Source organism: Erythrobacter sp. JB1-4 (assembly GCF_057365025.1).
Map to the genome: position 1 here is coordinate 3099275 of NZ_CP200292.1, position 56770 is coordinate 3156044.

Sequence of the window (56770 nt, forward strand, 5' to 3'; positions counted from 1 at the left end):
AGGCCTTCCTCGACACGGTTGAAAACGCGCGGCGTTATGTGCGTTCTGGCGACTTGATCGCAGCGGGGCGCACTTATGACGAGGCCCGTGAGCTTGAGCCGGAGAACCCCGGCCTGTGGGTCGATATCGCCCGCCTGCGCTTTCTTGGCGGTGAGCATCTGACGGCAATCGAGGCGGCAGACTATGCTCTTGAGCTTGGTCCCAATTATGCGCCTGCCTTGCTGCTTCGGGCTCAAATGGTGCGCGATGCCAATGGACTTGAAGAATCGCTGGTGTGGTTTGAAGCGGCTTCTGCTGCTGATCCAAACAATGCCGAGATCCTTGGCGAATATGCGGCCACCTTGGGCGACCTTGGCTACAACACAGACATGCTCACAGCAGTGCGCGACCTTACCGAGTTTGCGCCAGAAGAACCCCAAGCGCTCTATCTTCAAGCTGTGCTTGCGGCGCGCGCTGGCAAGTCATCGATTGCGGCACGGCTGCTTGAAGAAAGCCGTTACATCGAAAATGGCGTGCCAGCCGCCAAGATGCTCGATGCGATCATCAATCTGCAATCGGGCAGTTTTGATACCGCTGCCAATATCCTTCAAACACTGGCCGACGAACAACCTGCAAATGTGCGCGTTCAAGAGCTGCTTGCAAAAGCATGGTGGCTAGGCGGGCGTGATGGTCTGATCGTTGATCGTTTCTCCAAGGTAGCGCAAGAGGCGGGGGCCTCCTCCTATCTCACAATGCTTGTCGGCCGTGCGTTAGAGCGGATGGGGGACCGCGAACGGGCAATTCCTTTCATTGAGCGCGCCAGTCAGGTCAGCACTGATGCGGGGTTTGTTTTGTCCGAGGGGCCATCGCTTCCCCAGATAACCAATCGTCTTCGCAGCCTTGTTTCAGCGCGAAATCTTGGCGGTGCTAGCTCTGCCTCGACCTCCTTCCTTCGCCAATATCCGCAATCGGGCGATGCGCATTCGCTTGCTGGAGACGTTGCGCTTGCGAGCGACAATCCGCTTCCAGCCATCGAACTCTATCAAGTCTCAGCCCAAGTTCGCCGGTCATGGCCTCTCACCCGCAAGCTTGCCTCAGCCATGGTGCAGGCCGGAGAAAGCCAAACAGCAAAGGCGCTCCTTGCCCGCTATGTGCAAGGCGATCCGCAGAACCTTGATGCGCTCATCGTGCTTGCAAAGCTTAGCGCGGATGAGGGCGATTGGCTGCGGGTGCAAGTCCTCCTTGATACAGCGATTGCGCAAGGGGGCGGGAGCGATCCTGCTTTACTTGGCCTTCGTGTGAAAGCGGCGCGAGAGCTTGGCAACGACGAGGACGCGGCACAGGCCGAGGCGCTCTTGGCGCAGGCTCTGCCCAATCCCTCTCTTTAAAGCGGCATTTTCCTAAAGGTTACAGACCTCCATTCTCGACAAGTCCCCAATGACAAGGCAGGGGGCTGGCTGATGTTAAAGCGGCTTTCCATTCTCGCAGACCCGATGATTGCGGTGTTGCTGTCTGCAACGTTGCTGGCAGTGGTGCTGCCTGCTGCGGGCGAGATACGCGGGACGGCGCAAACTGTCTCCAACATTGCGATTTTTCTTCTGTTCTTCGTGAACGGCATGCGGATTGCTCGGGGGGAGATTGCCAAGGGCCTTGCCAATTGGCGCTTTTTCCTGCCGCTTTTCGCATGGGTGTTTGGCGCGATGCCGCTTATTGGCTTTGGCCTTTCCAGTGCTGCTTCAACCATCCTTCCGCCATTGGTGGCATTGGGCTTTGTGTTCCTTGGCGCGCTGCCTTCGACCATCCAATCTGCGACCTCTTACACCAGCCTTGCAGGCGGCAATGTCGCACTTTCCGTCGTGGGCGCAGCTTTGATCAACATCGCCGGGGTCTTCATCACGGCACCACTGTTCGCGCTGTTGGCAGGAAGCGAGGCGGCCGATATTGGCTTTGAGACCATCATTCGCATTGGCGTTATCCTGATCCTGCCCTTTTTGATTGGTCAGGCGGTGCAAGGGTGGACCATCGATTGGCTAAAGACGCGTAAGTCCGATGTTGCGTGGCTCGACCGGATTGTGATCGGTATCGCTGTATATGTTGCCTTCTCAGGGGCGGTTGAACAGGGGCTGGGTCAGATGTTTACTCTCCTTGGCTGGGCGGCGCTTATTGGCATTATCGTCGTTTATCTTATCGCTGCTTCCGGGGGCGCTTGGCTTACCGGGGGTTCCTGAAAGTGTCTCGCGAAGACCGCATCGCCTTCTTGTTTGCGGGCGCTCAAAAGAGCGTTGCTATCGGCGCGCCGCTTGCCGCTATTCTCTTCGCGCCCGATGTTGCAGGCTTTGTGATTGCGCCGCTGCTGCTTTACCATCTGCTACAGCTGATTATCGCAGCGCCGCTTGCTAGCCTCTTGGCGAAACCTAGCTCTTAGGCTGATACGTCTGTTCCTGCGTTGGGAAAGTCCGCTCGCGCACTTCCTCGGCATAATGCGCAACTGTCTTTTCGATGACGCTGGCGATATCCTCATACTTCTTCACAAAGCGCGGGACCCGCTCAAACATGCCGAGCATGTCTTCGGTCACAAGCACCTGACCATCGCACTGGTTTGATGCGCCAATGCCAATGGTGGGGCAGGAAACCGCTTTGGTCGCCTTAATCGCAATGGGTTCGAGTACGCCTTCAAGCACAATTCCAAACGCGCCCGCCTGATCCAAGGCAATCGCATCGTTGACGATCTTCTCCGCCTCAGCATCCGATCGCCCGCGCGCCATATATCCGCCAAGCACATTCACCGCTTGAGGCGTCAGCCCCACATGACCCATCACCGGAATGCCGCGTTGGTTCAGGAACTCGACTGTCTCAGCCATCGCCTCGCCACCTTCGAGCTTCACCGCCGCCGCCCCTGTTTGCTTGAGCAGATAGGCCGCGCTTTCAAACGCCTGTTCTTTTGACGCCTCGTAAGAGCCAAAGGGCATATCGACGACCACGACCGAATGGTACGATCCGCGCACAACCGCTGCGCCGTGGTTTGCCATCATCTCCAGTGTCACAGGGACGGTGGAGGGCAGGCCATAAATGACCTGCGCAAGGCTATCCCCAACAAGTAGCAAATCACAATGTGCATCGAGCAATTGCGCCTGACGTGCGGTGTAAGCGGTCAGCATCACCAAGGGTTCTTCGGTCACCCCATCCTTTTTGCGGGCTCTCACCCGGGGCACGGTGAGCCGTTTCATCGGCTGAGGGGTGGGGTTTGCGCGGCTGGTGCTTGTATCAAGCTGGAATGTTGTCGACATGGGCGTTTCTCTAACGTGGGCGTTTGCAAAGGCCAAATTTTTGCTGAGTTTCCTTCAAGAGAATATCCAAATTGCATTTGATGCAAGGTGACACATGTGTCACCTTTTTCCTACAGGATTTCGATGAAAGCCTATCGTTTTCAATGGCTTGGAGTGTTGGAATAAGGTGACACTTTGCGTGGAATTTTCGTGGTTTGAAACTCGGTAATCTGCTGCCTGCACGATTGTGATGCGCTTTTTGAGAGTAGGAAATCGAATTCGTCGAATTCGTACCATGGGCGGCCATCCTTTGCACTTATCCAAAGCCTTGCGCCGATAAGCGCAATGTTCCCCTTGGCGAAGGCAAAGAAACATTGCACAACGGGTTAGATAGAAAATTTCGCATGCTTTTTCGGGGAAGAGGGAAGCATGCAAAAGAGGGAACAGATTTCAGCATGGTAGCATCTTCGGGATCGTCGAGCCGCGAGGGCTGGTCTTCGCGCAGCGCGTTTATTTTGGCAGCGGTTGGGGCCGCTGTTGGTCTTGGCAACGTCTGGCGCTTTCCAACGCTTGCAGGCGAAAACGGGGGCGGGGCGTTCGTTCTTGTCTACGTGGGCTTTGTGTTCCTGCTCGGCCTGCCATTGGTGATCTCAGAGATTTTCATCGGCCGCACGGGTCAGGATGATGCGGTAAGCTCGATCCGCAAAGTGGCGCAGCGCTCGCAGGTTTCGACCGCGTGGGGCGGCTTTGGCATCATGGGCGTGATTGCGGCGTTCCTGATTGTCTCGTTCTATTCGGTCGTAGCTGGCTGGGTGCTGTATTATGTGGGCGTGATGGGGGCCGATTTCCTTGGCGCGATTGCGGCGGGTGATCCGTTCAGAGGCGCGCTTGTGGGTGAGAGCCAAGAGGTAATCCAAGGGCGCATGGGAAAACTGTTTGCCAACCCCATGCTCCTTTTGGGCATGCACTTTGTCTTTATGGGCGTGACCTTGTTTATTGTGGCGCGCGGGATTGGTTCTGGGATTGAGGCAGCGGCAACCGTGCTTATGCCGATGTTCTTCGTGCTGCTGGTTGGCATTACGATTTACGGCGCGTTTGTGGGCAATATGGGCGATGCGCTAGCGTTCCTGTTTACGCCTGATTTCTCCAAGCTGACGCCGCAAGTTTTGAATACAGCTTTGGGACAGGCGCTGTTCTCGCTGTCTTTGGGTGTGGCGGGGCTCATCACCTATGGCTCGTATGTGAAGGGGTCTGATGGGCTTGGGCCTACCTCGGTAACGATTGCTTTTGCCGATACGGCGGTGGCTTTAATCGCTGGCTTGATGATCTTCCCGATTGTGTTTGCGGTGGGGCTTGATCCGGCAGCAGGGCCAACGCTGGTGTTCCAGACGCTGCCCTTTGCCTTCCAGACTATGCCAGCAGGCTCGCTGATTGGGCTTTTGTTCTTTGTGCTTATTCTTGTGGCGGCTGTGACGAGTTCGATCTCACTGCTTGAGGTGCCGACCGCTTGGGGTATCGGCCAGTTTGGTCTGACCCGCGGTGCGTCTTCTGCGATCTTTGGGGGCGGTGCGTTCCTGATCGGGATCGCCTGTTTGCTGGGCTATAACGTGTGGTCCGATGTGCGCCTTTTGAGCTTCTGGCCGCTGTTTGCGGAGAAGGATATTCTCGACACCGTCGATGGGTTCACAGGGACGGTGATGCTGCCATTGGGCGCGTTTTTCACGGCGATTTTCGTGGGCTGGCGCGCGGATAAGCGGCTGGTCGAAGAGATGACGGGACTGTCTGGCAGCATGCTTGCGCTTTGGCGTTTCCTGATTGCGTGGCTGTGCCCGCTGGCTGTGGGCGCGATCCTTGTGACAGGGTTGTTCCCCGCTATCCTTGGATAGCAAATGCAAAACGCTATCCTGGGATAGGCCAAAAATAGGGAGGAGTGCGGGGTTGCACTCCTCCTTCATATATGGAACATAATGGGAACAAAGAGGCCGTTGGCGAGTCTCTGACCATGTTCCTATGATGAAACCTGAACCTCTTTCTCGGCCCCAAGATGCCAAGGCTCTGCCGCCTCTTCCCCATCTTTCGGAAGGGCTCTCAGCCGTGGATGTTGCGGCGCTGTCAAAACAGCGTGAGGCACGCTGGCGTCCCGGACTGGCGGATCAGCCATTGCATAGCGAGATTTTCGCCAGCGCAAGAGACGGCAGCGGGGCAGGGCTTGCCCTTGCCTTGGCGCGCGATGCTTTATCGGTTGCCGCTGCTGAAGAGGATGTGTTGGCCGATGCGCAGGATCGGCGTCAGCTTTTATGGGTGCAGGATAAGCGCGCGGTTCAGATGAACGGGCGGCCTTATATCCACGCGCTGCCAGAAGAATGGCGTGAACGGGTGATCTGTGTGGAGACAACCAAACCCGAAGACGCTTTGTTCGCGCTTGAGGAAGGGCTCAAATGCCGCGAGCTTGCCTGTGTGATCGGAGAGATCGCCGGAAATCCACGCGCGCTCGACTTTACTGCTTCGCGCAGGCTTAGCCTGACGGCTGAAAAGCACGGGGTTGCCTTGTGGCTGGTGCGGCTTGAGGCGGATGCGGATTTATCCTCGGCAAGGATGCGTTGGCGCGCGCGGCCTGGGGTTTCGGGTGAGCCCAGATGGAATGCGCAAAGGCCGGGGGAACCGGCTTGGCAGGCGGAGCTGTTCCGGGCGCGCTCTCATGCTCCGGGGGAATGGAAGCTGGCCCACGATGGGACGCGATTGTGCGTGCCCAAACCGCCCCAGAAACGGCCACAAAAGCAACCCATCCAAGAAACCGAGCGCCCCTTCGAGCATACGCCCAATGTCCCATTCAAAACTCAAAAGCGCCCCACCCATAAGTCGCCGCATAATGGCAATCTGGTGCGCGCAACTTTCGGTCGATCGCTGGCGGCTGTCTCGAGGCGATAAGACTGAGGGCGATAAGGCTCAAGGGAGTAAGGCTGAGGTAGGAGGGGGGAACCTCCCACGGTCCTCATCACCGAGACCGCTCATGGCCCGCGCATTGATGCGGTGAATGCAGCAGGGCTTGGCGTTGGCGCTCGAACCGGGCAGATGTTAGCCGATGCGCGCGCGCTTTACCCTGGGCTGCAAACCGCGCCCGCTGATCCGGCAGGCGACCTGGAGCTGCTGGAAAAGCTTGCCATCTGGGCGCAAGCGTGGGGACCGTGGAGCGCGCTTGATCCACCCGATGGTCTGATCGTCGATGTCACCGCGGTGGCGCACCTTTTGGAGGGGAGCGGCGGCTTCTCGCCGATGTGGAACGCGCCTTTGCAGGGCGGCATCTGGCGGTGCGCGCGGCTATTGCTCCAACGGCAGGCGCGGCATGGGCTTTAGCGCATTACGGGCCACGCTCCAGTATGCTAGCCTCTTCCAATACCGAGGCTATGATGCGCCAGCTTGCCGATCTTCCGGCCGCCGCGCTCAGGCTCGACACGGATGTGCTCACAGTCCTGCGCCGCCTTGGCCTCAAGCGTTTAGGCGACCTTGCAGACATCGCAACAGGCGCAATCAACCGGAGCGAGGCCGCTGCCCGCGATGCGCTCCATCGCCGGTTTCGGGGCAGGAAATCGCCCGCAGCAAACCCGCTCATCCGGCTCGATCAATTGCTTGGCAGGGTGCCCGAACCGCTCTTGCCCGTGGTCCCGCAGGATATGCCTCTGGTACAACGCCGCTTGATGGAGCCGCTGCGCCATCGCTCGCTGCTTGATCAAGTGCTGGGGGATTTGGCCCAGGATATGGCACGCGAATTGGAGGCACAGGGACAGGGCGCGCGGCGGCTAGAACTCGGCATGTGGCGGGTCGATGGCGAAGTGATTGTGCGCCGCTTGGAACTGGCTGCTGCCACGCGGGACCCTTCGCACATCACCCGCCTGTTTGCGGAAAAGCTCGAGGGGATTGAGGCTGGTTTTGGCATCGAAACCGTGCGCCTGCGGGCAAGCTGGACAGAACCCTTTGCCGCCACACAGGGCGATGTCGAAGAAGCCGCGACACGCCACGGTATTTCACTTTCCGCCTGTATCGACCGGCTAAGCGTCCGCCTCGGCCCGCATGCTGTGCGCCGCCCGGTTGCCCATGCCAGTCACCTGCCTGAACGTGCACAAAGCTGGCAGCCGCCCCTTGCCGCTATCACCGCTCCTGATACTCTCACGAAACCTCAGGCAAGGCCGCTTAAACTGCTTGATCGGGCTGAGAAAATTGCTGTGCTCTACGCATCCCCCGATGGCTATCCCCAACGTTTCAGGTGGCGTTCGCGGGTCCACGAGGTTGCCCGTGTTGAAGGGCCTGAGCGCATTGCCCCTGAATGGTGGCGTGAGCGCTCTACCGCGCGGCTGCGTGATTATTACCGTATCGAGGATGAACACGGCGCGCGTTATTGGATCTATCGCTCAGGCGTTTTGGGGGATGGACGCGGTGGGACGCCTGAATGGTTCTTGCACGGTATCGATGCATGATCGCGCGTAAATTTACGAAAATAGTTACCCGGCCGTTAGGGTTTGTTTAGGTATTTCTGCGATAATCTTTTCCCATGACGATGGTTAAAGCCTCTCGCGGATCTGATCGGCGACCTTTGCACCTGATGGTCAAGGGGCGGGTTCAATCGCGCGCTATCTACGCTGATCTTATTGATATTTCAGAAGGCGGTTGTAAATTACGGGCGAGCGCGGGTTTTGCCAGTATTGGCGACCGCGTCACTATTCGCATGAACGGCATCAATGCCCCGCTTGGCAAAGTCGTGTGGGCAGATGGAAAGGTGGCCGGTGTGGCGTTTGAAAGCCCCATGCATATTGCAGTGCTCGATCATCTGTGCGCGAGTGTGTATGATGCAAGCACGTCAAATAAACAGCGCATGCACTGGGCTTAATATATGGGCCTAACATACATTGGGCCTAACATAGGGGGCCTCACGCCACCCTTCTAAAAAGCATACGAAAAAAGAGGCCGGGAGGAACATCCGGCCCCTTTTCGTTTGCAGCCCTCTCAGCTGCTAAGCCTTTGGCCTTAGCCCGCGCTGTACGGAAGCGAACTGTGGTGAAGAACGATCTTCAGATCGCCATTCTCGTCTTTTTCATAAGCAAAAGAATACTCAACCTTGGTCACGCCGCCGTCGGTGTCGGTGAACATATAGTTGCCCATGGCCACTGCCATATCGCCGCTTTCTGAGATTACAGTGCCGTTATTGTCCCACTCAACCGAGGTGTAAGGCTTGATCGCAAAGCCGCCATCTTCTGTGCCCTCGGTGCCAACAAAATAGCTCAGCGCTTCTTCAGTGGTCTCGCGGAACTGGTCTTCGGCTGCCAGAGTTGGCTTGAACAAGATTGTTGCATCATCGCCATAAGCATAATGCGTTGCAATGTGCTCAGAAGCGCGCGCTGAGTAATCGCCTTCTTCGGTGAAGGTCGCGCCGATGGCGACAATGCCTTCGCCCCATGCTTTTTGTGCCGCGTCAACTTCTTCAGCAGTGATCGGGTTTGCAGGCGCAGCGGTTGCCGCTTCATCGCCGCCACACGCTGCAAGCGCGAGTGATGAGGCGCCCAAGACACCGATATATGCAAGCTTTTTCATTAGTTTCTCCTGTGGAGGTGGGATCAAATCCACCAAAACTGTCATGATCGAACTACGGGCAAACACGGGTGCGTGAAATTCCCCGATGGGTGTAGGCCGGGTGGCCTATGCCTCGATATCGCGGTGAGGTGAGGGGGCTCAAAAGGGATCAGGGGAGGGGTCAGTTGAGGGTATTGCACACTTTGCATTTGTAGGATTGAGGTTGGGAACATATAAGGAACATATGATTCAGCGTTCGCCTCAAAAATCCTTACGAGAAAGACTGGAAATCCTCGCTGATGCGGCGAAATATGATGCGTCTTGTGCCTCATCAGGCACGGCGAAGAAGAATTCGATCGGCGGTAAAGGCGTGGGCTCAACCGAGGGTATGGGCATTTGCCATGCCTATGCGCCTGATGGCCGGTGTATCTCGCTTTTGAAGGTGCTGCTGACCAATCACTGCATCTTTGATTGCCATTATTGTATCAACCGGAAGAGCTCGAACACGCCGCGTGCGAAGTTCACGCCTCAGGAAGTCGCCGACCTCACGATCAATTTCTACAAGCGCAATTATATCGAGGGGCTGTTTCTCTCGTCGGGCATCATCAAAAGCTCCAATCACACGATGGAGCAGTTGATGGAAACCGCGCGCATCCTTCGTGAGGAGTATGATTTTCGCGGCTATATCCACTTGAAGACTATTCCTGAGGCGGATCCTGAACTGATCGAGCAGGCGGGGATGTATGCCGACCGTGTGTCGATCAATGTGGAATTGCCGACGCGCGCTGGGCTGACCAAGCTTGCGCCCGATAAGGATCAGGCAGAGATTGAGGGCGCTTTGGCAAAGACCAAGTCACGCATCATTCAGGCAAAGGACGAACGAAAGCGTTTCCGCCATGCGCCCCGCTTTGCGCCTGCGGGGCAATCGACGCAGATGATTGTGGGCGCGGATGATGCCAATGATGCAGCCATCGTTGGGCGGGCGAGCGGGCTCTACAGCAACTTTGGTCTGCGGCGCGTGTACTACAGCGCCTTTTCCCCGATCCCGGATGCGAGTGCGGTGCTGCCACTGAAACGCCCTCCGCTGATGCGTGAACACCGTTTGTATCAGTCTGATTGGCTGATCCGCTTTTATGGCTTTGGTGCGAGTGATGTGGCTGATGCGACGGAGAAAGACGGCAATCTTCCGCTTGATATTGATCCCAAGCTTGCCTGGGCGCTTAAGTTTCGGGGGAGCTTTCCGGTCGATGTGAACCGCGCCTCGAAAGAGCAGCTTTTGCGCGTGCCGGGGCTCGGGACAACAGCGGTGGGGCGCATCCTGAAAGCGCGGCGGCACAGGCGGTTGCGCTTGGAGGATGTGGGGCGGCTCACCCAATCCATCGCCAAAGTGCGCCCCTTTCTGGTGGCGGCTGATTGGCGGCCAACGCGGCTGACAGACCGGGCGGATTTGCGCAGCATGCTTGCGCCCAAGTCGGAACAGTTGGAGCTGTTTTGATGGGGCAGGGCACAACATGCTCCCCTCCCGCCTGCGGGAGGGGTTGGGGGTGGACCAGCAAGGTTGCGTGGGCCCACCCCGCTGCGACTAGCGAGCAAGCTCGCAAGTCTCACTGCCCCTCCCGCAGGCGGGAGGGGTAGAATATGACTGCGATGCAAAACGTCTCGCTGGGCGCTCACTACGTCGTCCACTTGCCGCGCCCCGATGATTTCGCCTTTTGGCGTGAGCGTGCGCGGCAATTGATCCAATGTGACGTACCCCCTGACCGGGTGAGCTGGGCGGAGCCGGGGGGCACGGGTGACCTGTTTGCCTATGAAGGCCCCTCACGCGGAGAAAAGCGCCTGCCTGTGCCCGAAGCGGGTGCGAGCGAGGTGCGCGCGTCCAAGCGATTTATGCGCCTTGCCCGCAACGTTTGTGTCCACTCTGCCCCCGAGCGGTTCAGCCTTCTCTACCGCGTCCTCTGGCGTCTCCAATCGCAGCCCGGCATGATGCAGGACAGCGCCGACACAGACGTGCGTCGGATCGAAGAGCTCGACAAAGAGGTGCGCCGCGATGCGCATAAGATGCATGCCTTCGTCCGCTTCCGCGAGGTCGAGAGTGAAGAGGGCGAGCACTACGTCGCTTGGTTCGAACCTGATCACCACATTGTGCGCCGCGAGGCAGGGTTCTTCATGCGCCGCTTTGCCAATATGCGCTGGTCGATCCTGACCCCGCGCGGCTCAATCCATTGGGATGGGGAGACTATGCGCGAGGGGCCGCCAGCGCGGCGCGAAGATGCGCCTGCGGGTGATCCGGTGGAGGCGCTTTGGAAGTCCTATTACGCCTCCATCTTCAACCCGGCGCGGTTAAAAGTCGGCGCGATGCTGTCGGAGATGCCCAAGAAATATTGGAAGAATATGCCTGAGGCGGAGTTGATCCCGCAGCTTATTGCAGGTGCTCAGGCGCGCGAGGCTGGCATGGTGGCAGCAGGCGCGCGCGAGGTCCGCGAAGTGCCTTCGAGTCTTGCCGAGATCGCCCAAGGGATCAGCGTCTGCCGCGATTGCCCCATCGCCGAATGCGGCACTCGCAGCGTTATGGGAGAGGGGGCTCCCGGCGCTCCGCTGATGATCGTGGGCGAACAGCCGGGTGATCAGGAAGATTTGGCGGGGCGGCCCTTTGTGGGACCCGCCGGACAATTGCTGAATGTCTACCTCGATAAGGCCGGGATTGACCGCAAAAGCGCCTACGTCACCAATGCGGTCAAGCACTTCAAATTTGTGAGCCGGGGTAAGCGGCGCATCCACCAGACCCCGCAGGCCAAGGAAATCGACACCTGCCGCTGGTGGCTTGAGGCTGAGCGTAAAGTGGTGGCTCCGCGCGTCGTGTTGGCTCTTGGTGCAAGTGCGGCGAGAGCGATGCTTGGCCGCACAGTCAGCCTTGCGAAGGAACGCGGGAGACAGGTGCCTCTGGACGATGGCAGCGAGCTTTGGATCACTGCCCACCCTTCCTATCTCCTTCGCCTTGATGGGGAGGCAAGGGCGGCGCAGGAGGAACTCTTCGCGCGTGATTTGGAAGCGGTGCGGGGGCGACTTGTAGAGGTGGCCTCGTGATATGCCCGAGGCCCCGCTCACCCCTGATAAACGCACGCTGGAGCTTGATCCTGATCTGATCGAACCGCCTCCCAAGGCGCCCTTTGTGGAGCTGGGGCTGGTGAGCTGTTTCAGTTTCTTGCGCGGGGCATCGGATGCGGTGGACTTGGCGATAACGGCGCGCGCGCTTGGCTATGACGCTTTGGGGCTGGCGGATGCGAACAGTTTTGCAGGGGTCGTGCGGCTCCACACAGAAGCCAAAACCCTCAAGCTGCGCCCGATTATCGGCACCCGTATCGAGACGGTCGAGGGCCTGCGCTTCCTTGCCTATCCGCGCAATCGTGCCGCTTATGGCCGCCTCTCGCGCCTGATTAGCCAGGGGCGAATGCAAACGCTCACCGGTGAGTGGCAGGAAAAGGGCGTGTGTGAGATCAGCCTTGCGATGCTTTCGGAGCACTCTGAAGGCGTGCAGCTGATCCTGCTCCCACCCGATGATCTGGGCGCGCAGTTCACCATAGCGGTGGAGAGCAACGTCATCCCCCTCCCGCTTGCGGGAGGGGTTAGGGGTGGGGGCAAGCGGAGCGAGCCTGATGCAGGGCCCACCCCCAGCCCCTCCCGCAAGCGGGAGGGGAGTGAACGTCCCGATTATTCTAGCCCAAGCAAATTCACTGCGCCTTTCCCCAAGCTGCTTTCTCACCTCACCCAGCAACTCGCGAGCCTGCGCCATCTCGCGGCAAGCTATCTCTACCGGGGCGATGACGTAGCGCGGATCGACCATCTCGATAGGCTGGCGCGGGAAAACGGCCTCACGCTGCTGGCCACCAATGACGTGCATTACCATGCGCCCTCGCGCCGTCCGTTGCAGGACGTGATGACGGCGATTGCGAATAAGACGACCGTGACACAGGCAGGCCACCTGCTGCACGCCAATGCTGAGCGCCACCTCAAATCGCCAGAGCAAATGGTCCGCCTGTTTGCACGTTGGCCCCATGCAATCCACGCCGCGCGCGCAGTGGCGGATGCCTGCGATTTTTCGCTCGATGAACTGGCCTATGAATACCCACGAGAAATCTACCCCGACGGTAAATCGCCGCAGGAATTTCTCGAGGTTGAGACATGGGCAGGGGCGCAGCGGCGCTATCCTGAAGGTGTTCCTGAGAGCGTCCACGACACGTTGGAGCGCGAGCTGGCATTGATCGCAAAGCTCGACCTTGCGCGCTACTTCCTCACCATCAAGGATATCGTTGATTTCGCCCGCTCCGTGGACCCGCCGATCCTGTGTCAGGGCAGGGGTTCTGCGGCCAATTCAGCCGTGTGTTATTGCCTCGAAATCACCAGTGTGGACCCGGCCAAGCATCAGCTGCTCTTCGACCGTTTCATCTCAGAAGAGCGCAAAGAGCCGCCCGATATCGACGTCGATTTTGAGCATGAGCGGCGCGAGGAGGTGATCCAATATATCTATGCCAAATATGGGCGCGCGCGGGCGGGGCTAACGGCGACAGTCATTCACTATCGCCCCCGCATGGCGATCCGCGAAGTGGGCAAGGCCATGGGGCTCAGCGAGGACGTCACCTCGCGCCTTGCCAAAAGCGTGTGGGGTTCATGGGGCCGCGAGATCAGCGAGAAACACGCAGGCGAAAGCGGTCTGGACGTGACCGATCCGCATTTGAAACGTGTGCTGGCTCTGACTGAGCAGATGATCGGAATGCCGCGCCATCTGTCACAGCATGTGGGCGGGTTTATCCTCACCGATGGCCCGCTGACGGAGACGGTGCCGATTGGCAATGGCGCTATGCCGGACCGCAGTTTTATCGAGTGGGACAAGGACGATATTGAGGCGCTCGGTATCCTCAAGGTCGATGTTCTGGCGCTGGGAATGCTGACGTGCATTAAGAAATGCCTCGATCTGCTTGAGGCTCACCACGACCGCGCTCTGACCCTTGCTACGGTGCCGAGGGAAGACCCGGAGACCTATGCGATGCTGCGCAAGGGGGACTCGCTGGGGGTCTTCCAGGTCGAAAGCCGCGCGCAGATGAATATGCTCCCGCGTCTTCGCCCGCGCGAGTTTTATGACCTCGTGATCCAAGTCGCGATTGTGCGCCCCGGTCCCATTCAGGGCGATATGGTGCACCCTTATCTCAAACGCCGCCGGGGCGCAGAGGAGGTTGCAATCCCCAAGCCATCGCCTGCGCATGGTCCCCCCGATGAACTCTCCAGCATTTTGGAGCGCACTTTGGGCGTGCCGATTTTCCAAGAGCAAGCGATGAAGATTGCGCTCGACGCCGCGAAGTTTTCGAGCCTTGAGGCCAACCGGCTGAGGAAAGCCATGGCGACGTTTCGGTCGCGCGGGATGGTCGATGAGCTTCAGGATATGATGGTCGGGCGCATGGTGGAACGCGGTTATGATCCTGAGTTTGCGCAGCGATGTTTCAACCAGATCAGGGGCTTTGGCGAATATGGCTTTCCCGAAAGCCACGCGGCCTCTTTTGCGCATCTGGTCTATGTTTCAAGCTGGCTCAAATGCCATTTTCCAGCAGCGTTTGCGGCAGCCTTGCTGAACTCTCAGCCGATGGGATTTTATGCGCCAGCACAGATTGTGCGGGATGCGAGGGAGCACGGCGTGGAGGTGCTTCCGGCTGATGTGAACGAGAGCGAGTGGGATTGCACGCTTGAGGCGGCGCAGGCCCACCCCGCTGCGACTAAGCGGCAAGCCGCTAAGTCTCGCACACCCCTCCCGCAAGCGGGAGGGGCAGAGAAGCTTAGCGACCCGCAGGTGAGCTTAGCTGCAACGGGGTGGGCAAAGCGCGACACCGGCTGCGAACTAGGCCGCCAAGACCGCCACATTGCCCTTCGTCTCGGTCTGCGCCAGATCGACGGCCTTCACGAACACATCGCCGCACAACTCGTCGCAGAGCGCGTGGAAAACGGCCCCTATCGCGATGTGGCTGAGCTGCGTGAGCGGGCAGGGCTTTCGCCTGCGCATATCGAACGGCTTGCCAGCGCCGATGCCTTCACCTCGCTGAACCTGCCGCGCCGGCAGGCTCTATGGGATGCGCGCAGCCTTATCGCAGGGCCTGATTTGCCGCTGTTTCGCGCAGCAGATGAGCGTGATGAAGGGGCAGAGAAAACGCCGACCAAACTGCCAACAATGCCTCTTAGCGAAGAGGTAGTGAATGATTATCAGACCACGCGCCTGAGCCTCAAAGCGCATCCGATGTCTTTCCTGCGCGCGGGGCTGGCGGAGCGCGGATTTGTGCGCGCCTGCGACCTCAGGAACCGTAAATATCGCAGCATGGTGCAGGTCGCAGGTGTGGTCCTGATCCGCCAGCGTCCGGGCAGTGCCAAGGGTGTGTGCTTTATCACGCTGGAGGATGAGACCGGGGTGGTGAACCTCGTTGTGTGGCCGGACCTTAAGGAAAAACAGCGCGCAACAGTCATGGGCGCGCGCCTGATGGAGGTGCGCGGCCGCGTTGAATATGACGATGAAGTGATCCACGTGATCGCGCACAATATGGTCGATGCAAGCGATCAGCTCTATGCGCTCTCGGATGATATGCTGTCCGCACCGCTTGCCCGTGCGGACCATGTGAACACGCCGCTTCAGGGCAGGAAACCTCCATCTGAGCGCCAGACGGTACATCCGCGCGACATCATCGATCAGCTACCACAGGCGCCAAATTCGGGTGGGCACCCGCGCAACCACAGGATCATCCCCAAATCGCGCGACTTTCACTAAAGGGAACATATGGCACCAAAGGCTCGCCCCAAACGACGCAAAACGAAGCGCGCATACCGTCCGCTGATAAGCTTCGTGTTGCTCAGCGTTTTTGTCGCAGGCGGTATTGCCGGTTGGAACTGGCTCCAAGATCACCCGCAGCACAATCCGTGGGCACCGCTTGATCTGCGCGATCCGATTGGCTTTGCCACTGCGACAAAACTTGTGGCCCTTCGAGAGGATGTTCAGGAGTGCCGCGCGGTGCTCGACAGGAGCGAGGTGGCATACACCGCTCTACCAGCCACAGGTGAGGGTGCGTGCGCGCGGCCTGACCGGACACAGCTGAGCAATTTCCCGCTCAGCCCCAATGTTCCTGCAACCACTTGTAGTGTTGCCGCAGCGCTTGAGCTTTGGCGCACCCGCAGCGTTGAACCTGCCGCGCGGGATATCCTTGGCAGCGATGTCGCAAGGTTTGAGCATATGGGGGTCTACAATTGCCGCCGTATTCGCGGGTCATCCAACGCGTGGAGCCAGCACGCGACTGGCAATGCGATTGATATCAGTGCGGTGGTGCTTTCAGATGGCCGCCGGATCAGCTTGATCAATGATTGGGATGGTGACGCGGATCGGGCGCGTTTCCTGCGGCAAATCCGCGATGATGCCTGCGATGTCTTCGCGGTGGTGTTGTCACCTGATTACAACGCGGCCCACGCGGATCATTTCCACTTTGATCAAGGCGGGAATTGGGTGGGAGCTTGCCGCTAAGCCAGGGGTCTAAGCCGTCTCGAGCGCGTATCCGGCAGAGCGCACGGTGCGGATCGGGTCTTTCACGCCTTCCACTCCGATGGCTTTGCGAAGGCGGCGGATGTGGACGTCCACTGTGCGAAGCTCAATGTCAGAGCCTGTGCCCCATACCCCGTCCAGCAATTGGCCACGGCTGAACACGCGGCCCGGGCTTTCCATGAAGAATTTCAGCAAGCGGTATTCGGTTGGCCCCAATTGCAGCGATTGGCCACGGCGTTGCACCTTGTGAGCCACAGGGTCGAGCTTGATATCGCCCACTTCAATCGTCTCGCCAGCAAGCGCAGGGCGAATGCGCCGCATAACAGCGGCCACACGCGCGAGCAGTTCACGCGGAGAAAACGGCTTCGTCAGGTAATCATCTGCGCCCATCTCAAGCCCGCGCACCCGGTCATCTTCTGCCTCACGCGCGGTCAGCATGATGATCGGAACATGCGCGGTTTCCTTGTCCCGGCGAAGGCGGCGGCACACCTCAATCCCGCTGGTGCCCTCAATCATCCAATCGAGGATGATCAGGTCCGGCACTTCTTCGCGCGCCAGGATCATGGCTTCATCGCCGTCCTTGGTGCTGCGCACGTCATAGCCTTCGTTTTGGAACCGGTATTCAAGCAGTTCGGAAAGCGCGGGGTCGTCTTCAACCAGGAGCAGTTTGGCAGCGAACATAAAAGCTCATCTCCTACGTGGAACCCCTAGGACTCGGGCCCGGTGCATCATCAGATGTTTCACCCACGCTACAGTTTTATGACGAGGTGGCATGCAAGTTTTCCACATGGCAACCCGCAACGCGAGCACACTAGCGGTCTTCTTCGGGGGGATAGGTTCCTGTCGCAGCAAAGTGCACCATCTCTGCGACATTGGTGGCATGGTCGCCGATACGTTCAAGGTTGCGTGCAACAAACAGCAATTGTGCCGCGCTCGAAATGGTCGCAGGGTTTTCGACCATATGGCTGACAAGATTGCGGAAAATGCTGTCGTAAAAGGCATCGACCTTATTGTCGGTTGCGATCACTTCGCGCGCCAGATCCGGGTCGCGCGCTGCATAGGCTGTGAGGACATCGTGGACCATCTCTGCGGCGACTTCGCCCATTGCCGGTAGCAATGTCAAAGGCTCAAACCGGTCACGTCCCTCAATCCTGTCGACGCGTTTGGCGATGTTTTTCGAATAGTCACCAATACGTTCAATCACGCCGCCGATCTTAAGCGCTGCAATAACTTCGCGAAGATCATCTGCCATCGGGGCGCGAAGGGCAATCACGCGGATGGCAAGTTTATCCACCTGGGCTTCGAGCTCATCGAGCCGCTTATCGCCTGCCACAACCTTTTGAGCGCGCTCGGCATCGCCCGACACAAGAGAAGCCAAAGCCTCTTCAATCGCCACCTCGGCAAGGCCGCCCATCTCACCGATCAGGCCGCGAAGCCGGGTGATGTCTTCATCAAAGGCCTTGACTGTGTGGTCTGACACTATCCGTACCGTCCAGTAATATAGTCTTTGGTACGTGGCTGGATGGGATTGGTAAAGATGTCGTTGGTGCCGCCATACTCGACGATTTCTCCCAAGTGGAAGAAGGCCGTGCGGTCCGAGACCCGCGCTGCTTGCTGCATCGAGTGGGTAACGATGACGATGGCATAGCGGGTGGATAGCTCAGAGATCAGTTCTTCGATCTTGGCAGTTGCGATGGGATCAAGCGCTGAACAAGGTTCGTCCATCAGGATGACTTCAGGATCAACCGCAATCGCGCGCGCGATGCACAGGCGTTGTTGTTGACCACCTGAAAGCGCAGTGCCCGGATCGCTTAGCCGGTCCTTTACCTCTTCCCACAATCCCGCGCGCGTAAGCGAGGTTTCCACGATCTCATCAAGGTCGCTTTTGTGCTCGAAAATGCCGTGAATGCGAGGACCATAGGCGATGTTATCATAGATCGATTTGGGAAAAGGGTTGGGCTTTTGAAAGACCATTCCCACCCGTGCGCGCAGTTGCACGACATCCATGTTTGAGGCGTAGATGTTTTCGCCATCTAGTTCGATATTGCCCTCAACCCGTGCCGAGGGGATCGTATCGTTCATGCGGTTCAACGCCCGAAGAAATGTCGATTTGCCGCAGCCTGACGGGCCGATAAAAGCGGTTACAAATTTGCCCGGAATGGTGATGGAGACATCTTTGATCGCCTGTTTCTCGCCATAGAAAACCGAGACGTTCTCGGCGCTCATTTTGGCTTCGAGGGCTTCAAGATTGGGATGGATTTCGGTCACCAGGATTTCTCAAACTTGTTGCGCAGATAAATGGCAACACCATTCATCAGGAGGAGGACGATCAAAAGCACGATGATAGCGGCGCTTGTGCGCTCGACAAAGCCGCGGTCGATTTCATCGGACCAAAGGAAAATTTGCACCGGAAGGACGGTGGCAGCCGAGGTGAAGCCTTCGGGCGGCGTTGCGACAAAAGCGCGCAAGCCGATAAGGATGAGCGGCGCCGTCTCACCAAGAGCCCGCGCCATGCCGATGATTGTGCCGGTGAGCATTCCGGGAAGCGCAAGTGGCAGGACATGGTGGAACACGACCTGCACCGGCGATGCCCCGATTGCCAGCGCACCATCGCGGATAGAGGGGGGACAGCTTTGATGGCGTTGCGCCCGGAAATGACGATCACGGGCATGGTCATCAATGCCAAGGTGATCCCGGCGATGATCGGAGTGGAGCGAAGATTGGGGAAGGCTGCCATCAGGAAGAACAGCCCTAAAAGGCCAAAGATGATTGATGGAACGGCTGCAAGGTTGTTGATTGAGACTTCAAGAAAATCGGTCCAACGGTTTTTTGGAGCATATTCTTCAAGGTAGAGCGCCGCCATAATCCCTATTGGGAAGGCAAGGGCAAAGGTGACCAGCATGGTCAGAACCGTGCCCTTCAACGCGCCCCAAATGCCTGCCAATTGTGGGTCGGTCGCATCAGAGCGGTCGAAAAAGCCCCAATCAAAATTACGCTCAATCAAGCCTTTTGCGGCGAGTTCCTGCGCCAGTTCGCGCATCGCTGGCACGCCTTCCCCAACGTACCCTGCTGCAAGGTCAGCAGAGGCTGGCAAGTAAATCACTTGATTGCGGGTCAAGATTTGCGGGTTGGCGTGGACCATGTCTGCCACCTCGCGCCAGCTCTCCATATTGAGCTGCCGCGCGCCGTCTGCGCCAAGGCTTGCGCGGGCGGCGTCAGAAACGACGGTGCGAAGGCCTTGTTCATCCAAGCTGCGCATGGTTTCAATTGCAGTGGCGTTTTGTGATGCAAGGGTGAGCCCGCTTTCAACAAAGTTTATCTCAACCGCAAGCTCGGTGCGCTGAAAGCCGCCAATGCCGCTCCATGCCATATTGACAAGCAGCAGGACGAGCGCTGCGATCGATACGCAAATCGCTGCAAGGCCCAGCAGCTTGAACCGCCGTTCTGATGCGTAGCGAGCCTTCAGGCGCTTTTCGAACCGCTGCGTGCGGTGCGCGCTTACAGGGCTGTCGCCTGCCGGCTCAATGCCGGGGGAAAGAGTTGCTGCGTCACTCATAAGCTTCGCGATACCTTTTGACGACGCTCAAGGCGACGAAGTTCAAGCCAAGGGTCACTAGGAACAAAACAAAGCCCAAAGCAAAAGCGCTCAAGGTTGCAGGGTGATCGAAACTGCCTTCGCCCGTCAACATCGCGACGATCTGGACCGTCACGGTTGTCATGGAATCGAGAGGGTTGGCGGACAAATTGGCAGCGGTGGAGGCCGCCATCACAACGATCATCGTCTCACCGATCGCGCGGCTGATCGCAAGCATGACGCCGCCAACAATGCCCGGAAGAGCTGCTGGAACAAGCACTTGTTTGATTGTCTCAGAAGTCGTTGCACCCATGGCAAGGCTGCCGTCGCGCATCGCTTGGGGCACAGCGGCGATGCTGTCATCGGCCATGGAAGAGACGAATGGGATAATCATGACGCCCATCACAAGCCCTGCGGCAAGCGCGCTTTCGGAAGAGGCGTTGGCGATCCCCACCGACATGGCGATATCGCGGATCATCGGGGCGATAGTGAGCGCTGCGAAATAGCCATAGACCACGGTTGGCACACCGGCGAGCACTTCGAGCGCAGGCTTTGCGACTGCCCGCAAGCGCGGGTCTGCGTATTGCGTCAGGTAAATCGCGCTCATCATGCCGATAGGAATGGCGACGATCATGGCGATAATAGCGCCGATCAAAAGCGTGCCCCAGAACAATGGGATCGCGCCGTAGCGTGATGGATCGGGGTTTGCGGCATTTGCCATCGGGTCAGGCGACCAAAAGGTGCCGAACAAAAAGTCGAGTGGTGAGACCATTTCAAAAAACCGGAAGGTTTCGAAAATGAGGCTCGCCAGAATGCCAAATGTGCTGAACACTGCTACCAATGAGGCAAGGATGAGCGCGGCCATAATGACCCGTTCCACCCGCGAACGGGCGCCAAAATCGGGTTTGATGCGCAAATAGGAATAAGCGCCTGCTGCCCCTGCGATCATCAAAGTGATGGCAATCCCAATCCAGCGATACAGCGAGACCGCATCGGAATAGGGCGCAACCATGGGCAGCGCGTCAGGGTTATCGGTCGACGCTTCCCATCCGTAAGCAACCGCGCGCGCATCTCTTAGCGCCTGGAGCCGTTCGCTCTCGATTGCAGGAAGCCCGCTTGCTGCTGGATCGGCCAAGGCCGTTTGCAGGACATAAGAGGGTGATGCTTCATACCACACAAAGGCAAAGAGCATTGCCGGGATCAAAATCCACAGCGCGACGTACCAGCCGTGATAATTGGGCAGGCTTAAAAGGCGCCCGCCATTATCCGCTCGCAAAACCCAAGCACGGCTGCGCGCGGCGATCCAGCCAGCAAGAGCCAAGCCCAAGACCAAGAGAAACAAAGCGGCCAGCGTCTTATCCTAACTCTTCAAAAGGCATCACTTGAGCTGCGATCCGTCCATGATGGTATATTCGGTCGCAGCGGCAAAGCTTTGGGCTTTCACGTCATCGGGGGAGGCCACTAGACCAATGCTTGCCAAGGGGCCACCGCGATCCCACATTTTTGTCCACTCACGTAGGTATTCGGCAAGCCCATCGATCTGTTCGACATGCGCTTTTTTGGCGTAAACATAAAGCGGACGCGCGCCGGGGTAGTCGAAGCTTGAGATATTGTCATAGGTGGGATCAAACCCGTTCATGGGCAATCCTTGGACCTTGTCGACATTCTCTTCGAGGTAGGAATAGCCAAAGACCCCAACCGCGCTTTCGTTGCTCTCAATCTTCTGGACGATGAGATTGTCCTGCTCGCCTTGCTCAACAAACAGGCCATCGCCGCGCACTTCGGTGCAGATTTGGGCGTGGCGGTCCTTGTCGGATTTCTTGAGCGCTTTCATGCGCGGATCGGTGTCACATCCCGCCTCAAGCACAAGTTCTTTGAGAGCATCGCGCGTGCCAGAGGTGGTGGGCGGACCATAGACAAGGATGGGAATATCCGGCAGCGATGGGTCCACATCAGCCCACGTCTGCGTCGTCTGTTCACCGCCATAAGGTGCCGCTGCCAATGCCTCGTAAACGATTTTTTGAGTGAGGTTGAGCTCAATCCCGCCCTGGGCAGAGGCAAAAGCGATCCCGTCGAGCCCGACCTGAATTTCCACGATTTCCGTGACGCCGTTTTCCATGCAGGTGGCGTATTCCGACGCCTTCATCCGGCGCGAGGCATTGGCGGTATCAGGTGTGTTGGGGCCCATCCCTGAACAAAACAGCTGCATCCCCGCACCAGAGCCGTTGGCCTCGATAATGGGGGAGGGGTATTCCGGATAAGAACGCGCCATGGATTCGGCCACACGCTCTGCGAATGGGGAGACCGTCGAGGAACCAACCGCGCGAACAGCCCCGCGCGTTTCAACAGTGCCCAGCTCATCAGCGCATGCGCCAAGCGAGATGCAGCACGCTGCCAGCACAGCCATTGATTTGTTGAACGACAAAAGATTCACTCCCCGAGCCTTGGTAATTGCCCTTAGAGATTGATGTTACAGGATGGAGACTCAAAGGGCAGAAGTTTGGATGTGCAATCGCGAAGTTTTCCCCTGAAACAGATTTCACGAACCCAATATGCGAACAGCTTTTTGCCAACAGATCACGTTAAAAGACAAATTGCCCCCTCACGGCCATGACATGGGCGATGTAGGACGCATCGCCTTCAGCCTGCGGGAAATTGGCATCCCGGTAAGCTGCAAGGCCATAATTCGCGAGAAATCGAACATGATTGGTGGCTTTCCAGATCAGCGAGGCTTGCACACTGTCTTGTGTGCCACCTTGGATGATATCTGACGCAAGATCGAGATGATCGTAGCGCACGTTAAGCTGAAGCGCGCCAATGCCGCCGCCACCGACTGGTCGTGCGGGTCGCACAGGACCAAAGACACCGCGTTTGTAGGCGCGCGTATCACCTTTCGTGAGGAACATTCCCACCTCCGCTGAAAGACCATGGAAATTGGGATTTCCAAGCGGGCCGGGGCGATTGACCTTCTGGGAATACCCCTCGATTGTGGCATGGAATGGTCCAGCGATTGCAGCCGCCTCAAGCCCAATGCCAAGCTCGCTTGTCGCGGAGAATTGCCCGGTGTCGAGAAACCGATTGCCCGTCCAATTGACAAGTGGCCGCTGTCGATAGCGAAGGCGGCGATCATCGCCCAGATCGTTGAAATGGACAGACCCACCAAAATGGAGCTGTGTTGGCCCGGCCTTTGGCGCAAAAACCAAGCGGCCATCCAAACTTTTGTCTCCGCCTCCAATGTCCTCGTAATTGTCTGAGAAAACCCCGGCTTGAGCAAGGAAGGGGCCCTTTGCATACTCAATCGCCGCTCCCAATCGGCGTTCAAAGGCGAAAGCATCGGTGAAGCTTGCCCGCTCGATAAATGAGGTGTTGAGGGTGCTGGAGAGTTCTTCGATGCCTTTGAAGTTCCGGAACAGCCCACCGGTGAACTTGAAATTGCCGCTTGTGTGCGAGGCGTAGGCGTCGATCACGATGACTTGTTCGCCAGAGACATTGGCCTCTATTTTATAGTCCAACGCCCCTGCAAGCCTGCCGCTTCCCCCAAGCCTTAATCTGCGCGCTTGAGCCCCAAACCCGCTGTCCGCCCCGGTGGAGCTGGGCGCGCTGATATAGCCAAAGTCCAGGTCCACACGGGCGCGCGGATCAAAGCTCCACCGATCTTCATCCGGTGCCACATCATTGTCTTGGGCAGGATTATCTTGGGCTGGCAGTTCGATGACCAGATTTTGAGCCTCGCCAGCCTCGTCATCCTCGCTTTGTTCACCAAGCGCAGTGTTTGCCAACACCGTGGCCGGCGCCACACCTATAAAGGCTGCGACAACAAAACGGTGCAATTTGACGATGTTCACAGCCATGTACCGATCTTGCCGAAACAGGCCTCCTTTTCAAAACTCTACGCCGCAACCTTTTTGTTAGGCAGCGCTGGAAGCCTCACGATGACGCTGGTGCCCACGCCTTGCTCGCTTTCGATGTCGAGCCGTCCGCGGTGGCGTTCTACGATATGCTTGACGATAGCAAGCCCAAGGCCCGTACCGCCAGAGGCGCGGCTTCGGCCTGGATCGGTTCGGTAAAAACGCCGCGTGAGGTGAGGGACGTGCTCGGGCGCGATGCCATCGCCATTATCGCTCACCGTGACACGCGCTTCGCCAATGCGAGAATGATCAAGGCGCACCCGGACACGCGTTTTGGGTGCGCCGTATTTCATTGAGTTTTCGACCAGGTTGCGAACCACTTGTTCTAACTGCTGTTGGTCCCCTTGCACCCGGGGTCGTTCGATCAGCTGAATATCGAGCCTATCGCTGCGGTCAGGACCAGCCGCATCGCGCGCTGCTTGTTCGATGAGCGGGGCAAGGTCGAGGTGTGCCTCGGGCAGATCGTGTTTTTCCGCTTCGACCCGCGACAAGCTCATCAGATCGCTGATGAGGCTTTGCATGCGCTTTGCCTCGCGCTCGATTGTGCCAAGAAACTTTTGCGATGTTGGCGTATCGAACTCAGCCCCGCTTTCACTCAACGTTTCGACATAGCCAAGGATTGAGGCAAGGGGGGTGCGCAGTTCGTGGCTGGCGTTGGCGACAAAATCGGTGTGCGCGCGGCTAATATCTGCCTCAGCGCTCATATTGATAAGCTCGACCACGGCAAGGTCGCTATCAATTGCGTGCCGGTTGATACGCCAGATATCTTGCCGCCTCACAAGACCGCGAACGGTTGCCTGACCGCCTTTGGCTTTCTCAAACAAAGCAACAGCGGCAGGCTGTCTGAAGACCACGCGGGCATCTTGTTCTGCGATATGCGTGCCAAGCAGTTTGCGAGCAGCGCGATTGGCGATTGCGATTGTGTTGCGGTCTGTGACCATCACAGGCGTTGAAGAGTTTTCAAGCAGCTCTCGCATTGAGGACAGGCTCAGCCCTGCGCGCTTGTTGCCTGCGCGTGCGGCCGGCGGCTTGCTTGAGACAAGGAAGAGAGAGCCAATCCACACGATCAACACCGAGATGATGAGAAACGGATCAAGGCCAAGCAGCAGGATCGCACTGCAGGTAATGACCGCAAGCCAAATGGCGATCAGAGGAAATCTGCGAGCTTCATCCATACGCAGCGATTTACCGCGCGTTTGGCGCAGGTCAAACGGGTATTTTACCCTGACAACAATTTGTGAGGAAATGCCGCTTTGCGAATATTGTGCGCCTCTCTTGCTAGAGAGGTGGTGGTGGTGACCCGTACGGGAATCGAACCCGTGTTTCAGCCGTGAAAGGGCCGCGTCCTAACCGCTAGACGAACGGGCCACGCTCGCTTTCGGAAGCGCGCCAATACGGGGGCTGTCACAAAGGGTCAAGCCCTCTAGGTGTAAGTTTTGCGAAAAAAGTTTGAGCGATGGGACAATCGGCAAACTTAATCGGCAAAAGCGGCGTCTTCCAAATGAAGTTCAGCCGCAGGGCGAGGGCCCCAATCATCGATCTTTACGCGCCCGGCAAGGTGGAACCGGCGCGAGGCACTACGGTGCAAAAGTGTTTGCGCCATTTCGGTCTCAGCGGCGCGAAAAGCGATGGCCTTGAAGCTTTTGCCATCTTGGCCCGCAGCGATGACACGCAAATGGTCTTTCCCCACAATATCGGCCTTGACGATGCGCACCGGGCCCACAGCAACGCGCGGCGCGGGCCAACCAACGCCGTAAGGACCAGCCGCCTCCAAAGTGGACACCAACTGCGTTGTCAGGCCTCCGGGGGTCAAAGAGAGGTCCAACTGCATCGATTGGGAAAGGCGAGCCCGGTCAACATCGCGCGCCAATCGCGTATCGAGAAACTCGCTGAACGCGGCAAGCTTTCCCTCTTTGATTGTGAGCCCTGCGGCCATGGCATGCCCCCCGCCTGCCACAAGCAAGCCTTCCTCGCGCGCCGCAATGATCGCAGCGCCAAGATCAACCCCGCTGATAGAACGGCCAGAGCCTTTGCCCTCATTGCCATCTAACGCGATCACGATGGAAGGCTTGCCGGTCTTCTCTTTGATCCGCCCAGCGACAATGCCGATCACCCCCGGATGCCAACCACTTGCTGCAAGCACTTGGACAGACATGTTGTGCTGACCATCAAGCTGTGCTTCGGCGGCCTCTTGCACTTCGGCTTCGATAGCCCGGCGTTCCTCGTTGAGGGCTGAGAGTTGCTCAGCGATCTCTCGTGCTTCTTCGGGGTCATTGGTTGTCAGCAACCTTACGCCCAGCGTGGATTCTCCAATCCGGCCCCCTGCGTTAATCCGCGGCCCCAAGGCAAAGCCCAGGTCTGATGCGATAGGTGCGCGTTTCAATCGACTGGCATCGATAAGAGCCGACATGCCGATCCGGTCGCGGCGCGCGAGGACCTTTAACCCTTGCGCCACAAAAGCACGGTTGAGCCCATGGAGCGCGGCCACATCGGCCACCGTACCCAAAGCGACAAGGTCAAGCAGGGCCATTAAGTCGGGCTCTTTGCGCCCTTCAAAAAATCCGCGCTCGCGCAATGTCCGAACCAAAGCGATGGCCAATAAGAACGCGACACCCACAGCGGCCAAATGTCCATGAGCTGCGGCCAGATCGCTTTCGTCAAGGCGGTTGGGGTTCACCAATGCAGCGGTGGGCGGCAGATCAGGCGAGCATTTGTGATGGTCAACCACAATCACATCGACACCCGCCTCGCGCGCCATGGTGAGCGCCTCGTGTGCCATTGCCCCGCAATCAACGGTCACAATCAGGCTTGAGCCTTGCTCGGCAAGCTTGACCAGAGCCTCACCGCTGGGCCCGTATCCTTCAAGCAGGCGATCAGGGATGTAATAGCCTGCATCCACGCCAAGGCTGCGAAACAGGTCAATCAACAGCGCCGCGCTCGTCGCCCCGTCGACGTCATAGTCGCCATAAACAGTGATCTGTTCGTTCGCTGCAATGGCATCGGCTATCCGTTGGGCTGCGCGGTCCATATCGCGAAATTCAGAAGGGTTAGGCAGAAATTCGCGCATGGTGGGTGATGTGTGTTTGGGCAAATCTTCGCGTGCCACGCCGCGCGACATCAAAAGCTGATCAAGGATGTCGCTGCCAAGGTCATAGGTTTGATCTCCGCAATCCATCGTCCCCCCGCGCCACAACCAAGAGCGGCCGCCAAGCGACTGGGAGACACCAAGAACGTTAGAAAGAGCGCGAGAAGCCATAGCGTTCTAAATAACCGATCAATGGCTTGGATGACAGGCTTTGCACGTTGACAATCGACAGTCTGCTGAGATTGTTGCGCGCATGGATGAGGATAGGACGCTCCTGGTCATATGGCACAGCCGCACGGGCGCAAGCGAGCAGATGGCAAAAGCCGCCGCGCGCCATGACAACGCGGTGCTTGTGCGGGCCTGCGATGTATCCCCGCCGGACCTTCTCCAAGCGTGTGCCTATCTGTTTGTTTGCCCAGAGAACCTTGCGTCCATGAGCGGCGAAATGAAGGAAATGTTTGACCGCAATTATTATCCGGTTCTCGGGCAAATCGAGGGCAGGGCGTATGCATCGATCATCGCTGCGGGTTCTGATGGGGCGGGCGCTCAAAAACAATTGGACCGGATCGCGACCGGTTGGCGGCTTAAGCGCGTGGCTGATCCGATGATTGTTAACTTTGCCGCACAGACGCCTGAAGACATTTTAAAAACAAAAGAAATTACCGCCAAGGTCGAAGCAGATTGCATGGATTTGGGGATGTCAATTTCTGAAGGCATTGCTCTGGGTGTATTCTAGTTTACAATTGAGAGAGAATGGATGGGGGCTGTTACAAGGATTTACCCGCCCGGAATAAAAGACAAATTTGCCTTTTTTACATTTCTGATGGATAGAGTTGCACGGTGCAACCTGTCCGCCGGTGTGCAAATCGAAGAGGGGGACGTGTTATGACTGAATATCGTCTCTCTGGGCCACAAGGCCTCTTCTTGCTCTTTGCCCGTGGAAAGCGGCCCGATCTGCGCGCAGTCAGGGAATTTGCCGCCTGCCACCCCAAAGTCACAATCAGTCATGATCCTCTCGAAATTGCTCCAGATTACCGCGTAAGCGCAGATGACGGCGGCTTAGAACAAGCTGGCGAGACCATGGCCAATATTCGCCAGGATCAGGTGTGGGTTGAGTTGCTGCGCGAGGGCATGACGTTTGAACTTGCCGGACTTTCGCCTGGCGCGGGAAGACCATTTCCACCTCTGTGGCACAGGTTTGACCTCGACCAATTGCCCACCGCGGATGCATTCGATGTGCTGCACCTGACGCCGGGGCATCACCTTGCAGGTGGTGAACGCATGATGCCGGTCGCTAAGGCGCTCCTTGGGCTTGCCCGCGATCTTGTCGATCATTTTGACGAGCTTGCAGGGGTTATCTGGCCCCCATCCATGAGCGCAATTGGCCATCAATTCTTTGAATCGGTCATAACCGCTTGGCTTGAAGGTGGGCCTTTCCCCGCCCTTGGACTTACCGCCTTTCGCGAAGCTGCCGATGGCGCACTGCAAAGCGAAGGGCTTGGCTTTTGGATTGACCAAGAAGTGCGCATCGAACCCCCGCTTGCGCATGATAAAGTGGCCGCGACAAGATTGGGTGTAAGGTTAATTAACCAGTTAGTATTGGTCGGTGGTGTAGAAGCGAGCGAGCGGGTGGTGGCACCTGACGGTACAAATCTCGTCATGCGCCCCTCTCGCAATGGAAAATTTGTAAGAGTATGGCGAGAATGACCGCCGACGACGAGGGATCAGTTGTCTGGGTTAAAAGCGCTGGAAACGGCGCACGGAATTTCAGGTGCAAGATCGCTAGGGACAGTGCAGGGTCCGCGGCCCCTTCGTCCTACCCAAACCACAATCACCTTCCAGTCTGTTAACAAGCGCGGGTCGCCGCTGTATGACCCGGGGCTTCAACGCCATCACCTTTTGCCCAAACAATTGTTAGCTAAACGCTACTTCCGGCGCATGTTTGAAAGCATCGGCAGAGTAAGGGTCGGCTTTGACGATTTCCGCTACAATGGGTTGCTTCTTCCCTCGACTGAGCAAGCCTCGATTTACACCGGCCTGCCGCTCCACCGGGGGCCGCATCCTGTTTACAACGAGCTTGTTATCGAGCGGATGGGGGCGATTGAAAGCCGCTGGGACCTTCTTCAGAGGAAAGACGCCGATACCGCGCAAACCGAAGCCTTGGGCCGTATGCGCCTTCTGCAAAGGGCGCTGCGCATACGGCTTATCAATGAGCGCAAAGGTTTCGTGCTCAACCGCAAGGACCCGCTTGGCACCGGCTTTAACTTCGATACGCTCGATGCGATGGCCGAGCAGATTTGGTCCTCGACCTGAGGATTACTCAGCCGCCTCTGCCATAGTGTTCCATGAGGTGTAGTCAGACACGCCAAGCATCCGGCCGCGCGCCTCGTGATATTCGCGCTCGAACCGTGCAACCATGTCCTCAACGGTGCCCACAGATTTAACCGCGCCGATGCCCTGGCCCGAACCCCAAATGTCTTTCCACGCCTTGGCCTTCGTGTTGCCGCCAGAGCCAAAGTTCATCTTCGAAGGATCGCTTGTTGGTAGGTTGTCCGGGTCCATTCCAGCGTTCTCAATCGAGGAACGCAGGTAATTGCCATGAACGCCAGTAAACAGGTTCGAATAGACAATGCCTTCCGCAGAACCATCGACGATGCCTTGCTTATAGCCTTGATCAGCGTTCGCTTCTTCGGTCGCGATAAAGGCGCTTCCGCAATAGCCGAAGTCTGCGCCAACCGCTTGGGCTGAGAGGATCGAGGCACCGTGTCCGATAGAGCCGGAAAGTGCGATAAGGCCATCAAACCACTCACGAATTTCGCGTACCAGAGCGAACGGTGATTGCGTGCCTGCATGGCCACCAGCACCGGCTGCCACCGGGATAAGGCCATCCGCGCCTTTCTCAATCGCCTTATTGGCAAAGCGGTTGTTGATGACATCGTGCATGGTGATGCCGCCCCAGTTGCGCACCGCATCAAAGATTTCCGTGCGCGCGCCAAGCGAGGTGATCACCATGGGGACCTGCCATTTCTCGCAGGTTTTCATGTCTTCCATCACGCGATCGTTTGACTTGTGGACGATCTGGTTGACGGCGAAAGGTGCCGCGGGCTTATCAGGGTTCTCGCGGTTGTGTTTGGCAAGCTCCTCGGTGATTTGGTGCAGCCATTCATCAAGAAGGGTCTGTGGCCGCGCATTCAACGCTGGAAAGCTGCCGATGATTCCTGCCTTACACTGCGCAATGACCAGCTCTGGGCCAGAGACGATAAACAGCGGTGAACCGATCAGCGGCAAGCGAAGACGGTCAAACGGGGCGGGCAGGGACATGCATTTCTCTCCAAATCAATTCCGGCAAGCGATAAGTTGCCTTTTGCAATTAAGCAATCAGGTCTTCTAATCCATAGAACCGGCTCGCGTTCCCGGCATATAGCGCGGATTTCTCATCATCGCTGGCATCAGCTGTGATCCGCTTAAAGGTGTTCCACAGCACCGGATAGCTCGCGCCCCAACGGTCAACGGGGTAATTGCTCTCAAACATAGCGCGCGATGTGCCGAAGGCCTCAATGCAGGTCTCGATATAGGGCTTCCACAGCGGGGCAAGACGCTCAGAGGACCAGCCCGCAGCAGGACCTTCTGGCGGAAGGTTGCAATTGGACATGGCAAGCCCGCCAAGCTTCACCATGACATTCTGGCACCGCCCAAGCTCCATGATCGCCTCGCGCCAGATGGGAAAGCGTTCTTCAAGCCTGCCTGAATAGCTCTCATTGCCCAGCGGAGTGCCGCAATGGTCGAGGCAGATCGGTGTATCGGGAAAGGTGCGCGCCAAGTCGATCACATCGCCAATTTGCGGCTCCAAAACCCACGCGTCAAAGCTTAATCCCCGTTTGCCAAGCTCGGCAAACCCCTCGCGGAAGGTCGCATCGCGGTAAAGCTCTGCGGGTGCATGAAACGGAGGGCCAAGCACTTGCGCGTCGGCATCCCATGCGCCTTGGTGCCGAATGCCTTTGAACCGCGCAGGGGCAGCAGCTTTCAAAGCGTCAAGCACTTCCCCCGCGCCAGCGCCCAGCATAAGGTCGGCATGTCCCACTATCCCTGCACAAAGCCGGGTGTCACCGTAAAGGCCGCTAGCCGATTGGGCAGCAACGCCGTTCACATATTCGACCTCGCCAACCGGTTTCAGCGCCTCGCCCAAAGCGTTGTTGTAGAACGCCCCGCATTCCATAAAGACGGTGCCGATCACATTGTGGCCGCTTTGCGCGACTTCGGCGTTGAATTGATCGAATGTGTAATGCGCCACCGGCACAAGCGTTTCGATAAAGCGGTGATGCGGCTCTGGAAACATCGGCATCATGGGCCGCAAGTCCCACAGGTGGTGGTGGGGATCGATGATCGGTAGATCGGCTTCCAAGATGGCTTCGGTCATCGGCTGTTTCTCTCCCTCATCATATTGAATTCAATTCAATATCGTTTTTCTTATGTTTAACAACGCCTTGCCAGAAGTTTGGCACATTTGGCACACTGTTCAGGGGCCAAAAACCTGTTGTGCCAGCGCTCGCCCGAAAACGGCGCTGTTTGAGAGTGTGTGTGTTGCATATTCCTTGGATAGTCCAGCCTTGCCGGGGTAGGAAACCACCAAGCCATGCGCGTTCATCGATTGGGGTTGCAATTTCGACCAATTGCAATTGTCTTGCAGCGATAGGCTGCGCCAGCGCTCACAGATCAGATTTTCAGGGACAATCAAACCATGCCAAATCTTGTAACTCGCACTCTTGCCTTGGCGCTTGCCTCCAGCGCGCTTGCCGCCTTTCCTGTTCACGCGCAGGATACCGCAACCCAAGTCGCCGCCGTTGACGAGGCGAACACTTGGGACCTCACCCCGTTCTATCCCACTAAAGAGGCTTGGGATGCAGAGTTTGATCGTCTGCGCGCAAATATCGAAGGGCTCGCGCCATACGAAGGGCGAATTGGTGAGAGCTCTGCAACCCTGCTTGAGGCGCTCGAATTGCGCTCTGCTTTTAGCAAAGAACTGTCGCGCATGGGCGTTTATGCCTCCAACTCACGCAACGTCGACCTTGGCGCGCCTGCGGGTCAGGAAATGCTCGGCCGGTTGCAAGCGCTTGGCCGGGCCGCTGGCGCGAACAGCGCGTTTTTCGTGCCCGAAGTGGCGGCGATGGGCGAAGAAAAGCTCATGGGCTTTATCGCCGAAGAACCGGGCCTTGAAAAACACGCCTTCTTCCTTCGCGATGTCCTGCGCCAGTCAAAGCACGTGCTGTCCCCTGAAACAGAGCAGACGCTAACCCTTCTGGGCGGTGCAATCGGTGCCTCGCAAAACGTGCGCGACCTGCTTGCCAATGCCGAGATTGAGTGGCCGACCATTACGCTGAGCGATGGCACCGAAGCTGTGATCAGCACGGCGGGCTATGCAAAGTATCGCCAAGCTCCCAACCGCGCTGATCGGATCGCCACTTTCGATGCGTTCTGGGGCACATGGAAGAAATACGAGAGCACACTTGGTGCAGCGCTCAACGGCGAAGTTCAGGGCAATGTGGGCGCTGCGAAAGCGCGCGGATATGAAAACACGCTCTCATACTTCCTTTCAGGCGATAACGTCCCGCAAGAGGTCTATCGCACGCTGGTCGACACAACCAATGACCGCATCGACGTGCTGCACCGCTATTTCGCTTTGCGGGCACGGATGCTGGAGGTGGAGGACCTTGGCTATCACGATATTTACCCCTCGCTTGTCAAAACCGATCTGACGTTCCCGATTGATGAAACGCGCGAACATGTGCTCGCCTCAATGGAGCCGCTGGGTGAGGAGTTTGTCGCCAAGTTTGATGCAGCGAGCCAAGCGCGCTGGATGCATGTGTACCCGCAAGCCGGTAAGCGTTCAGGCGCTTACATGTCAGGCGGTGCCTATGATGTGCACCCGCTGATCCTCCTCAACCACCAGGACGATTACAACTCAGCCTCAACCTATGCCCATGAATGGGGCCACGCGTTGCACAAGGTTCTGACCAATGAGAACCAGCCTTTTGAGCTCTCCAATTTCTCGATCTTCACCACCGAAATCGCTGCAATTGCGCAAGAGTTGATGCTGGCCGATTACATGTTGGAGAACGCCAAGGACGATAATGAGCGCCTGTTTTACCTTGGCCAATCTCTTGAGCAAATGCGCGGCACGTTCTTCCGCCAAGTGATGTTTTCAGAGTTTGAGGTCGCAGTTCACGAGGCGGTTGAGCGCGGGGAGGCTCTCACCGGTGCGCGCATGACTAAGATTTATGGCGATATCCTCAAGCGCTATCACGGGCACGAGGAAGGCGTGATGGAAATCACCGACCGTGAGGCGATTGAATGGGCGTATATCCCGCACTTCTATTACAACTTCTACGTCTACCAATACGCGACCTCGATTGCGGGGGCGGCGTATTTTGTCGATGAGATCAAGGAAAACGGCGACAGCGCGCGTGACACCTATCTCGCCATGCTAAAGGCGGGTGGTTCAGATTATCCGACCGAGATTTTGAAGGACGCCGGCCTCGATATGACCACCCGCGCGCCCTATGATGCGGTGATAGACCGGATGGACGCAGTGATGGATGAGATTGAGGCGATCTTGGAGCGGCAGGGCAAGTAATCCCAGTTGCGTTCTTTCTCGCAAGCCCCAAAAATCAAAGGTATACGGTCCCATAGGCGGCGAAAAGCCGCGTTGCTTATGGGATCGTAGGAGCGGATCCCTTGAGAGGGAAACTGGCACGTTTGACCGTGGTGAGCACCGCGGCACTCACATTTGCATCCGCATCGGCGACACAGCCAATGTCCAATGCGGTAACGGATATGCGTGATCCGGCGCATTCGACCTATGCCAATTGCGAGTTTCCAAAGAACTTCTCCAAACAGTTTCCCAAACGCACGCTCAAAAAGGCGCTCAAAAAGGTAAGTACGAGCATCAATCGTGAGAGCCCGAACGTTCTCAAAAGGCGCAATGTGATAACCGGTACACGGGTCACATCGGAAAATGTGTACAAAGCAGATCTGATGGGCTTTTCGAATGAGGGGAGAGGCCGGACCTACGCCGCCATTGGCCAATCCTTGGATGGTCCGAAGAACTATTCGATCATAGTCAGCAACACCCGACATACATCAGGTTCAAAGGACACCGTGTATAACGAGCTTGCTGAGCTGTACATAAAACAGGGCGAAGAGATCATCGCCGTTCCACTGACCGTTTCATCCGAACTCGGGTGGTGCAGCAGCAATCCCGCTCCACAGCCGCCCAGTTGTTTCAGCACCCGCACATCGGATTTTAGCGTGGATGAGGCGTTGTTTGAGGCGCTGGCCAATTTTGACCCGACCCAAGCGATTTCAGTCACATGGAAACGCGTGGACGGGGAAATGGCGCAATGCCCGCTCTATTTTTCCCCGCTGAGCTTTAAATCGGTCCTCATCAAGATCGACGAAGCCTATGAGAGAGCTGCGACCAAGCGCGCTGAACAAATCGCCAAAGGCATTTGAGGCGTGGTCTGAGGGTGCCCGGCCGTTTGACCGTTTAGCCTCACGCCGCCGAATTGGCCGCGCTCAGCACCGCTCTTACGCTCGCGGTCGAAACATCGGTATCAATCCCGCAGCCCCAGATAATGCGTTCGCCAGATTGGCACATCAGATATGCCGCTGCCTTCGCATTGCGGCCGGTGCCAAGCGCGTGTTCGCTATAGTCGAGAACTTTGAGCTCCAGATCAAAAGCTTCTTCTAAGGTGGTGAGCACGCTTGAGATAAGGCCGGTGCCGCGTCCAGAAAGGCTTTGTTCGCCGCCATCAACCGCGATCTTGCCTGCGAACAGCCGAGTGCCATCCGACGCGCGGCTTTCCTCATAGTCGACAAGCTGGAATTTCCGGTCGGATGAACCGATGTGATAGGCACCCTTGAAGGCGTCCCAAATGTCGGCGGCGTTGAGTTCGCGGCCAAGTTCGTCTGCCATGTGTTGGACATGACGCGAGAAGTCAGCCTGCATTTTCTTGGGCAGTTTGAGGCCCTGGTCTTGTTCCAGCACCCATGCAAAACCGCCTTTACCGCTTTGTGAGTTCACGCGGATGACCGCTTCATAATCGCGGCCCAAGTCCGCAGGGTCGATGGGGAGGTAAGGCACGCGCCACAACTCATCATTCTGGGCGCTGTGCGCCTCAAAGCCCTTCTTAATCGCGTCCTGGTGGCTGCCTGAGAACGCGGTGTAGACCAATTCGCCGCCGTAAGGATGGCGTTGGTGGACGGGCAGGTCATTGCAATATTCGACCGTCTCTATCACGCGGTCGATGTTGGAAAAATCAAGCTCAGGGTTGACGCCTTGCGTGTACATATTGAGCGCCATTGTCACGAGGCAGCAATTGCCCGTGCGCTCGCCATTGCCGAACAAACATCCCTCGACCCGGTCCGCGCCTGCCATCAAGCCTAGCTCAGCAGCAGCCACGCCTGTGCCTCGGTCGTTGTGCGTGTGAAGGCTGATCACGGCGCTTTCGCGACCCGGCAGATGCTTGCAGAAATATTCGATCTGATCGGCGTAGATATTGGGGGTAGCCGCCTCGACCGTTGCGGGCAGATTTAAAATGATGGGCTTGTCAGGCGTAGGCTGAAGCACTTCCATCACGGCTGCGCACACCTCGATGGAGAAGTCGATTTCAGCAGTGGAGAAGGTTTCAGGCGAATATTGGAAGTGCCAATCGGTGTCCGGCTGCTGAGCGGCGCAATCTCGCATGACCTTTGCGCCGGTTTTGGCAATTTCGCGCACTTCGTCTTTGCTCATGCGGAAGACAATGTCGCGCCAGGCAGGGCTCACCGCATTATAGAGGTGGACGATGGCAGCGCGCGCACCGCGAAGGCTCTCAAACGAGGTGCGGATCAGGTCTTCGCGGCTTTGTGTGAGCACTTGGACCGTCACATCGTCCGGCACCGCATCGCCCCTAACAAGGCCAGAGATAAAATCGAACTCGGTCGCCCCGGCGCTGGGGAAACCCACCTCAATCTCTTTAACGCCCACCTCAACCAGCAGGTCGAAGAACCGGCGTTTCTTCACCGCATCCATGGGATCGATAATCGACTGATTGCCATCGCGAAGATCGGTCGAAAGCCAGCGCGGGGCTTTATCAATAGTGCGCGATGGCCATTGGCGATCAGGCAAATTAATCTGCGGGAAGGGGCGGTATTTGGCGGATGGATTTTTCAGCATGGCTTAGGCTCGCTCAGCTTGGCATTTGGTTTTGGAAGTGACGGTTTTTGCAGCCCCTTGAACGGTGGGCCGCGTCATCTTCACGCGCGAAGCCCTACGCCGTCCAAGGGCGGGTAAGTCGTAGGAGTAGCGTGAGGCCGTAAGTCATATGTGTAGCTTTTGCCGATTTAATGGGGGAGTGCAAGATTATGCATCCTCAAAATGCGCTATTTTCCAGACGGTTTGTCATTTTTTGTGGCGCCTGAGAATTTTCGTGTAACCTAATCAGCGGGACTGGCGAAACTGTCATTGACCCAGCAATCAGGCCGCTGGGAAAAATGAAGTTACGTTAAATGGAGGATACCCCGATGAAAAAATCACTTTTTACTCTCGCACTGCTCGCAACCGTTGCTGCATGTTCTGCTCCTGCTGAAAATGCCTCTGAAGGCGATTCCATGATGGCGGCTGACGCTGCTGCTGCTGAAGATACGGCGCTCTTTGCTGACCTTGGTGGCGAAGCGGAAAACCCGATCTACACCGAGAACAAGGGCGAGACTTTGGCTGTGCGCGGCTATGACGTTGTCAGCTATTTTGTAGGCGAGGGCACACCTGTCGTAGGCACGGAAGGATTGACCGTACGCTACAACGGCTATGACTATCGCTTCGCTAACGAAGACAACGCCAACACCTTTATCGAAGACCCTGCAAAATATGCCCCTGCATATGGCGGTTACTGCGCTTGGGCGATTGGCGCCAATGATGCGCTGGCACCAGGCGATCCGGAAGTTTACGAAATCGTGGATGGCACGCTGTATCTGAACTTTAGCAAAGATGTTCAGACCAAATGGGAAAAGGACATCCCAGGCTTCATCGAAAGCGGTGACAAGAACTACCCAACTCATTCAGCCGATGAGCACTACAAAGGCTAATCGTTGAACCACAAACAAAAAGCCCGGTGCTGATCGCTCAGCGCCGGGCTTTTTTGTGCCTATCGCATGCTTGCTTTAACCGCAGCGGGCATCCCGGATCACGCCAAGATTGTCGATCATGATGTTAAGGCGTGGGTTGGTCGCATCCGGGTTGATGGTTGCACCGCCTGGCGTCACAAAGCGCACCTGGGATGCGCCAGCAGCTGCAAGGGTAATGGCCGAGCGTGTTGCTTCATCTGCCTGCTTGCCGATGAAATCCCCCATCAGATTGGCCTTGCAGATTGAGCTTTGCGGATCGGTAGCGGTGCCCGGGGCATACACACCTTCAGCAGCGCCGGGCAAAGGTTGCGCGACAGTTGGCGCGTTGGTCGCCTGTGCAGCAGGGCTTTTTTGAGCGCCGCCGTTAATACGGGCAGCAAAATCATCGGCATTTGCCGCGCTTTTGTCCGGGCTCGCGCCGCAAGCAGACACGGCTATGGCCAAAAGAATTGCAGAGTATTTCTTCAAGGCTGCTCCCCTTTGTTTCAACGCTTATGCGCGGTGCCTTAGCCGCTCGGCCGTCAATTGGTCCACAGATGTGACACCCATAAGACGCATGCCGCGCTCGATTTCGTCTTTCAAAATAGAAAGCGCGCGTTCGACACCGTCCTGACCTGCTGCGGCAAGAGCATAAAGGTATAGCCGGCCGCCCGACGCTGCTGTTGCTCCGGTGCAAAGAGCTTTCAATGCGTGTGTCCCGCGGCGCACTCCGCCATCGCAGATAATCTCAATTTCTCCGCCAACGGCATCGACAATTTCGGGCAGCTGATCAAACGGCGCGCGGCTGCCATCCAATTGCCGCCCGCCGTGGTTGGATATCATGATGGCATCCGCCCCAATCTCAACCGCGCGCCGTGCATCGCCTGCGCTCATCACGCCTTTAAGGACGAAAGTGCCGCCCCATTGCTCGCGAATGCTAGCAGCGGTGCTCCAATCCATCGATGTGTCGAGCATGGTGTTGAAATATTCCGCAATGCTCACCGCTTGCGCCGACCCTTCGCTTACATGGGTGTCGAGATTGGGAAGCCGGAATTTCTCACGGAAGAGATAATCGAGGGTCCAACGCGGCCGGGTGGCGTAACTCAAGACGCTGGCTGGCGTGAAACGGGGAGGGGTGGTGAAACCGCTCCTGAGGCACCGCTCGCGTTTGCCGGATACGATGGTGTCTACTGTCAGAGCCAGCGCGTCGAACTTCGCCGCCTGACACCGCTCAATCATATGGGTGTTAAGCCCTTTGTCCTTGTGCACATAAAGCTGGAACATCTTAGGCCCCGTAGTTAGGGCAGCGATCTCCTCAATCGAACGCGTGGCAAGGCTGGAGATACCAAACCACAGGCCGAACTTCTCAGCCGCCCTCGCAACCGCTGTCTCACCCTGCCAATGAAAGGCGCGCTGCACGGCGGTGGGAGACAGGATCAGGGGCAGAGCGCTTTTGCGGCCAAGGATTGTGCAGGAGGTGTCGATTGCCTCCACCCCGGCCAGCACATCGGGCACCAAATCGACGCTAGCATAGCTTTCAGTGTTGCGCGCTTTGGTAAGCTCATCGTCGGCTGCACCATCGATATAATCGAACACAGGGAAGGGCAGCCGCGCTTTGGCAAGGCGGCGGAAATCGTCGATATTGTGGCAATCGGTAAGGCGCATATTGGCTGCCGCTTTAGGCGCAGGCCTCACACTTTCAAACTTTTTTGAAGCAAGGTGTCACCTTTTTGCATGGGCCCACGAAACAACAGATGTGCGCGGCCGCAAGGCGCTCCTCGGGTTCCCGCCGGTTCCCCCCTTACACCGGCAGACACCCTAGCCCCCTTGCCCGACCAGCCCTTGCGGTCGCCGCACAACGACAATCGCTTTCGGTCCCCCCTGAAAGCGAATTCAAGGAGAATACAAATGAAATTCAGGTATCTAGCGCTCGTGACCGCTGCGATGCTTTCGACCCCGGTTGCCCTTAGTGCCCCCGCGCTGGCTGATGGCGGCGTGTTTGTCGGCGTAGAAGGCAGCAATGTTGCTGTTAGCGGATATGACACAGTCAGCTACTTCCAGGGCGACGGCAAACCCGTCCTTGGCAGCGCCAATTTCAAAGTGAAGCACGGCGGCGCTGTCTTTCACTTCTCAAGCCAGGCAAACGCGGACGCATTCAGCGCGAACCCCGATGCATACGCGCCGCAATATGGTGGCCACTGTGCATGGGCGATGAGCCGCGGCGCGCTCGCACCCGGAGACCCCACGCTTTATAAAATCCACGATGGAAAGCTCTATTTGAACTTCAATCGCAATGTGCAGGGCACTTGGCTTGGCGACATTGATGGCTTCATCGCAAAATCAGATCCTGCCTGGGCTGCGACCCCGGACGGTAAGAAATTCGGCGATTAATTTGAACCTTAATTGGCGGTCTGAGAACTTACGAAAGAACACCTTTGCACCAATGCAGGGCCGGACCGCCCAATTCTCATCAGGCAATAATTTACAACGAAGAGGATGAGAGAATGACTAAGAACACAAGCTTCACCAAAATGTTGATGGTCGCTGGCGGCCTTGCGGCGGCGACTGCTGGCGCGCCTGCGGCTGCAGACGTCCCATGTGGCCCAAGCGGTTTTTCAAACAGCGGTGTGAGCTCCAGCTCTAGCTATGCAGAGCGCCGCGCTAACCGCGAGGCTCGACGTCAAGCCAAGGCGGAACGCAAAGCGGCCTGCGCTGCAGCTGCGTGTGCCGCTGCGGCATGTCAGGCGAGTGCGTGTGCAGCCTCAGCATGCGCTGCTTCTGCATGTGAAGCATCGGCCTGCGCCGCCTCCGCCTGTGCCGCTTCTGCCTGTGCCGCTTCTGGCTGCGAAGCTTCAGCGTGCGCTGCATCAGCCTGCGGCGCTGCATAAATCGCGCACCCGCTGCCTGACGGGTGTGTGCTTGAGTGTGGTTGGAGGGTCGTTCCTCCTAGCTCCTTCGACCACACTCTTTTTTTCAGGTAATAACAATCAGCAAGCTGGCGTGGGCGCTTCAAAGCGCTGCGCCAGCTTTTCGATTGTATAGGTGTTGGCGATCTTATCGCCTGGACATGGGCGATACCGCCCATCTTGGATCAAGCAGCCTTCGCCGCACGCAAGTGTTGCGATCCCGGTCTCGTGGTCCACCCACCAAAACCGGCCTCCGGGCGTTGCGATATAGCCATCGATCCTGCTTTCCATATCGCTTTGAATATCGGTGATAGACGGGACTTCACTGTCGTAATCGGCGCTAAAACGGCCGTGGGTGTGAAAGCTGGCGATAGGCACCATTCCGGGCTCGTCGAAATATTGAAGGTCGCAGGTCGCCTCATCGCCGTCCCTTGGGAATGAGGCCCCGAGTTCAGCCTCGCTGGTTTCAAAGACAATTCCGCACAGTTCAATGTTTTCGGCAAAGCTGCGGTCTTGCAGGGCATTAAGTTGCTCGCGCGCGAAGGCTTGAACCTCGGATTGCGGCACGACCGGTTGGAGCGCATCGGCGCCCTTAACATTCATATAGGCGCGCGCGATAATCACCACAAAAGCGATGGCGCAAAGGGCATAGAGGATACGGGTGTTGCGGCTGACTTCCATTAGGGGGCGCGAAGTATGCTCTCCATTTTCTTGCCCTTGGCAAGCTCATCGACGAGTTTGTCCATATAGCGCAGCTCGCGCATGTAGGGTTGCTCAACCTCTTCAACGCGCACGCCGCAGACAACGCCTTTGATTAGCTCACGGTCCGGGTTGAGAGGCGCTGCATCGATGAGGCTGCGGCAATCGGTCTTGGCCTCAAGATGCGCATTGAGCTCGCCTTGCGAAAAGCCGGTAAGCCAGCACAGGACCTGGTCAAGCTCAGCCTTAGTGCGTCCCTTCTTCTCGACCTTATTGACATAGGCCGGATAAAGCGAAGCAAACGGCATCAAAGTTACATCGCGTTTAGCCATATGATCCCCCTCGCTTGAGATTAGCGAGGGGGAGTATTGCCTTAGTTTTTGGCTTTGTCGACCAGCTTGTTGGCGCTGATCCATGGCATCATGGCGCGCAATTCTGAACCGGTTTTCTCAATCGGATGCGCTTCGGCACGCTTGCGAGCGGCTTTAAGCTCTGGCTGGCCTGCGCGGTTGTCGAGGACGAAGTCTTTCACAAAGCGACCCGACTGAATGTCGTCGAGAACGCGCTTCATTTCAGCCTTTGTCTCATCGGTGATGATGCGTGGGCCGGTGGTGATGTCGCCATATTCCGCCGTGTTCGAGATCGAATAACGCATGTTGGCAATGCCGCCTTCATAAAGGAGGTCAACGATCAGCTTGGTCTCGTGAAGGCACTCAAAATAGGCCATTTCCGGCGCGTAGCCAGCTTCGGTCAGCGTCTCGAACCCGGCTTGGATAAGGTGAGTGATCCCGCCGCACAGAACGGCTTGTTCACCGAACAGATCGGTTTCGCACTCTTCGCGGAAATTGGTTTCGATGATGCCAGAGCGGCCACCACCAACGCCCGATGCGTAGGCGAGGGCGACGTCTTTAGCCGCGCCGCTTGCATCTTGGTGGATGGCGATCAGGCAGGGGACACCGCCGCCGCGTTGGTATTCGCTGCGCACCGTGTGGCCCGGGCCTTTGGGCGCGATCATGATGACGTCGATATCATCTTGCGCTTCGATGAGGCCAAAGTGGATATTGAGGCCGTGCGCAAAGGCAAGCGCTGAGCCCGGCTTCAAGCGGCCATGAATGTCATCGGCATAGATCGCGGCTTGATGCTCATCGGGTGCAAGGATCATAAGGATATCGGCCCATTCAGCCGCTTCCTTATTGGACAGCACCTTAAAGCCTGCATCCTCTGCCTTCTTCGCAGTCGCTGAGCCTTCACGCAGCGCAATGGCAACTTCGCCAACGCCGCTGTCGCGCAGGTTCTGTGCGTGTGCGTGGCCTTGTGAGCCATAGCCAAGCACGGCGATTTTCTTGGATTTGACGAGGCCCAAGTCCGCGTCGGCGTCGTAATAGACTTTCATGAGGTTTCCCTTTTGTAATTCGTATTATTGGTATGAATGAGAATGACTTAAGCGCTGTGATTGCCACGCATCATGCCGACAACGCCTGAGCGGCCAACCGACTGGAGGCCAATCCCGCGCATCAGAGCGATGAAGCTGTCGATCTTGTCCGGCGATCCGGTGAGCTCGAAGACGAAGCTTTCGGTCGTGGTATCGACCACATTGGCGCGAAACACATCGGCAATCCGAAGCGCTTCGACCCGCGCTTCGCCTTTGCCAGCGACTTTGATCAGCGCCAGTTCGCGCTCGACATGGGGGCCGGCCTGCGTGAGGTCTGTGACCTTGTGCACCGGGACAAGCCGTTCAAGTTGAGCTTCGATCTGATCGATGACCTCGGGCGGGCCGTTGGTGACGACAGTGATCCGGCTGATCGCGTGGTCGTCTGAGATGTCTGCCACGGTGAGGCTGTCAATGTTGTAGCCGCGCGCGGTGAACAGGCCGGTGATCTTGGCCAAGATACCGGGTTCATTGTCGACCGTAATCGTGAGAACGTGGCGTTCGCTTTGGGCGTTCTTGATTTTCATGGGTTTTCCTAACCGCCGATGCAGTTTTCAGCAGGGGTGCGTGCGATTTTTTGGCAATGTGCCTTCATTTCGTCGGTCCCATCGGCACGGTCGAGCTTGTAAAATGCAATCGCGTCTGCGGTTTCCCTATCGGTGTAAGGCAGAGCGGAGGGCAGGGTGGTTCCATCCTCAAAGATCACGACCTCACATACCGGCTTATCCGTGCAAAGGCTCTTTGCCTCGTTCTGTATCGGGCCAAAACCGAATTCTGGCTCAATCGTCGCTGCGATTTGAGTGTCGGAAAGCTCGACAAAATTGGAGAAACCAACAGGGCCGGTGTTGGCCGGTTGCTCCAGTTCACCCAAAGGCGCTTCCTCACTGCAAGCAGCAAGCGAGGCGGCGAGCGCGAGTGTGGCAATCTTGCTTAGGGCCCGCATCACACCAGCGCCTTTGCTTCGTCATCCATCGTGCCTTCGACCTGATCGCCGTAAAGCAGCATTTCGGTGTGCGCGGCGCCTGATGGAATCATCGGGAAGCAATTCGCGTCCTTGGCAACGCAGCAATCGACGATCACCGGGCCATCGTGGTCAATCATCGCTTGGATGCCAGCGTCGAGTTCATCCTTGTCGGTGATGCGAATGCCCTTCCAGCCATAAGCCTCACCGAGCGCGACAAAGTCGGGCAGGCTGTCGGAATAGGAATTGGAATAACGGCTTTCATAGGTCAGCTCCTGCCACTGGCGGACCATGCCCATATATTCATTGTTCAAGATGAAAATCTTGACCGGCAGACGGTATTGAGAAGCCGTGCCAAGCTCTTGAATATTCATCTGAATACTCGCTTCACCCGCCACATCAATAACGAGGCTGTCAGGGTTGCCCAATTGCGCGCCGATAGCAGCTGGCAAGCCATAACCCATAGTGCCCAGCCCGCCAGAGGTGAGCCATTTGTTGGGTTTATCGAACCCGAAATATTGCGCGGCCCACATCTGGTGCTGACCGACTTCGGTGGTGATGATCGGCGACTTCTCATGGGTGAGGGCGTAAAGCCGCTCGATCGCCTTTTGCGGCATGATGGCGTTTGCATCGGCCTTTGAAACCTCGGGGTAGGCCAGGCACTCTCTCGCCCGCCACCCGGCAATGCGCGCTTTCCATTCGCCAAGATCGCGAGGACTTCGGTTGTCCCAAGCGGAGATAAGCTGCTCCAGAACCGTCGCGCAATCGCCCACGATGCCAAGATCAACCGGCACCGTTTTGTTGATTGAGCTGCGGTCGATGTCGATGTGGATTTTCTTAGAGTTCGGGCTGAACGCATCAAGACGCCCCGTCACCCGGTCATCAAAACGCGCGCCAATACAGACCATCACATCGCACTGGTTCATCGCCATATTGGCTTCGTACGTGCCATGCATCCCCAGCATGCCGAGCCAATCGGGATGGGTGTTGGGAAAACAGCCGAGGCCCATGAGGGTCGACGTGGTCGGCGCACCGGTCAGGTCTTGAAACTGGCGCAGCAATTCGGTTGCGCGGGGCCCTGAATTGATCACACCGCCGCCGGTGTAGAGGATCGGTGCATCGGCCTCAGCGATGATCTCAATGGCCTCTGCAATCTGCTCAATCGGGGCAACCATTTGCGGAGTGTACCGGTGCGAGCCGTGGTGGGCGACATGGTCGCGGCTCTCCGAGGGCACTGCAATCTGCACATCCTTGGGGATGTCGACCACGACAGGGCCCGGGCGTCCTGTGGTTGCAATGCGAAACGCCTCTTCCAGTGTCGCGACCAGTTCCGCTGGATCTTTCACAAGGTAGTTGTGCTTGGTGCAATGGCGGGTGATGCCGACTGTGTCTGCCTCTTGAAATGCATCGGTTCCGATGAGGCCGGAAGGGACTTGTCCGGTGATGACCACCATGGGGATCGAGATCCATCCATGCATCAGCAATGCCGGTCACCGCATTGGTTGCGCCGGGACCGCTGGTCACAAGCACAACGCCCGGCTTGCCGGTGGCGCGTGCATAACCCTCGGCTGCATGAGCCGCACCTGCCTCGTGGCGCACAAGAATGTGGCGAATGCGTTCATCGCCAAAGAGTTCGTCGTAGATAGGAAGCACCGCGCCGCCGGGATAGCCGAAGACATATTCGACCCCTTGGTCGATCAGGCATTCCATCAAAAGGGCCGCTCCAGAGCGCTGTCCCACGTCACTTACTCCCAAATTCCAATGGCCCATAAAAAAGGCCCAAAAAAAGGCCCTCTGCGTATTCGCAGCGGGCCGGTCAGGTCATCTATGATAGATCCCGATCAGCCCGTTTTTCCCACTAGAATGACAACAGCCATGATCGTTAATCCTACACGTTTGTTTCCGGTCATACCGCGTATGACCAAATCGGCCGTATAGCGGGTTCAAAGAGGCAAGCCAAGCGTTCGCTTCGGCCTTTCGCAGCCGCGCTACTCATCACAATCTAATAAGTCAAGATATATTTGCGCAATTATATTACATTCACGGAAGCGCTGAAGCAATATCATCAGGCGAAACGCGCGGCCATTCCGGAGGGCATTGGTTGCGCAGCCAGGTGAATTGACGCTTTGCATATTGCCGGGTGGATTGACCGCCTGCCTCTATCGCTTCCTCTCGGGTAATTTCACCGCGCACAAGCTGAGCTATCTCAGGCACACCGATCGCGCGCATTACAGGAAGCTCTGGAGAAAGATCGCGGGCAAGCAGAGCCTCAACCTCTGCTACAGCGCCATTGTCCAGCATTTGCGCAAACCGCGCATCACAGCGCTCATACACCCATTGGCGTTCAGGCATAAGAACGATTGGGTTCAGCGTGATGTCTTCCGCAATTCCCCCAGACTTTGCCTGCTGCCAGTCAGCAAGCGTCACCCCGGTAGAGCGCTTCACCTCAAGCGCGCGCGCAATCCGTTGGCTGTCACCAGGTTCAAGCACGTCGGCGCGCAAAGGATCCTCTAATTGCAAGGCAGTGTAGGCGTCTGCGGTCTCCATCCCCCGCACCTGTTCGCGCACCAGCGGGTCGATTTCCGGGATCGGGGCAATGCCCTCAAGCAAGACTTTGAGATACATTCCCGTTCCGCCCACAAGGATGGGGGTTTTGCCTTCACCATGCAGCGCGTCGATTTCGGATTTCGCGCGCGCTGCCCAGCTTGCAGCTGAGCATGCTTCAGCCCCGTCCCATGCGCCATAGAGACGGTGCTCACAGTGCTTCATCTCAATCTTGGTGGGAGCCGCCGACACCACCGGAATATCGGCATAAACCTGCATGCTGTCAGCATTGATGATAACGCCGGTCTGATCGTGTTTCGACAGCGCTTTTGCCAATTGCAGCGCACAATCGCTCTTGCCGCTCGCGGTAGGCCCTGCAATGAGCCAGACCGGCCGCGCAGATGTGGTGCTCAAAGGAGAAGAGTTGGTGCTCATTGTTCGTCTGATAGCAGACAAATTGGATTGGGAAACAGGGATCGAGGAGCTGCGCAGAGCCTTTCCAAAGGTCTCACCCAGAGCGTCATGGTCGCCGACTGGCTGGGAGTTTCATTCCGGTGTGCGGCTGCCAATCGAGCAAGATGTGGTCGAACTTCACCTTGGGATGGAGGACCGCGCAGTTGTGGACAATGCGCTCAAGCTTCACTTCGGATTAGCAGACAGGCTGTTCGCTCGCGAATTGATCAGAATTCCCCATGTTTTTGTGTCAGACATGGATTCCACCATGATCGGACAAGAGTGCATTGATGAGCTTGCTGATTATGCGGGCCTTAAAGATAAGGTCGCAGCGATCACAGAGCGTGCGATGCTTGGCGAGCTCGATTTTGAAAATGCCCTCAAAGAACGCGTTGCCCTTCTCAAAGGCCTTCCGGAAACTGCGATAAAGCAATGCCTTGATGAGCGCATTAGCTTCAATCCTGGCGCAAGGGAATTGGTACAAACGCTCAAGTCCAAGGGGTGCAAGACGGTTCTTGTGACCGGCGGGTTCCATCACTTTGCAGATCCTGTCGCCGAGGCGCTTGGTTTCGATATGGTTGTTGGCAATCGCTTGGCTGTGGAGGGCGGGGTGCTGACGGGTGAATTGGATGGGCCAATTGTCGACAGCGCGACTAAGCGTGCTGTGCTTGAGCGAGAGGTTGCCCAAATCGATCAACAAGCGATCTCTTTGGCGATTGGCGATGGGGCAAATGACATCCCTATGATCGAGGCTGCGACTTACGGGTTTGCCTATCACGCAAAGCCGAAGGCGCGGGCTGCGGCCGATGGAATTATCGACGATGGTGATTTGGCGACGGTCCTTTCGCTGCTTGGCATATCTCAAGAGGATTGGTCAGAGGGTGATAGGTGAAGGCGCGAGATAAATAGGGTTGCAAAAAGGAACTGATGTTGTTATTTACACTAATGTAAGTAAGCAACGTTAGAGGGCCATTGACGCCCGACCACTCAAGAGCAGCCCATCATGACCCCTTCCTATTCCGAAAAATTCGCCGCCGATGGCACAGTCCTTCGCCACCCAGAGCGCCCAGCGCCGCGTTACTCTTTGCCGCGTGCGGTGAAGAATTTTCGCCTGCTGATGAAGGATAAGGAAGACACGAGCCTGGTCTTCAAAATCTACGAATCGCTGCCTTCCAGGAATTTTATGCCGCGTGTTGAGGCGCTGACGTTGTCGCAAAAAGGTGAGGCGCTCCGCTCCTCTGAGCCAAGCCTGCCGGAAATCCTCGATGATCACGCCAGCCTTCGCAAAACGCCCAAAGGCAGCCTCGCACATGCCTATTGCGACTTTATGGAAAGCGAAGGACTGAGCGCTGCTGGATTGGTTGCGGAAAGTGACCGTTTGGGGCGTCCGAAGTACGATGACCTTGTGCAGTGGTTCGGTGATCGTTCGCGCGACACGCATGATCTCTTCCACGTCCTCACTGGCTATGGCCGCGATGCTTTGGGTGAGCAATGCGTGCTGCTCTTCACTCACGGTCAATCGCCCACGCAAGGCCACTTGCTGATCGGTTATGCGGGCTCTGCCAATATCAAAAAGATGGTGTGGGGCTCAAAAGCTCCGGTTATGGGCGCAGTGCGTCAGGCCAAAGCAACAGGGCGCGGCGCGCCGACTTTGCTTGAGCAACCTATCCGCGAGCTGCTGGCACAGCCGGTGGATGAGGTGCGCAAGTTTCTGAATATCGCAGAGCCAACGCTTTACCGCGAATGCCACCGTATTTGGGCAGCAGAGGGTATTGATCCCTTCAACCTGCTTTCATCCGAAGACGCGGGCGAGGAGCTTGCAGCAGCCTAAAGCCAGCTTGCAATCTGGCTAAGCGGCTTTTTCTTAAGCGCGTGGGCGGGGACGGTTGCATCGGCACTCGGGCGGCCAACCACCACGATCATAAGCGGCTTTTCCCATTCCGGGCGCTCACACGCTTCGCGAAGGAAACCCATGGGCGAGGGCGTATGGGTGAGGGTGGCAAGCCCTGCTTCATGCAGCGTTGCAATGAGCATCCCGCAAGCAATCCCAACGCTTTCATTGACGTAGTAGTTCTGCGTCTTCCCATCCTCTTCGATCCCTCCTTTGCGCTGGGCAAAGACGACGATGAGATAGGGCGCGGTCTCCAAAAACGGTTTGTCGGCATCGGTCCCTAAGTCTTTTAGCGCGCCCAGCCACTCATTGCTTGCCTTGGGGGTATTGCCTTCTTCACCATAGAAACGCCGTTCTTCAGCTTCAGCCGCCTCCCGGATCGCGCGCTTCTTTTCCGGCGAAGACACCACGGCGAAATGCCATGGCTGATGGTTCGCGCCATTGGGAGCCGTTCCCGCCGCTTCAATTGCCGCCTCGATAGCCTCGCGCGGTACAGGGTCATCCGAGAAATACCGGCAAGTGCGTCGTTCTTTCAGGCGGTCACGCAAGCTCTTGGCTCGGGCAACACTCTCTTCATCTGAATGAGTTACAAGCGAATAAGGGACAGTTTCATGATCACGCATGAGGCTTCTATCTTAGGTTTTACCAAGCAACGCCAGTAGACTTTTAACTGACACCTTTGTAAGTTTTGCGCATCAGGAGGAAGAGAGATGACCCAATCAGCCACGCCCCTTTTGGAGCTCCCATTGGTCGCGCCTGACCGGGTCGTCTCGGGCTTTCGTCCGCTCAAAGTGCTCCACCACTACGGCAAGCTGGTCGAGGATAAGGAAGACACAGAGCAGGTCTTTCACATTATCGAGGCAACCAAGGGCCGCAGATCGCACCGGCAAGCCTGGGACTTCATCAAGTCAGACCTGGGCCAACGTCTCATGCGCGAACAAACGCAGATACCTCCGATGCTCGATGATCATGCGCGCTGGGCTGATCTTCCTGAAAACAGCGTTGGCGCACACTACATCCGTTTTATGGAGCGCGAGGGGCTGAGCGCTCAAGGGCTGGTCGATGAAAGCCACAAATGGGCCTCGCCTGATGAGCGCCCACACGATCAGACCGAATGGTATTTTGATCGCCTGCGTGACACGCACGATCTGTTTCATGTGCTCACCGGTTATGGCCGCGATGCTCTGGGAGAGACGTCGCTTTTGGGCTTTAGCTACGCGCAAAATCACAACACAGGCGTGATCTTTATCGCTTACGCGGGCGCGCACCAGATCAAGAAAGTAACGGGCACAAAGGCGCCTTTGTACGGGTCAGTGCGTGAGGGTCAGCGTTTGGGCAAGGCGGCTGCAAAGATTGCTCACCTCGACGTGGCAGCGCTCATGCACGAGGACATTGACGAGGCGCGGGCTCGTCTTGGCATTGGTAAGCCGGTGATTTACCGCGAGTGCCTTGAGACGCTCAAAGCGGAAGGTCACACCGAGGATATGCTCGACCTTTCAAACAAGGCCCCGCAGCCTCAAGCGGCCTGACTGTCGCCGTTTATGCGGCGAATATTCCAGTACGCGATGCTCATGGCGATTATTCCGCAACCAAATGCCAGAAGATAGGGCGCACCGGGGAAGAATATTCCTTCATCATCGGCAAATATGCCAAAGGCTTTGGTCATGATAATCGGCCCGATGATGGCGGTGATGCTCATGGTGCTGGCAATCGCGCCCTGAAGTTCGCCTTGAGCGTCCTCGGAAATCCTTGAGCTCATCAATTGTTGCATCGCGGGGAAGGTCAGCCCGCCGATTGCCCCGATCACGATCCCGATGATCATGAAATAGCCCGAGGGCGCGAAAGCGAACAGCAAATTGGCAGGCAATGACAACGCAAAACCAAGCATGATGGTGCGCTCTGCCCCGATTTTTGCGATCACTTTTCCGGTCAGTCCGCCTTGGACGATCACAAGCATTACTCCGAAAAGCGCAACGCTGAGACCAATCTGCTCGCCGGTCCAATCAAACACCAGCTTGGTGTGAAAAGCCCAGACGTTTTGGTGCGATTGCGCTCCCAGCTGGGAAAAGAAGATAACACCAAGGAAGCCCAGAACCACAGGGATGCGGGTCATCTGCATAAGAGTGCCGAGCGGATTGGCGCGCGCGGCGCTGAATGTGCGGCGGCGCTCTTTTGGGAGGGTCTCTTTAAGCAGCCAGAACCCCGCAAAGGCTCCTGCAACTGCGAGCACGGCAGCGCAGATAAAGGGCAGGCGGATATCGAGGGTCATGAGCAATCCGCCAGCGCCCGGCCCGATGACAAAACCGCCAGCACCCGCCGCCCCCATAATGCCGAAATATTTGCCCCGTGTCTCAGGCCCGGCAACATCGGCGATGCACGAATTCGCCGCAGCCCAGCTTGCCCCCATGATCCCGGACAAGATGCGACCTACAAACAGCCAGAAGAGTGTGGGTGCCCAGGCCATGATGGCGTAATCGACGCCCAGCAAGAACAGCGTGGTAAGCAGCACCGGCCGCCTGCCAAAGCGGTCGGACAGTCCGCCGATGATTGGAGCAAAAATGAACTGCATCAACGCATAAGAGAACAGCAGCCAACCACCGATCTGCGCCGTTTCATCGAGCCCCAGTCCCGTCACTTCTTCAAGCAGGTCGGGCATCGCGGGGATGATGAGCCCAATGCCAAGCATGTCGATAAATACGATGAAGGCGACGATGAAAAGCGTCGCCGGGGTCGCCAGGGTCGCAGGTGCCGCTTGCTCGCTCGTGTCTTGAGATTTGGGAGGGGAAGGCTCGCTCATAAGGTGAGCGCATTCATCGCCATACAATCGCCTGCGTCAACCATCAGATGCCACAAAGCCCCTGCGCCAAACGCCCGCGCCCACCACCGCGGGACCAGCAACAGGGCAAGATAGACGAGCCCCGCCTCCAATCCATGGAAGGTGTGAAAGCCGATAGAACACCGGTCGGGGTCAAATATGGGCACCGCCCAAAGGTGGTCGATATCGATAAGGTTCGCCGCAACCATTACGCCTGCAAAGCGCAGCCAATCGGACTTCACAAACGCCCATGCGATGAGGAACGGGAAAAGGAAGTGCCCGCCGTAATGGAAGAAGAGTTGCAGGAACTCTATGCGTTCATCCAGTCGGCAAAGAAGCTTTGGTGGGCGGCGCGCATGTCTTCAAGACTAACGCCAAGCAGGCTGTCTCCGCCAACGGTGCCGATCCGGGTAAAGCCAACCATTTCAGCTTCGTCGATATCGGGACCTTGAGCGACGATTGTATTGAAGGCTTCCGCGTTCTCAGGTGAAACGGTGACGACATAGCGGGCCTGATCTTCGCCAAACCACCATTGCGCCGCGGTGTACGCATCGCTTGCTGTGACTTCTGCGCCGATCCCGCCTGACATCGCCATTTCGGCCAGTGCCACCGCGAGACCACCATCAGAAAGGTCATGGACCGCTGAGAGCAGACCTTCACCGATCAGCTTGCGCACAATCTGTCCTGCGCCCAGCTCAAGCGCAAGGTTCACAGGCGGCGCGCGGCCCTCGTCGCGGCCATGGACAATGTCGAGCCAAAGCGACTTGCCAAGATGAGAGCGGGTGGGGTCAGGTTTGGCCCAGAATTCGGGGGCGATAAGGTAGATCGCATCACCTTGCGCCTTGAACGCGGTCGTCACCATTTTTGAGGCGTCGTCGAGCATACCGACGCCGCCAATCGCTGGCGTTGGAAGGATTGCAGACCCGCCGCCTGTCGCCTTGCTCTCATTATAGAGGCTGACATTGCCCGACACGATTGGGAAGTCGAGAGCGCGGCAGGCATCGCCCATGCCTTCAAGGGCGTGGACGAATTGGCTCATAATCTCGGGCCGCTGAGGATTCGCGAAGTTCAGGCAGTTTGTGACCGCCAAAGGCCGCCCGCCAACCGCGCAGATGTTGCGATAGGCCTCAGCAATCGCCTGCTTCCCCCCTTCATAGGGGTCGGCATAGACATAGCGCGGTGTGCAATCGGTGCTGATCGCAAGCGCCTTTTGGGTGCCGTGAATCCGCACAACGCTCGCATCGCCGCCGGTTTGCAACGTGTCGGCCATGACCTGGCTGTCGTATTGCTCAGTAATCCAGCCGCGCGAGCCAAGGGCAGGGGAGGCGAGCATTTTGAGAAGGTCCGCGCCCGGATCACTGGTGTCCGGCGCATCTTTCATCGGCGCAATGCCAGCCCATGCGGCATACTCATCCTTTGAGATGTAGGGCCGCTCATACTCAGGTGCGTCCGCTGCCAATGGCCCGAGCGGGATATCGCACACAACCTCGCCGTCAAACTCGAGCACCATGTGCTGCGTATCGGTGACTTCGCCAATGACGGCAAAGTCGAGTTCCCACTTTTCAAAGATAGCCGCTGCCATTTCTTCTTTGCCGGGTTTGAGGACCATGAGCATACGCTCTTGGCTCTCCGACAGCATCATCTCGTAAGGGGTCATGTCCTCTTCGCGGCAGGGGACCTTGTTCATGTCGAGACGGATGCCCGCCTTGCCATTGGTCGCCATCTCGACGCTGGAGGAGGTGAGGCCCGCTGCGCCCATATCCTGAATAGCGACGATGGCGTCGGTCGCCATGAGCTCTAGGCATGCCTCGATCAGCAGCTTTTCAGTGAAGGGATCGCCCACTTGAACGGTGGGGCGCTTGGCCTCTGCGTCTTCCTCGAAGTCCGCTGACGCCATAGTAGCGCCGTGGATGCCGTCGCGGCCGGTCTTGGAGCCCACGTAAACGATGGGGTTCCCGACACCAGTGGCCGCCGAATAGAAAATCTTATCCGCATCCGCGATGCCAACGGTCATGGCGTTCACAAGGATATTGCCATCGTAAGCTGAATGGAAATTGGTCTCTCCGCCAACTGTGGGCACGCCCACGCAATTGCCATAGCCGCCAATGCCAGCGACCACGCCTTGCACAAGGTGCTTCATCTTGGGGTGATCAGGGCGGCCAAAGCGCAGAGCGTTCATATTCGCCACAGGCCGCGCGCCCATGGTGAAGACATCGCGCAAAATACCGCCAACGCCGGTTGCCGCGCCTTGATAGGGTTCAATGTAAGAGGGGTGGTTGTGGCTCTCCATTTTGAAGATAGCAGCCTGACCATCGCCAATGTCGATAACGCCCGCGTTTTCGCCGGGCCCGCAAATCACCCATTCCGCCTCGGTTGGCAGTTTCTTCAGGTGAAAGCGCGAGCTCTTATAAGAGCAATGCTCCGACCACATGACCGAGAAAATGCCGAGTTCGACTAGGTTCGGCTCGCGGCCGAGCCCTGCAAGCACGCGCTCATATTCCTCGGGAGAAAGGCCATGTTGTTCGACGATTTCAGGAGTAATTTCGCTCATGCGCGCTCCCTTAAGCTAGAGGCTCGCTGCCGCCAACCCGCCTGCTTGGGTAAAATACCGATTTCTCCCCACCCACATCGCCAGAAGTGTCAAAACGCCAAAGGCCAAAAGCGATTGCAGATAGAGAAACACGCTCGCCTCGGTGGGGTGAGGGGCGAACCAGTTGATCGCTTGAAATGCCAAAAGCACGAAAAGCAAGATCAGCGGTTGGATGATCGGCCCTCTTGAGCGCTTAATGTAGAAAATAAACGCACCCAAAGTAATTCCAAGCTCCAAGGGCATCGCAATTTCAGGGTGGTTCCACAGACCAAGGCCATACGTCTCACTGCCCCCTGCAATCGTGAGATCGGGGCGATGGGTCACCCAATCGAGCACCCAGTGCGAGATCACGACCGAGCCCGTCAAAAGACCGGCCAAACTGTCGCGGTGCCAGATCGCAATCACAATTCCAAAGGCAACGGCCCAAGCGCCAGCGCCAAGCAGACTGTGCGTATAGGGCAAGTGATACAGGTCAAAAGGCACCATCACTGTGGCATCTGGATCAATGCGCATCTTCTCAACGCCCACCATGGCGAGCGCAAAAAACGCCCAGTCGACCAGCTGTGCCGCGACGAAGTAGGTCGCAAGCTTTGGCCCCTTGGAATAGGCCGCTGCTGCCACAAAGGCTGGTGCGAAATGACCAATGAACATGAATGCGCGCCCCCGCGTGTTTTGTGTTCTTGTTAGTTACCGTTAGCGGGTGAAGCGCAAAGCGATCCAGCATGCAAGGGTGCTTGTCGTGCCGGTTGCAAATGCTCCCCAGCAGATGTCAAACACAGTGACCTTAGTCGCCCAGACTTTAAACACCGCCTGACTGGTGAGGTCGAAGGTTGCATAACAAAGCGCGCCCAGAAGAATGCCGTTCAGCAGGCTTTTGCGCACATCGCCGCTTTCGATACCGGGACGGATCGCAAACCAGGTCATACCGCACAGATATATGACGTAGAACGCGCCAGCCGCGCCCACATTAAAGTCGTCAGCCATAATCTCGCCAATGGTGGGGGCGTAAAGGTTCGGGCCTGCCCAGTTGAGCCACATTGCATCGAGCCCGCCAAAAATCACTGCAGCGCTCAAAAACGCGATCAAATATTTGCTCATTGGCTTATCCTTATTGCTGCTAGCGCTGAGCGAGGCCTTGACCGGGCTGGCGCGCGGCGTCAATGCATGGGCGCATGGACGAGGGAAATGCAACCGGAGCTTCGGGCTTGCCGGACATCGAACACATGAGCTTTGAACAGGCGCTCACCGCGCTTGAAGAGATCGTGAGCCAATTGGAACGAGGCGATGTGCCGCTTGATAAGTCGATTGAGCTGTATGAACGCGGTGAAAAACTGCGTTTCGCATGTCAAAACCGCCTCGACAGCGCTCAGGCACGCATAGAGAAAATCGTGTCCGGCGCCGATGGAGCGCCCAGCGGTACAGTTCCTCTTGATGGAGACCGGTAAATGAGCGTGGTCGGTATGGACGGCGACCTGCTTCAAGATGGCCTTAAGCGGGTTCAGGCAGAGATCGATTCGGTTTTTGATGCGTTTTTGACAGTGCCCTCTGACACGCGTGCGCGGCTGGTCGAAGCCATGCGTTACGCGGCGATCGGTGGTGGTAAGCGAGTACGGCCGTTGTTGTTGGTGGCCACAGCTGAGCTTTTTGGAGTGGACCGGACAGCGGCCCTACGAGCAGGCGCGGCGGTGGAGGCCATTCACTGCTATTCGCTTATTCACGATGATCTGCCGTGTATGGATGATGATGATCTGCGCCATGGCAAAGCGACGCTGCACCATGTGTATGATGAGGCGACAGCTGTGCTGGCAGGTGATGCGCTGCATGCGCTGGCGTTTGAAATTCTGGCTGAGACCGAGACGAGCGCCGATCCGTTTGTGCGTAGCGAGTTGATCATGACGCTTGGCACGGCGAGCGGCATGAACGGCATGGCGGGCGGTCAGATGATGGATATTGTTGCCGATGAGGAGGGGGTCACCTACGACCTTCAAGCGATTACAAAGTTGCAGCAGCTGAAAACCGGCGCGCTTCTATCGTGTGCGGTCGAAATGGGAGCGGTGCTTGGCAAGGTGCCGGTCGAGGGGCGTGCTCATCTTCGTGCCTATTCGCGCGATATTGGATTGGCGTTTCAGATTGCCGATGATCTTCTCGATGTTGAGGGCGATGCCGAGCTTGCGGGCAAGGCTCTTCGCAAAGACGATGAACAGGGCAAGCAGACCTTCGTGACCCTGATGGGCGTTGATAAAGCGCGCGAACAGGCAAGGGTGCTTGTCGACCAGGCGATTGGTCATCTCAGCTCACACGGGAGCGAAGCTGATATCCTTCGCTCGCTTGCGCGCTTTATCGTGGAGCGGGACAGATAAACGCCAAACGGGCTCGAAGACCCGGTACGGCAAAGAGGAAGCAAAATGACCAAGCGCATTGGGATTTACCCCGGAACCTTTGATCCGATCACGTTAGGCCATGCCGATATCATACGGCGCGGCGCAAAACTGGTTGATGAGCTGATCATCGGGGTCACCACTAACCCGTCGAAAAACCCAATGTTCTCAACCCAAGAGCGCTTCGCCATGGTCGAGCGCGAGGTTAAGAATCTGGGCCTAGACAATGTCAAAGTCGTTGGGTTCAACGCTCTTCTGGTCAAATTCGCCAATAAAATGGGTGCAAATGTGATCATCCGGGGCCTTCGGGCCGTCGCGGATTTTGAGTACGAATACCAAATGGCCGGCATGAACCAGCAATTGGACGCAGAGATCGAAACCGTCTTCCTTATGGCTGACGTCTCGCTGCAACCTATCGCCTCCAAGCTGGTCAAGGAAATCGCGGTCTATGGAGGTGATATCACCCCATTCGTCAGCCCCGATGTAAAGCCAGAGGTGATCGCGCGGGTCGATGAGGTTGGCCGCAAAGGCGACTATTAAGCTTTTCCAACAGTCCGCCCCAAAAACTCACCCCGAGATACCGTTATGCAATCTGTGCAGGCCGTTGCACTCATTCATTGAAGTGTCAGGCGAGGGCCGTTAGACGCAAAGCCTATACTTTACACGGATCAAAGACCCACATGATGTTTAAAACTCTGATTTCCTCTTTTGCTGCTGTTGCAATGCTTGCGGTTCCAAACCTTGCCATGGCGCAGGATGATGAAGCGTTAGAAGAGGCTGTGGTTGACACGCGGAGTTATCCAACTGTCAGCTTTGACCAGAACGAAAAGCCTGAAAACGTATGGGTGCTCGACCTTTCCAATGGTGAGCGCGTGAAGATCCGCCTTATGGAAGAGTGGGCGCCAAAACATGTAGAGCGGGTAAAGACGCTCACGCAGCGCGGGTTTTACGATGGCATCATCTTTCACCGCGTAATCGACGGCTTTATGGCGCAAGGCGGTGATCCAACAGGTACAGGGCAAGGCGGCT

General features: G+C 57.3%; 53 protein-coding genes, 1 tRNA gene and 3 pseudogenes (2 of these 57 cut by a window edge). 26 read left to right on the forward strand and 31 right to left on the reverse strand.

Features of this window, described 5'->3' with window-relative positions; translation table 11 throughout:
- From AC0V61_RS14490 to AC0V61_RS14500, 3 genes are all read left to right on the forward strand, one after another.
- Nucleotides 1-1367 carry the 3' portion of a tetratricopeptide repeat protein gene (locus AC0V61_RS14490; protein WP_486158674.1) on the forward strand. Its footprint begins 109 nt before the window's first position, so 1367 of the gene's 1476 nt are visible here — the last part of the coding sequence; the start codon falls outside the window, past its left edge; the stop codon is at nt 1365-1367.
- Nucleotides 1368-1439: 72 nt separating this feature from the next.
- A complete protein-coding gene (locus tag AC0V61_RS14495; RefSeq protein WP_486158676.1) occupies nt 1440-2207 on the forward strand; it encodes a bile acid:sodium symporter in 768 nt (255 codons plus the stop codon).
- Between the two features lie 2 nt (nt 2208-2209).
- Entirely contained in the window at nt 2210-2404 is a 195-nt protein-coding gene (locus tag AC0V61_RS14500) for a bile acid:sodium symporter (RefSeq protein WP_486158678.1), read from the forward strand.
- Here the strand turns inward: AC0V61_RS14500 and panB are convergent.
- Nucleotides 2394-3266 carry a 3-methyl-2-oxobutanoate hydroxymethyltransferase gene (panB, locus tag AC0V61_RS14505; protein WP_486158680.1) on the reverse strand — a complete coding sequence of 291 codons (873 nt, stop codon included), beginning with the start codon at nt 3264-3266 and terminating at the stop codon, nt 2394-2396. The genes AC0V61_RS14500 and panB overlap by 11 nt on opposite strands.
- A gap of 434 nt (nt 3267-3700) precedes the next feature.
- On the opposite strand from panB, the gene AC0V61_RS14510 reads away from it, so the two are divergent.
- From AC0V61_RS14510 to AC0V61_RS14525, 4 genes and pseudogenes are all read left to right on the forward strand, one after another.
- Nucleotides 3701-5131: a sodium-dependent transporter gene (locus AC0V61_RS14510; RefSeq protein ID WP_486158681.1), complete on the forward strand. Its 1431-nt coding sequence runs from the start codon at nt 3701-3703 to the stop codon at nt 5129-5131.
- A gap of 124 nt (nt 5132-5255) precedes the next feature.
- A complete protein-coding gene (locus AC0V61_RS14515) occupies nt 5256-6173 on the forward strand; it encodes an ImuA family protein (protein WP_486158683.1) in 918 nt (305 codons plus the stop codon).
- A pseudogene (locus AC0V61_RS14520) lies at nt 6115-7717 on the forward strand (Y-family DNA polymerase). The gene AC0V61_RS14515 and the pseudogene AC0V61_RS14520 overlap by 59 nt, the downstream one beginning before the upstream one ends.
- Nucleotides 7718-7791: 74 nt before the next feature.
- Nucleotides 7792-8127: a PilZ domain-containing protein gene (locus AC0V61_RS14525; RefSeq protein WP_486158684.1), complete on the forward strand. Its 336-nt coding sequence runs from the start codon at nt 7792-7794 to the stop codon at nt 8125-8127.
- Between the two features lie 137 nt (nt 8128-8264).
- Here AC0V61_RS14525 and AC0V61_RS14530 read toward each other — a convergent pair whose 3' ends face one another.
- Nucleotides 8265-8828: a phosphoribosyl-AMP cyclohydrolase gene (locus tag AC0V61_RS14530; protein WP_486158686.1), complete on the reverse strand. Its 564-nt coding sequence runs from the start codon at nt 8826-8828 to the stop codon at nt 8265-8267.
- A 223-nt stretch (nt 8829-9051) separates the two neighbouring features.
- Here AC0V61_RS14530 and AC0V61_RS14535 point away from each other — a divergent pair, with 223 nt between their 5' ends.
- The 4 genes from AC0V61_RS14535 to AC0V61_RS14550 all read left to right on the forward strand — a co-directional run bounded on the left by AC0V61_RS14535 (nt 9052) and on the right by AC0V61_RS14550 (nt 16350).
- Entirely contained in the window at nt 9052-10302 is a 1251-nt protein-coding gene (locus AC0V61_RS14535; RefSeq protein ID WP_486158688.1) for a putative DNA modification/repair radical SAM protein, read from the forward strand.
- 143 nt (nt 10303-10445) lie between these two features.
- Nucleotides 10446-11891 carry a UdgX family uracil-DNA binding protein gene (locus tag AC0V61_RS14540; protein WP_486158689.1) on the forward strand — a complete coding sequence of 482 codons (1446 nt, stop codon included), beginning with the start codon at nt 10446-10448 and terminating at the stop codon, nt 11889-11891.
- Nucleotide 11892: 1 nt separating this feature from the next.
- Entirely contained in the window at nt 11893-15606 is a 3714-nt protein-coding gene (locus AC0V61_RS14545) for an error-prone DNA polymerase (protein WP_486158691.1), read from the forward strand.
- A 9-nt stretch (nt 15607-15615) separates the two neighbouring features.
- Nucleotides 15616-16350 carry an extensin-like domain-containing protein gene (locus AC0V61_RS14550; protein ID WP_486158693.1) on the forward strand — a complete coding sequence of 245 codons (735 nt, stop codon included), beginning with the start codon at nt 15616-15618 and terminating at the stop codon, nt 16348-16350.
- A gap of 9 nt (nt 16351-16359) precedes the next feature.
- On the opposite strand, the gene phoB is transcribed toward AC0V61_RS14550, so the two are convergent.
- The 11 genes and pseudogenes from phoB to recJ all read right to left on the reverse strand — a co-directional run bounded on the left by phoB (nt 16360) and on the right by recJ (nt 27106).
- Nucleotides 16360-17049, reverse strand: coding sequence for a phosphate regulon transcriptional regulator PhoB (gene phoB, locus AC0V61_RS14555; protein ID WP_486158695.1), 690 nt, complete (start codon nt 17047-17049; stop codon nt 16360-16362).
- Nucleotides 17050-17179: 130 nt separating this feature from the next.
- Entirely contained in the window at nt 17180-17851 is a 672-nt protein-coding gene (phoU, locus tag AC0V61_RS14560) for a phosphate signaling complex protein PhoU (RefSeq protein ID WP_486159574.1), read from the reverse strand.
- Entirely contained in the window at nt 17848-18594 is a 747-nt protein-coding gene (gene pstB / locus AC0V61_RS14565; protein ID WP_486159576.1) for a phosphate ABC transporter ATP-binding protein PstB, read from the reverse strand. Before pstB ends, phoU begins: the two co-directional genes overlap by 4 nt.
- A gap of 38 nt (nt 18595-18632) precedes the next feature.
- Nucleotides 18633-19142 (reverse strand): ABC transporter permease subunit, encoded by a 510-nt coding sequence (locus AC0V61_RS14570; RefSeq protein WP_486159578.1) that lies wholly within the window; start codon nt 19140-19142, stop codon nt 18633-18635.
- Nucleotides 19143-19480: 338 nt separating this feature from the next.
- Nucleotides 19481-19924 (reverse strand): annotated as a pseudogene (locus AC0V61_RS14575) (DUF3333 domain-containing protein); the annotation flags it as partial.
- The gene (gene pstC / locus AC0V61_RS14580; RefSeq protein WP_486159580.1) at nt 19917-21293 is read right to left on the reverse strand and encodes a phosphate ABC transporter permease subunit PstC; all 1377 of its coding nucleotides are present in this window, start codon (nt 21291-21293) and stop codon (nt 19917-19919) included. The gene pstC and the pseudogene AC0V61_RS14575, both read right to left, overlap by 8 nt.
- Before the next feature lie 27 nt (nt 21294-21320).
- Complete coding sequence (locus AC0V61_RS14585; RefSeq protein WP_486159582.1) at nt 21321-22349, reverse strand: substrate-binding domain-containing protein; 1029 nt, start codon at nt 22347-22349, stop codon at nt 21321-21323.
- Nucleotides 22350-22524: 175 nt separating this feature from the next.
- The gene (locus AC0V61_RS14590; protein WP_486158698.1) at nt 22525-23793 is read right to left on the reverse strand and encodes an OprO/OprP family phosphate-selective porin; all 1269 of its coding nucleotides are present in this window, start codon (nt 23791-23793) and stop codon (nt 22525-22527) included.
- Nucleotides 23794-23831: 38 nt separating this feature from the next.
- Nucleotides 23832-25025 carry an ATP-binding protein gene (locus tag AC0V61_RS14595; protein ID WP_486158700.1) on the reverse strand — a complete coding sequence of 398 codons (1194 nt, stop codon included), beginning with the start codon at nt 25023-25025 and terminating at the stop codon, nt 23832-23834.
- Between the two features lie 118 nt (nt 25026-25143).
- Nucleotides 25144-25218: transfer RNA gene (locus AC0V61_RS14600), tRNA-Glu, on the reverse strand.
- Nucleotides 25219-25324: 106 nt separating this feature from the next.
- Nucleotides 25325-27106: a single-stranded-DNA-specific exonuclease RecJ gene (gene recJ, locus AC0V61_RS14605; protein ID WP_486158702.1), complete on the reverse strand. Its 1782-nt coding sequence runs from the start codon at nt 27104-27106 to the stop codon at nt 25325-25327.
- 262 nt (nt 27107-27368) lie between these two features.
- Here recJ and AC0V61_RS14610 point away from each other — a divergent pair, with 262 nt between their 5' ends.
- The 3 genes from AC0V61_RS14610 to AC0V61_RS14620 all read left to right on the forward strand — a co-directional run bounded on the left by AC0V61_RS14610 (nt 27369) and on the right by AC0V61_RS14620 (nt 29248).
- Nucleotides 27369-27671 carry a flavodoxin family protein gene (locus AC0V61_RS14610; RefSeq protein WP_486158704.1) on the forward strand — a complete coding sequence of 101 codons (303 nt, stop codon included), beginning with the start codon at nt 27369-27371 and terminating at the stop codon, nt 27669-27671.
- A gap of 149 nt (nt 27672-27820) precedes the next feature.
- Nucleotides 27821-28642 carry a hypothetical protein gene (locus tag AC0V61_RS14615; protein WP_486158706.1) on the forward strand — a complete coding sequence of 274 codons (822 nt, stop codon included), beginning with the start codon at nt 27821-27823 and terminating at the stop codon, nt 28640-28642.
- 84 nt (nt 28643-28726) lie between these two features.
- Entirely contained in the window at nt 28727-29248 is a 522-nt protein-coding gene (locus AC0V61_RS14620; RefSeq protein ID WP_486158708.1) for an AHH domain-containing protein, read from the forward strand.
- Between the two features lie 3 nt (nt 29249-29251).
- Here AC0V61_RS14620 and AC0V61_RS14625 read toward each other — a convergent pair whose 3' ends face one another.
- Nucleotides 29252-30256: an NAD(P)H-dependent flavin oxidoreductase gene (locus tag AC0V61_RS14625; protein WP_486158709.1), complete on the reverse strand. Its 1005-nt coding sequence runs from the start codon at nt 30254-30256 to the stop codon at nt 29252-29254.
- A gap of 49 nt (nt 30257-30305) precedes the next feature.
- The gene (locus AC0V61_RS14630; RefSeq protein ID WP_486158711.1) at nt 30306-31352 is read right to left on the reverse strand and encodes an amidohydrolase family protein; all 1047 of its coding nucleotides are present in this window, start codon (nt 31350-31352) and stop codon (nt 30306-30308) included.
- 321 nt (nt 31353-31673) lie between these two features.
- Here AC0V61_RS14630 and pepF point away from each other — a divergent pair, with 321 nt between their 5' ends.
- Both pepF and AC0V61_RS14640 read left to right on the forward strand, forming a co-directional pair.
- Nucleotides 31674-33566 (forward strand): oligoendopeptidase F, encoded by a 1893-nt coding sequence (gene pepF, locus AC0V61_RS14635; protein ID WP_486158713.1) that lies wholly within the window; start codon nt 31674-31676, stop codon nt 33564-33566.
- 101 nt (nt 33567-33667) lie between these two features.
- Nucleotides 33668-34444, forward strand: coding sequence for a hypothetical protein (locus AC0V61_RS14640; RefSeq protein WP_486158715.1), 777 nt, complete (start codon nt 33668-33670; stop codon nt 34442-34444).
- Nucleotides 34445-34484: 40 nt separating this feature from the next.
- On the opposite strand, the gene leuA is transcribed toward AC0V61_RS14640, so the two are convergent.
- Nucleotides 34485-36149 carry a 2-isopropylmalate synthase gene (gene leuA / locus AC0V61_RS14645; RefSeq protein ID WP_486158716.1) on the reverse strand — a complete coding sequence of 555 codons (1665 nt, stop codon included), beginning with the start codon at nt 36147-36149 and terminating at the stop codon, nt 34485-34487.
- 347 nt (nt 36150-36496) lie between these two features.
- Here leuA and AC0V61_RS14650 point away from each other — a divergent pair, with 347 nt between their 5' ends.
- Nucleotides 36497-37057, forward strand: coding sequence for a YHS domain-containing (seleno)protein (locus tag AC0V61_RS14650; protein ID WP_486158717.1), 561 nt, complete (start codon nt 36497-36499; stop codon nt 37055-37057).
- A 75-nt stretch (nt 37058-37132) separates the two neighbouring features.
- On the opposite strand, the gene AC0V61_RS14655 is transcribed toward AC0V61_RS14650, so the two are convergent.
- Nucleotides 37133-37564: a hypothetical protein gene (locus tag AC0V61_RS14655; protein WP_486158719.1), complete on the reverse strand. Its 432-nt coding sequence runs from the start codon at nt 37562-37564 to the stop codon at nt 37133-37135.
- A 24-nt stretch (nt 37565-37588) separates the two neighbouring features.
- Nucleotides 37589-38740, reverse strand: coding sequence for an alpha-hydroxy acid oxidase (locus AC0V61_RS14660; RefSeq protein WP_486158720.1), 1152 nt, complete (start codon nt 38738-38740; stop codon nt 37589-37591).
- A gap of 243 nt (nt 38741-38983) precedes the next feature.
- Here AC0V61_RS14660 and AC0V61_RS14665 point away from each other — a divergent pair, with 243 nt between their 5' ends.
- Nucleotides 38984-39466 carry a YHS domain-containing (seleno)protein gene (locus tag AC0V61_RS14665; protein ID WP_486158721.1) on the forward strand — a complete coding sequence of 161 codons (483 nt, stop codon included), beginning with the start codon at nt 38984-38986 and terminating at the stop codon, nt 39464-39466.
- 113 nt (nt 39467-39579) lie between these two features.
- On the forward strand, nt 39580-39963 hold the full coding sequence (locus AC0V61_RS14670) for a hypothetical protein (RefSeq protein ID WP_486158723.1): 384 nt from the start codon (nt 39580-39582) through the stop codon (nt 39961-39963).
- A 99-nt stretch (nt 39964-40062) separates the two neighbouring features.
- Here the strand turns inward: AC0V61_RS14670 and AC0V61_RS14675 are convergent, their stop codons facing one another.
- From AC0V61_RS14675 to miaA, 7 genes and pseudogenes are all read right to left on the reverse strand, one after another.
- Complete coding sequence (locus AC0V61_RS14675) at nt 40063-40662, reverse strand: DUF4329 domain-containing protein (protein WP_486158725.1); 600 nt, start codon at nt 40660-40662, stop codon at nt 40063-40065.
- A complete protein-coding gene (locus AC0V61_RS14680) occupies nt 40662-41012 on the reverse strand; it encodes a DUF2200 domain-containing protein (RefSeq protein WP_486158727.1) in 351 nt (116 codons plus the stop codon). The genes AC0V61_RS14675 and AC0V61_RS14680 overlap by 1 nt, the downstream gene beginning before the upstream one ends.
- Nucleotides 41013-41053: 41 nt before the next feature.
- Complete coding sequence (gene ilvC / locus AC0V61_RS14685) at nt 41054-42073, reverse strand: ketol-acid reductoisomerase (RefSeq protein ID WP_486158729.1); 1020 nt, start codon at nt 42071-42073, stop codon at nt 41054-41056.
- 47 nt (nt 42074-42120) lie between these two features.
- On the reverse strand, nt 42121-42636 hold the full coding sequence (gene ilvN / locus AC0V61_RS14690; RefSeq protein ID WP_486158731.1) for an acetolactate synthase small subunit: 516 nt from the start codon (nt 42634-42636) through the stop codon (nt 42121-42123).
- A gap of 8 nt (nt 42637-42644) precedes the next feature.
- Entirely contained in the window at nt 42645-43052 is a 408-nt protein-coding gene (locus tag AC0V61_RS14695; protein ID WP_486158733.1) for a hypothetical protein, read from the reverse strand.
- Nucleotides 43052-44840 (reverse strand): annotated as a pseudogene (gene ilvB, locus AC0V61_RS14700) (biosynthetic-type acetolactate synthase large subunit). Before ilvB ends, AC0V61_RS14695 begins: the two are co-directional and overlap by 1 nt.
- A 270-nt stretch (nt 44841-45110) precedes the next feature.
- Nucleotides 45111-46049 carry a tRNA (adenosine(37)-N6)-dimethylallyltransferase MiaA gene (gene miaA, locus AC0V61_RS14705; protein WP_486158734.1) on the reverse strand — a complete coding sequence of 313 codons (939 nt, stop codon included), beginning with the start codon at nt 46047-46049 and terminating at the stop codon, nt 45111-45113.
- Between miaA and serB the strand changes: the two genes are divergently transcribed.
- Together serB and AC0V61_RS14715 are read left to right on the forward strand one after the other, a co-directional pair.
- Nucleotides 46042-46959: a phosphoserine phosphatase SerB gene (gene serB / locus AC0V61_RS14710; protein WP_486158735.1), complete on the forward strand. Its 918-nt coding sequence runs from the start codon at nt 46042-46044 to the stop codon at nt 46957-46959. The genes miaA and serB overlap by 8 nt on opposite strands.
- 111 nt (nt 46960-47070) lie before the next feature.
- Complete coding sequence (locus tag AC0V61_RS14715; protein WP_486158737.1) at nt 47071-47898, forward strand: Coq4 family protein; 828 nt, start codon at nt 47071-47073, stop codon at nt 47896-47898.
- On the opposite strand, the gene AC0V61_RS14720 is transcribed toward AC0V61_RS14715, so the two are convergent.
- Nucleotides 47895-48581 (reverse strand): nitroreductase family protein, encoded by a 687-nt coding sequence (locus AC0V61_RS14720; protein WP_486158738.1) that lies wholly within the window; start codon nt 48579-48581, stop codon nt 47895-47897. The two genes, AC0V61_RS14715 and AC0V61_RS14720, sit on opposite strands and share 4 nt — an antisense overlap.
- Before the next feature lie 87 nt (nt 48582-48668).
- Between AC0V61_RS14720 and AC0V61_RS14725 the strand changes: the two genes are divergently transcribed.
- Nucleotides 48669-49487: a Coq4 family protein gene (locus tag AC0V61_RS14725; RefSeq protein WP_486158740.1), complete on the forward strand. Its 819-nt coding sequence runs from the start codon at nt 48669-48671 to the stop codon at nt 49485-49487.
- Here AC0V61_RS14725 and AC0V61_RS14730 read toward each other — a convergent pair.
- Genes AC0V61_RS14730 through AC0V61_RS14750 form a run of 5 tightly spaced genes read right to left on the reverse strand, consistent with a single transcriptional unit; the run spans nt 49475 to nt 54461 of the window.
- Nucleotides 49475-50755 (reverse strand): TCR/Tet family MFS transporter, encoded by a 1281-nt coding sequence (locus AC0V61_RS14730; protein ID WP_486158741.1) that lies wholly within the window; start codon nt 50753-50755, stop codon nt 49475-49477. The genes AC0V61_RS14725 and AC0V61_RS14730 overlap by 13 nt on opposite strands.
- The gene (locus AC0V61_RS14735; RefSeq protein ID WP_486159584.1) at nt 50752-51099 is read right to left on the reverse strand and encodes a DUF6122 family protein; all 348 of its coding nucleotides are present in this window, start codon (nt 51097-51099) and stop codon (nt 50752-50754) included. Before AC0V61_RS14735 ends, AC0V61_RS14730 begins: the two co-directional genes overlap by 4 nt.
- Nucleotides 51084-53324 (reverse strand): phosphoribosylformylglycinamidine synthase subunit PurL, encoded by a 2241-nt coding sequence (gene purL, locus AC0V61_RS14740; protein WP_486158743.1) that lies wholly within the window; start codon nt 53322-53324, stop codon nt 51084-51086. The genes AC0V61_RS14735 and purL overlap by 16 nt, the downstream gene beginning before the upstream one ends.
- 15 nt (nt 53325-53339) lie before the next feature.
- Nucleotides 53340-54014, reverse strand: coding sequence for a hypothetical protein (locus AC0V61_RS14745; RefSeq protein WP_486158745.1), 675 nt, complete (start codon nt 54012-54014; stop codon nt 53340-53342).
- A 42-nt stretch (nt 54015-54056) separates the two neighbouring features.
- The gene (locus tag AC0V61_RS14750) at nt 54057-54461 is read right to left on the reverse strand and encodes a DUF2177 family protein (RefSeq protein ID WP_486158746.1); all 405 of its coding nucleotides are present in this window, start codon (nt 54459-54461) and stop codon (nt 54057-54059) included.
- 74 nt (nt 54462-54535) lie between these two features.
- On the opposite strand from AC0V61_RS14750, the gene AC0V61_RS14755 reads away from it, so the two are divergent.
- The 4 genes from AC0V61_RS14755 to AC0V61_RS14770 form a co-directional block, all read left to right on the forward strand.
- A complete protein-coding gene (locus tag AC0V61_RS14755) occupies nt 54536-54808 on the forward strand; it encodes an exodeoxyribonuclease VII small subunit (protein ID WP_486158748.1) in 273 nt (90 codons plus the stop codon).
- Complete coding sequence (locus AC0V61_RS14760) at nt 54809-55723, forward strand: polyprenyl synthetase family protein (protein WP_486158750.1); 915 nt, start codon at nt 54809-54811, stop codon at nt 55721-55723.
- Between the two features lie 45 nt (nt 55724-55768).
- On the forward strand, nt 55769-56281 hold the full coding sequence (gene coaD, locus AC0V61_RS14765) for a pantetheine-phosphate adenylyltransferase (RefSeq protein WP_486158752.1): 513 nt from the start codon (nt 55769-55771) through the stop codon (nt 56279-56281).
- Between the two features lie 140 nt (nt 56282-56421).
- Nucleotides 56422-56770, forward strand: partial view of a peptidylprolyl isomerase gene (locus AC0V61_RS14770; protein WP_486158754.1) — the 5' portion only. The gene runs 344 nt beyond the window's last position; 349 of the gene's 693 nt are visible here — the first part of the coding sequence; the start codon lies at nt 56422-56424; its stop codon lies beyond the right edge, outside the window.

Bases quoted from the DNA above. Each gene is read 5' to 3' on its own strand.
- AC0V61_RS14625 (WP_486158709.1), bottom strand. From the start codon at position 30,256: ATGTCCCTGCCCGCCCCGTTTGACCGTCTTCGCTTGCCGCTGATCGGT.
- panB (WP_486158680.1), bottom strand. From the start codon at position 3,266: ATGTCGACAACATTCCAGCTTGATACAAGCACCAGCCGCGCAAACCCC.
- AC0V61_RS14550 (WP_486158693.1), top strand. From the start codon at position 15,616: ATGGCACCAAAGGCTCGCCCCAAACGACGCAAAACGAAGCGCGCATAC.
- AC0V61_RS14535 (WP_486158688.1), top strand. From the start codon at position 9,052: ATGATTCAGCGTTCGCCTCAAAAATCCTTACGAGAAAGACTGGAAATC.
- AC0V61_RS14760 (WP_486158750.1), top strand. From the start codon at position 54,809: ATGAGCGTGGTCGGTATGGACGGCGACCTGCTTCAAGATGGCCTTAAG.
- AC0V61_RS14530 (WP_486158686.1), bottom strand. From the start codon at position 8,828: ATGAAAAAGCTTGCATATATCGGTGTCTTGGGCGCCTCATCACTCGCG.
- AC0V61_RS14545 (WP_486158691.1), top strand. From the start codon at position 11,893: ATGCCCGAGGCCCCGCTCACCCCTGATAAACGCACGCTGGAGCTTGAT.
- AC0V61_RS14670 (WP_486158723.1), top strand. From the start codon at position 39,580: ATGACTAAGAACACAAGCTTCACCAAAATGTTGATGGTCGCTGGCGGC.
- AC0V61_RS14695 (WP_486158733.1), bottom strand. From the start codon at position 43,052: ATGCGGGCCCTAAGCAAGATTGCCACACTCGCGCTCGCCGCCTCGCTT.
- AC0V61_RS14720 (WP_486158738.1), bottom strand. From the start codon at position 48,581: ATGCGTGATCATGAAACTGTCCCTTATTCGCTTGTAACTCATTCAGAT.
- purL (WP_486158743.1), bottom strand. From the start codon at position 53,324: ATGAGCGAAATTACTCCTGAAATCGTCGAACAACATGGCCTTTCTCCC.
- miaA (WP_486158734.1), bottom strand. From the start codon at position 46,049: ATGAGCACCAACTCTTCTCCTTTGAGCACCACATCTGCGCGGCCGGTC.
- AC0V61_RS14680 (WP_486158727.1), bottom strand. From the start codon at position 41,012: ATGGCTAAACGCGATGTAACTTTGATGCCGTTTGCTTCGCTTTATCCG.
- AC0V61_RS14725 (WP_486158740.1), top strand. From the start codon at position 48,669: ATGACCCAATCAGCCACGCCCCTTTTGGAGCTCCCATTGGTCGCGCCT.
- AC0V61_RS14660 (WP_486158720.1), bottom strand. From the start codon at position 38,740: ATGCGCCTTACCGATTGCCACAATATCGACGATTTCCGCCGCCTTGCC.
- AC0V61_RS14630 (WP_486158711.1), bottom strand. From the start codon at position 31,352: ATGACCGAAGCCATCTTGGAAGCCGATCTACCGATCATCGATCCCCAC.
- AC0V61_RS14750 (WP_486158746.1), bottom strand. From the start codon at position 54,461: ATGAGCAAATATTTGATCGCGTTTTTGAGCGCTGCAGTGATTTTTGGC.
- AC0V61_RS14730 (WP_486158741.1), bottom strand. From the start codon at position 50,755: ATGAGCGAGCCTTCCCCTCCCAAATCTCAAGACACGAGCGAGCAAGCG.
- coaD (WP_486158752.1), top strand. From the start codon at position 55,769: ATGACCAAGCGCATTGGGATTTACCCCGGAACCTTTGATCCGATCACG.
- AC0V61_RS14715 (WP_486158737.1), top strand. From the start codon at position 47,071: ATGACCCCTTCCTATTCCGAAAAATTCGCCGCCGATGGCACAGTCCTT.
- AC0V61_RS14650 (WP_486158717.1), top strand. From the start codon at position 36,497: ATGAAAAAATCACTTTTTACTCTCGCACTGCTCGCAACCGTTGCTGCA.
- phoB (WP_486158695.1), bottom strand. From the start codon at position 17,049: ATGTTCGCTGCCAAACTGCTCCTGGTTGAAGACGACCCCGCGCTTTCC.
- AC0V61_RS14515 (WP_486158683.1), top strand. From the start codon at position 5,256: ATGATGAAACCTGAACCTCTTTCTCGGCCCCAAGATGCCAAGGCTCTG.
- AC0V61_RS14590 (WP_486158698.1), bottom strand. From the start codon at position 23,793: ATGGCTGTGAACATCGTCAAATTGCACCGTTTTGTTGTCGCAGCCTTT.
- ilvN (WP_486158731.1), bottom strand. From the start codon at position 42,636: ATGAAAATCAAGAACGCCCAAAGCGAACGCCACGTTCTCACGATTACG.
- AC0V61_RS14675 (WP_486158725.1), bottom strand. From the start codon at position 40,662: ATGGAAGTCAGCCGCAACACCCGTATCCTCTATGCCCTTTGCGCCATC.
- AC0V61_RS14595 (WP_486158700.1), bottom strand. From the start codon at position 25,025: ATGGATGAAGCTCGCAGATTTCCTCTGATCGCCATTTGGCTTGCGGTC.
- AC0V61_RS14525 (WP_486158684.1), top strand. From the start codon at position 7,792: ATGACGATGGTTAAAGCCTCTCGCGGATCTGATCGGCGACCTTTGCAC.
- leuA (WP_486158716.1), bottom strand. From the start codon at position 36,149: ATGCTGAAAAATCCATCCGCCAAATACCGCCCCTTCCCGCAGATTAAT.
- pstB (WP_486159576.1), bottom strand. From the start codon at position 18,594: ATGAGCGCCGAGAACGTCTCGGTTTTCTATGGCGAGAAACAGGCGATC.
- AC0V61_RS14610 (WP_486158704.1), top strand. From the start codon at position 27,369: ATGAGCGGCGAAATGAAGGAAATGTTTGACCGCAATTATTATCCGGTT.
- AC0V61_RS14745 (WP_486158745.1), bottom strand. From the start codon at position 54,014: ATGTTCATTGGTCATTTCGCACCAGCCTTTGTGGCAGCAGCGGCCTAT.
- ilvC (WP_486158729.1), bottom strand. From the start codon at position 42,073: ATGAAAGTCTATTACGACGCCGACGCGGACTTGGGCCTCGTCAAATCC.
- AC0V61_RS14755 (WP_486158748.1), top strand. From the start codon at position 54,536: ATGGACGAGGGAAATGCAACCGGAGCTTCGGGCTTGCCGGACATCGAA.
- AC0V61_RS14615 (WP_486158706.1), top strand. From the start codon at position 27,821: ATGACTGAATATCGTCTCTCTGGGCCACAAGGCCTCTTCTTGCTCTTT.
- AC0V61_RS14510 (WP_486158681.1), top strand. From the start codon at position 3,701: ATGGTAGCATCTTCGGGATCGTCGAGCCGCGAGGGCTGGTCTTCGCGC.
- AC0V61_RS14585 (WP_486159582.1), bottom strand. From the start codon at position 22,349: ATGGCTGTGCTGGCAGCGTGCTGCATCTCGCTTGGCGCATGCGCTGAT.
- AC0V61_RS14665 (WP_486158721.1), top strand. From the start codon at position 38,984: ATGAAATTCAGGTATCTAGCGCTCGTGACCGCTGCGATGCTTTCGACC.
- pepF (WP_486158713.1), top strand. From the start codon at position 31,674: ATGCCAAATCTTGTAACTCGCACTCTTGCCTTGGCGCTTGCCTCCAGC.
- recJ (WP_486158702.1), bottom strand. From the start codon at position 27,106: ATGGCTTCTCGCGCTCTTTCTAACGTTCTTGGTGTCTCCCAGTCGCTT.
- AC0V61_RS14540 (WP_486158689.1), top strand. From the start codon at position 10,446: ATGACTGCGATGCAAAACGTCTCGCTGGGCGCTCACTACGTCGTCCAC.
- AC0V61_RS14495 (WP_486158676.1), top strand. From the start codon at position 1,440: ATGTTAAAGCGGCTTTCCATTCTCGCAGACCCGATGATTGCGGTGTTG.